Origin of the sequence: Pseudanabaena sp. Chao 1811 (genome assembly GCF_027942295.1) — a bacterium.
Classification (GTDB): Bacteria; Cyanobacteriota; Cyanobacteriia; order Pseudanabaenales; family Pseudanabaenaceae; genus Pseudanabaena.
Window position 1 is genome coordinate 4,554,866 of sequence record NZ_CP101416.1, and the last position, 57,671, is coordinate 4,612,536.

48 protein-coding genes and 2 pseudogenes (2 of these 50 running past the window's edge) are annotated in these 57,671 nt (G+C 42.2%); 25 read left to right on the forward strand and 25 right to left on the reverse strand.

All coding sequences use genetic code 11. From position 1 onward, the window contains the following. The 3 genes from NMG48_RS20795 to NMG48_RS20805 form a co-directional block, all read left to right on the forward strand. Positions 1-3,024, forward strand: partial view of a PDC sensor domain-containing protein gene (locus NMG48_RS20795; protein WP_271253300.1) — the 3' end only. 3,243 nt of this gene lie to the left of the window's left edge; 3,024 of the gene's 6,267 nt are visible here — the last part of the coding sequence; the start codon falls outside the window, past its left edge; the stop codon is at positions 3,022-3,024. 204 nt (positions 3,025-3,228) lie between these two features. After that, positions 3,229-4,869 carry a methyl-accepting chemotaxis protein gene (locus tag NMG48_RS20800; RefSeq protein WP_271253301.1) on the forward strand — a complete coding sequence of 547 codons (1,641 nt, stop codon included), beginning with the start codon at positions 3,229-3,231 and terminating at the stop codon, positions 4,867-4,869. Continuing rightward, positions 4,869-7,520: an ATP-binding response regulator gene (locus tag NMG48_RS20805; RefSeq protein WP_271253302.1), complete on the forward strand. Its 2,652-nt coding sequence runs from the start codon at positions 4,869-4,871 to the stop codon at positions 7,518-7,520. The genes NMG48_RS20800 and NMG48_RS20805 overlap by 1 nt, the downstream gene beginning before the upstream one ends. Positions 7,521-7,550: 30 nt before the next feature. On the opposite strand, the gene hisI is transcribed toward NMG48_RS20805, so the two are convergent. Then, complete coding sequence (gene hisI, locus NMG48_RS20810; protein ID WP_271253303.1) at positions 7,551-7,883, reverse strand: phosphoribosyl-AMP cyclohydrolase; 333 nt, start codon at positions 7,881-7,883, stop codon at positions 7,551-7,553. A gap of 452 nt (positions 7,884-8,335) precedes the next feature. On the opposite strand from hisI, the gene NMG48_RS20815 reads away from it, so the two are divergent. From NMG48_RS20815 to NMG48_RS20830, 4 genes and pseudogenes are all read left to right on the forward strand, one after another. Next, positions 8,336-9,988, forward strand: coding sequence for a PAS domain-containing protein (locus tag NMG48_RS20815; RefSeq protein WP_271253304.1), 1,653 nt, complete (start codon positions 8,336-8,338; stop codon positions 9,986-9,988). Positions 9,989-10,043: 55 nt separating this feature from the next. After that, positions 10,044-10,412 carry a helix-turn-helix domain-containing protein gene (locus NMG48_RS20820; protein WP_271251623.1) on the forward strand — a complete coding sequence of 123 codons (369 nt, stop codon included), beginning with the start codon at positions 10,044-10,046 and terminating at the stop codon, positions 10,410-10,412. A 29-nt stretch (positions 10,413-10,441) separates the two neighbouring features. Then, positions 10,442-10,990 (forward strand): annotated as a pseudogene (locus tag NMG48_RS20825) (transposase); the annotation flags it as partial. 7 nt (positions 10,991-10,997) lie between these two features. Beyond that, a pseudogene (locus tag NMG48_RS20830) lies at positions 10,998-12,551 on the forward strand (PAS domain-containing sensor histidine kinase); the annotation flags it as partial. Positions 12,552-12,789: 238 nt separating this feature from the next. Here NMG48_RS20830 and NMG48_RS20835 read toward each other — a convergent pair. The 4 genes from NMG48_RS20835 to NMG48_RS20850 all read right to left on the reverse strand — a co-directional run bounded on the left by NMG48_RS20835 (position 12,790) and on the right by NMG48_RS20850 (position 17,066). After that, positions 12,790-12,966, reverse strand: a complete 177-nt coding sequence (locus NMG48_RS20835; protein WP_271253306.1) for a hypothetical protein — start codon at positions 12,964-12,966, stop codon at positions 12,790-12,792. A gap of 161 nt (positions 12,967-13,127) precedes the next feature. Continuing rightward, a complete protein-coding gene (locus NMG48_RS20840; RefSeq protein ID WP_271253307.1) occupies positions 13,128-14,003 on the reverse strand; it encodes a response regulator transcription factor in 876 nt (291 codons plus the stop codon). A gap of 196 nt (positions 14,004-14,199) precedes the next feature. Beyond that, positions 14,200-15,033 carry a universal stress protein gene (locus NMG48_RS20845; protein WP_271253308.1) on the reverse strand — a complete coding sequence of 278 codons (834 nt, stop codon included), beginning with the start codon at positions 15,031-15,033 and terminating at the stop codon, positions 14,200-14,202. Between the two features lie 338 nt (positions 15,034-15,371). Then, positions 15,372-17,066 carry a CTP synthase gene (locus NMG48_RS20850; protein WP_271253309.1) on the reverse strand — a complete coding sequence of 565 codons (1,695 nt, stop codon included), beginning with the start codon at positions 17,064-17,066 and terminating at the stop codon, positions 15,372-15,374. Positions 17,067-17,326: 260 nt separating this feature from the next. On the opposite strand from NMG48_RS20850, the gene priA reads away from it, so the two are divergent. After that, positions 17,327-19,837: a primosomal protein N' gene (gene priA / locus NMG48_RS20855; protein WP_345961218.1), complete on the forward strand. Its 2,511-nt coding sequence runs from the start codon at positions 17,327-17,329 to the stop codon at positions 19,835-19,837. Between the two features lie 32 nt (positions 19,838-19,869). Here the strand turns inward: priA and NMG48_RS20860 are convergent, their stop codons facing one another. Further along, positions 19,870-22,122 carry a hypothetical protein gene (locus NMG48_RS20860; protein WP_271253310.1) on the reverse strand — a complete coding sequence of 751 codons (2,253 nt, stop codon included), beginning with the start codon at positions 22,120-22,122 and terminating at the stop codon, positions 19,870-19,872. A 361-nt stretch (positions 22,123-22,483) separates the two neighbouring features. On the opposite strand from NMG48_RS20860, the gene prmC reads away from it, so the two are divergent. Continuing rightward, positions 22,484-23,350, forward strand: a complete 867-nt coding sequence (gene prmC / locus NMG48_RS20865) for a peptide chain release factor N(5)-glutamine methyltransferase (RefSeq protein ID WP_271253311.1) — start codon at positions 22,484-22,486, stop codon at positions 23,348-23,350. Here the strand turns inward: prmC and NMG48_RS20870 are convergent. Next, positions 23,347-23,850, reverse strand: coding sequence for a Tic20 family protein (locus NMG48_RS20870; protein ID WP_271253312.1), 504 nt, complete (start codon positions 23,848-23,850; stop codon positions 23,347-23,349). The two genes, prmC and NMG48_RS20870, sit on opposite strands and share 4 nt — an antisense overlap. 2 nt (positions 23,851-23,852) lie before the next feature. Beyond that, on the reverse strand, positions 23,853-24,362 hold the full coding sequence (locus tag NMG48_RS20875) for a Tic20 family protein (RefSeq protein WP_169364223.1): 510 nt from the start codon (positions 24,360-24,362) through the stop codon (positions 23,853-23,855). Positions 24,363-24,692: 330 nt separating this feature from the next. Between NMG48_RS20875 and NMG48_RS20880 the strand changes: the two genes are divergently transcribed. The 6 genes from NMG48_RS20880 (at position 24,693) to NMG48_RS20905 (ending at position 32,131) form a co-directional block, all read left to right on the forward strand. Beyond that, positions 24,693-28,697, forward strand: a complete 4,005-nt coding sequence (locus NMG48_RS20880) for a magnesium chelatase subunit H (protein WP_271253313.1) — start codon at positions 24,693-24,695, stop codon at positions 28,695-28,697. 107 nt (positions 28,698-28,804) lie between these two features. Continuing rightward, on the forward strand, positions 28,805-29,104 hold the full coding sequence (locus NMG48_RS20885; protein WP_271253314.1) for a hypothetical protein: 300 nt from the start codon (positions 28,805-28,807) through the stop codon (positions 29,102-29,104). Further along, the gene (locus NMG48_RS20890; protein WP_271253315.1) at positions 29,104-29,496 is read left to right on the forward strand and encodes a toxin-antitoxin system TumE family protein; all 393 of its coding nucleotides are present in this window, start codon (positions 29,104-29,106) and stop codon (positions 29,494-29,496) included. Before NMG48_RS20885 ends, NMG48_RS20890 begins: the two co-directional genes overlap by 1 nt. Before the next feature lie 351 nt (positions 29,497-29,847). Continuing rightward, on the forward strand, positions 29,848-30,378 hold the full coding sequence (locus NMG48_RS20895) for a DUF6232 family protein (protein ID WP_271253316.1): 531 nt from the start codon (positions 29,848-29,850) through the stop codon (positions 30,376-30,378). Between the two features lie 25 nt (positions 30,379-30,403). Continuing rightward, the gene (locus tag NMG48_RS20900) at positions 30,404-31,030 is read left to right on the forward strand and encodes a hypothetical protein (RefSeq protein WP_271253317.1); all 627 of its coding nucleotides are present in this window, start codon (positions 30,404-30,406) and stop codon (positions 31,028-31,030) included. Positions 31,031-31,759: 729 nt separating this feature from the next. After that, positions 31,760-32,131: a VanZ family protein gene (locus tag NMG48_RS20905; protein ID WP_271253318.1), complete on the forward strand. Its 372-nt coding sequence runs from the start codon at positions 31,760-31,762 to the stop codon at positions 32,129-32,131. Between the two features lie 65 nt (positions 32,132-32,196). On the opposite strand, the gene gltX is transcribed toward NMG48_RS20905, so the two are convergent. Both gltX and NMG48_RS20915 read right to left on the reverse strand, forming a co-directional pair. After that, positions 32,197-33,633, reverse strand: a complete 1,437-nt coding sequence (gene gltX / locus NMG48_RS20910) for a glutamate--tRNA ligase (RefSeq protein ID WP_271253319.1) — start codon at positions 33,631-33,633, stop codon at positions 32,197-32,199. A 232-nt stretch (positions 33,634-33,865) separates the two neighbouring features. Continuing rightward, on the reverse strand, positions 33,866-36,535 hold the full coding sequence (locus tag NMG48_RS20915) for a DUF3536 domain-containing protein (RefSeq protein WP_271253320.1): 2,670 nt from the start codon (positions 36,533-36,535) through the stop codon (positions 33,866-33,868). Positions 36,536-36,731: 196 nt separating this feature from the next. Here NMG48_RS20915 and NMG48_RS20920 point away from each other — a divergent pair, with 196 nt between their 5' ends. After that, a complete protein-coding gene (locus NMG48_RS20920) occupies positions 36,732-37,598 on the forward strand; it encodes a shikimate dehydrogenase (protein WP_271253321.1) in 867 nt (288 codons plus the stop codon). Positions 37,599-38,146: 548 nt separating this feature from the next. Then, positions 38,147-38,914 carry a PEP-CTERM sorting domain-containing protein gene (locus NMG48_RS20925; RefSeq protein ID WP_271253322.1) on the forward strand — a complete coding sequence of 256 codons (768 nt, stop codon included), beginning with the start codon at positions 38,147-38,149 and terminating at the stop codon, positions 38,912-38,914. 203 nt (positions 38,915-39,117) lie between these two features. On the opposite strand, the gene NMG48_RS20930 is transcribed toward NMG48_RS20925, so the two are convergent. Together NMG48_RS20930 and NMG48_RS20935 are read right to left on the reverse strand one after the other, a co-directional pair. After that, a complete protein-coding gene (locus NMG48_RS20930; RefSeq protein ID WP_271253323.1) occupies positions 39,118-39,723 on the reverse strand; it encodes a CPBP family intramembrane glutamic endopeptidase in 606 nt (201 codons plus the stop codon). A 100-nt stretch (positions 39,724-39,823) separates the two neighbouring features. Beyond that, positions 39,824-41,089, reverse strand: a complete 1,266-nt coding sequence (locus NMG48_RS20935; protein ID WP_271253324.1) for an aminotransferase class V-fold PLP-dependent enzyme — start codon at positions 41,087-41,089, stop codon at positions 39,824-39,826. 419 nt (positions 41,090-41,508) lie between these two features. Here NMG48_RS20935 and NMG48_RS20940 point away from each other — a divergent pair, with 419 nt between their 5' ends. The 4 genes from NMG48_RS20940 to NMG48_RS20955 all read left to right on the forward strand — a co-directional run bounded on the left by NMG48_RS20940 (position 41,509) and on the right by NMG48_RS20955 (position 44,166). Continuing rightward, positions 41,509-41,736, forward strand: a complete 228-nt coding sequence (locus tag NMG48_RS20940; protein WP_271253325.1) for a hypothetical protein — start codon at positions 41,509-41,511, stop codon at positions 41,734-41,736. Positions 41,737-41,825: 89 nt separating this feature from the next. Then, the gene (locus NMG48_RS20945) at positions 41,826-42,164 is read left to right on the forward strand and encodes an NINE protein (protein ID WP_271253326.1); all 339 of its coding nucleotides are present in this window, start codon (positions 41,826-41,828) and stop codon (positions 42,162-42,164) included. Positions 42,165-42,223: 59 nt separating this feature from the next. Then, the gene (locus NMG48_RS20950) at positions 42,224-42,922 is read left to right on the forward strand and encodes a helix-hairpin-helix domain-containing protein (protein WP_271253327.1); all 699 of its coding nucleotides are present in this window, start codon (positions 42,224-42,226) and stop codon (positions 42,920-42,922) included. A 47-nt stretch (positions 42,923-42,969) separates the two neighbouring features. Beyond that, a complete protein-coding gene (locus NMG48_RS20955) occupies positions 42,970-44,166 on the forward strand; it encodes a pentapeptide repeat-containing protein (protein ID WP_271253328.1) in 1,197 nt (398 codons plus the stop codon). 18 nt (positions 44,167-44,184) lie between these two features. Here the strand turns inward: NMG48_RS20955 and NMG48_RS20960 are convergent, their stop codons facing one another. The 5 genes from NMG48_RS20960 to NMG48_RS20980 form a co-directional block, all read right to left on the reverse strand. Then, positions 44,185-44,625, reverse strand: a complete 441-nt coding sequence (locus NMG48_RS20960; RefSeq protein ID WP_271253329.1) for a BLUF domain-containing protein — start codon at positions 44,623-44,625, stop codon at positions 44,185-44,187. A gap of 158 nt (positions 44,626-44,783) precedes the next feature. Further along, entirely contained in the window at positions 44,784-45,695 is a 912-nt protein-coding gene (locus NMG48_RS20965) for an IS982 family transposase (protein ID WP_271253330.1), read from the reverse strand. A 227-nt stretch (positions 45,696-45,922) separates the two neighbouring features. Beyond that, complete coding sequence (locus NMG48_RS20970) at positions 45,923-47,446, reverse strand: GUN4 domain-containing protein (RefSeq protein WP_271253331.1); 1,524 nt, start codon at positions 47,444-47,446, stop codon at positions 45,923-45,925. A 4-nt stretch (positions 47,447-47,450) separates the two neighbouring features. Continuing rightward, entirely contained in the window at positions 47,451-47,861 is a 411-nt protein-coding gene (locus NMG48_RS20975; RefSeq protein WP_271253332.1) for a Pepco domain-containing protein, read from the reverse strand. Between the two features lie 101 nt (positions 47,862-47,962). Beyond that, positions 47,963-48,538 (reverse strand): Uma2 family endonuclease, encoded by a 576-nt coding sequence (locus tag NMG48_RS20980; protein WP_271253333.1) that lies wholly within the window; start codon positions 48,536-48,538, stop codon positions 47,963-47,965. A gap of 184 nt (positions 48,539-48,722) precedes the next feature. Here NMG48_RS20980 and NMG48_RS20985 point away from each other — a divergent pair, with 184 nt between their 5' ends. Further along, positions 48,723-50,663, forward strand: a complete 1,941-nt coding sequence (locus NMG48_RS20985) for a S9 family peptidase (RefSeq protein ID WP_271253334.1) — start codon at positions 48,723-48,725, stop codon at positions 50,661-50,663. Between the two features lie 27 nt (positions 50,664-50,690). On the opposite strand, the gene NMG48_RS20990 is transcribed toward NMG48_RS20985, so the two are convergent. From NMG48_RS20990 to NMG48_RS21020, 7 genes are all read right to left on the reverse strand, one after another. Then, a complete protein-coding gene (locus NMG48_RS20990; protein WP_271253335.1) occupies positions 50,691-51,482 on the reverse strand; it encodes a peroxiredoxin-like family protein in 792 nt (263 codons plus the stop codon). 271 nt (positions 51,483-51,753) lie between these two features. Further along, positions 51,754-52,611, reverse strand: a complete 858-nt coding sequence (locus NMG48_RS20995) for a DUF1232 domain-containing protein (RefSeq protein WP_271253336.1) — start codon at positions 52,609-52,611, stop codon at positions 51,754-51,756. Positions 52,612-52,648: 37 nt separating this feature from the next. Beyond that, positions 52,649-52,993: a hypothetical protein gene (locus NMG48_RS21000; RefSeq protein ID WP_271253337.1), complete on the reverse strand. Its 345-nt coding sequence runs from the start codon at positions 52,991-52,993 to the stop codon at positions 52,649-52,651. 133 nt (positions 52,994-53,126) lie between these two features. After that, positions 53,127-53,243, reverse strand: a complete 117-nt coding sequence (locus NMG48_RS21005; RefSeq protein WP_271255300.1) for a M15 family metallopeptidase — start codon at positions 53,241-53,243, stop codon at positions 53,127-53,129. 90 nt (positions 53,244-53,333) lie between these two features. Then, complete coding sequence (locus tag NMG48_RS21010; RefSeq protein WP_271253338.1) at positions 53,334-53,690, reverse strand: DUF5615 family PIN-like protein; 357 nt, start codon at positions 53,688-53,690, stop codon at positions 53,334-53,336. Positions 53,691-53,693: 3 nt separating this feature from the next. Next, positions 53,694-53,924 (reverse strand): DUF433 domain-containing protein, encoded by a 231-nt coding sequence (locus NMG48_RS21015; RefSeq protein WP_271253339.1) that lies wholly within the window; start codon positions 53,922-53,924, stop codon positions 53,694-53,696. 88 nt (positions 53,925-54,012) lie between these two features. Beyond that, positions 54,013-54,726, reverse strand: a complete 714-nt coding sequence (locus tag NMG48_RS21020; protein ID WP_271253340.1) for a M15 family metallopeptidase — start codon at positions 54,724-54,726, stop codon at positions 54,013-54,015. Positions 54,727-55,033: 307 nt separating this feature from the next. Here NMG48_RS21020 and murA point away from each other — a divergent pair, with 307 nt between their 5' ends. Beyond that, entirely contained in the window at positions 55,034-56,413 is a 1,380-nt protein-coding gene (murA, locus tag NMG48_RS21025; protein ID WP_271253341.1) for a UDP-N-acetylglucosamine 1-carboxyvinyltransferase, read from the forward strand. A gap of 58 nt (positions 56,414-56,471) precedes the next feature. Here the strand turns inward: murA and NMG48_RS21030 are convergent, their stop codons facing one another. Next, positions 56,472-57,113: a Uma2 family endonuclease gene (locus NMG48_RS21030; protein ID WP_271253342.1), complete on the reverse strand. Its 642-nt coding sequence runs from the start codon at positions 57,111-57,113 to the stop codon at positions 56,472-56,474. Positions 57,114-57,209: 96 nt separating this feature from the next. Between NMG48_RS21030 and NMG48_RS21035 the strand changes: the two genes are divergently transcribed. Beyond that, entirely contained in the window at positions 57,210-57,512 is a 303-nt protein-coding gene (locus NMG48_RS21035; protein WP_271253343.1) for a hypothetical protein, read from the forward strand. Further along, on the forward strand, positions 57,500-57,671 hold the 5' portion of the coding sequence (locus tag NMG48_RS21040) for a hypothetical protein (RefSeq protein WP_271253344.1). Its footprint extends 59 nt past the window's final position; the window shows 172 of its 231 coding nt (coding positions 1-172); its start codon is at positions 57,500-57,502; its stop codon lies off the right edge, out of view. Before NMG48_RS21035 ends, NMG48_RS21040 begins: the two co-directional genes overlap by 13 nt.

Sequence of the window (57,671 nt, forward strand, 5' to 3'; positions counted from 1 at the left end):
AATGTCACTGACTTTGACGATCCCTTTGCTATGCAGCAAACCATAGAAACAAGTGATGATGCTATTAACGATGATGTGTTTGCTCAAGATTTACAAGATGTAAATCTTTCAGGTCATTCAGATCATTCAGATGGATTTGACTCTAATCAGTCCGATGACTACAACAACTATGTATCCCATGAAGAGTTTAATGACTCATTAGAATCTGATTTTGAAAGTACATCAAATGAAGATTTTGGCAATGTATTTGATACATCTTTTGATGAGTCTCCCTTTGATCCTGAGTTTGGGGAAGCGCTAACCAGTTCTAATGGTGCAGATAATCAATTAGACCCAACCTTTGACAATTCCTATGATAATTTTACAGAGGATGTTAGTTATGATGATTCTCTTGATGTGTATGCTCAAGAAGATGCAAATAATCAATCCGATCTAGAGCAATTCCACGATATTCCCAGCAATTCGATGGATGCTAATATTGCCAATGCTACTGAAGCACCAGATGCCACAGATATTGATAGTTCAGATATTAGTCCAGATAATTTAACTGGCTTGCCCAATCAAATTCCTGATATTTATCTTGAAGAATTATCTGATGAAGCATTGTCAGATGAAGATGAGTTTGAATTTGATTTTCCAGAAAGCTTGTCAGCTACATCTAATTATGAATCTGATGATTTAGGCTCAAGCAACTTCTTTAATGAACCTAGCTTTACTCAAGATGATGCAGATTTCGTTAATGCTAACGAAGCGCTTGTTGATCCTTTTGCTATTAACAATGCCGACATCTCAGAAGATGCTTATCAAGAAGAGGATTATTTGGCTCAAGAGCAAAATTACCTATTTGCAGAACCAGCGATCGCACCAACTACGGATCTACAAAATAATCTCGACTTAGAAACACCAGTTTCGGATTTTTCCTTTGAATTAGAGGAAGATTTAGCAACTAGTTCTGATAGTTTTTCTGATCAATTAGACGATGATTTAAATGGCTTAGATGGCTTGTCTGACCTGTCTCTGCCTGACTTGTCTGAAAACGTAGAATCATCTCATGAGTTTTTTGATAATTCTATTACCTACCAGAATGTTGAAGAATCTACTGATCAATTTGCCGATCAAGCAGATCAATTTGCCGATCCCTTTGCTATTGATGATGTAACACAAGAGGACGATGCGTTTGGGGCAGAAATTGCGATCGCTTCAGATGATGATCTCCAAAACTTGTCAAACCTAGATCCCCTAGAATCACCATCAACGGAATTTGCTTTCGATCTAGAAGATGATTCACCAACCATCGTAACTAGTTTTGATGAACTTAATGATTCTTCTAATCTCTTTGATGGTTCTACTTTGCTCCAAAATGAGCTTGATGCCACTAATTCTGTTGATGATAAGCATGATTTTGAGGTTGCTTCAGTTCCTCAAGAAGAGAATATTCCAGAAGAAAGCTATTTTGATGATTTAGAGGAAGAGTCTAGTGGATCTCTATGGTCATCTGATGCGATCGTCCCTGATTTAGCAGCGCAGTCAGACTTGTCTTCAGTTGAGGTTGACAATATATCTAGCTTGGATGAAAGTCCTGATGCAGAATTTGAATTTCCTGACTTCTCAGAGCTTGCAGAAGAGGTTGAACCAGACATAGGCTTGTCCCAGTTTACCCAAATCGAAGTAGCAATCTCTGAAGATTTATCTGACGTTGGGCAAGTTGATATTCAAGATGATCTTGCTGAGCAATTAGACTTGTCTGATAGCTCTAGTCCAGAGTTTGAATTCCCAGACTTCTCAGAGATACTCGCAACTGATGATGCTCAATTAAATGAGGTAAATGAAGGGTTTAGTGTAGAGGTATCTAATAGTTCTAATAACTTTGATGATTTTGACTCTTTCCCATCCTTGGATGACGAGGCAGTTGCTTCTGTGGATAATCTGTTAAGTGATGAACTCAGCGATGAAGAATCAGATGTTAGCTTGCTCTTTAATAACTTATCTATTGATAGTGCAAATGATGATGAGTTTGGTGGTGACGATTCATCCGCTATTTCTCAAGATCAATTCGCTCAGCAAGATGCTTTTGATATATCTGAAGAGGAAAATGCTGAATATGGGGATGCCTATGGTGATAGCTTTGCAGATGGCTTTGCTGAATCATTGGAAACTTCTACTGGCTTAATATATCTGAGTGAAACATCAGAAGAGACTCAGAATCCATCAGCAACTTCAGAGATTGAAGATGCTGCAATTTTTGACACTTTAGCTGATGATCTAGATGCCTTCGAGGCTCTAGATGCAGAATTTCCAGAAAATTCTTTAGAGACGATGACGGATGCCGAAAATTCAGAATTTCTAGAATTTTCGGAAGATTCTCTAAATCCATCAATATCAGAAACATCTGAAACTGATGCGCTCAATCTAGGGGATGGATTCACTGAGTTATCTGATGAGTCTTCAGACACGTCAATGAATTGGTTAGAGGAGTTGACGGTTGAGGAAGAGGAGACTACGGGAGCTTTTGCTGATTTATCAATTGATCAATTTTCGCCACCTACAAATAACTTTCCCGATCTTTCTGCTGACCCATTCGCAGACTCTAGCTATGGATTTGCTGATAATTTGCTAGATAGTTTAATGGAGGAGTCTGATCAGGAGGTTGCCGATTTGTCTACAGATTTCCCAGATCTATCAATGGATGTTGACTTATCCTCCTCCAATTTGCCATCTTCTAGCTTTCCATCTATTGACACCTTAAATGCCGAAGAATCTGACGATAGCGAGTCTCAGTTTGACTTTGACTTTGGTGCATTTGACGATTTTGATGATGATGATAGTAATGTAGATGCTTCTGTAAGCAATACAAACAATGCAACTATTTCTGCTAGGGCAGAAATTGAGGATTTCCTCTCAGGTGCATTAGGAATAGAGGAATTTACTGATGACACCCCTAATTCAACTACCACACAATCTGATCGGGTAATCCCCAATAAACCTGATGCCAAATCTCCTAACTTAGATGATTTGGCTAAGTAGAATAGTTAAGCCAAATGGCTCATAATCCAAAAAAGCCGTGCTTTGCGCGGCTTTTTTGGATTGACTTTGTATTGACATTGTGGCGAAGCATACTCAATGGCAGTAACACAAACCTGTATGTTGTTAACACAAGCAGAGATTTGTACTGAAAACAGAACTAAAATTTTTGCTAAAAATGTTGTACCGCGTTAAATATGGAAAGATATGGCAAATAAACCTCCCTTTTCGCGCAAAAAAGTTAGTGCTAAAAAAAAGAGGAAGGCTGCCGTTGCTGCTGCCCCGATATCTAGACAAGCTTCTAATAAAAGTAGTTGGTTAAATAATTTACCGATTAACACCAAAATTTTCTTAGCGATTGGATTAACAAGCTTTTTGCCGTTAATATGCTTTGCGATCGCTGCTTTGTATCTAGATATTAGCCTCATGCCGATTGTGAACCAAGAAGCTCAGGCTCAACTATCTAATGTCACATTTTTTGTGTTTGGCTTAGCCTTTATTGTGCTATTAATGAGTTCCCTATTGAGTTTGGTGATTGGTGGGACTCTCAGCAAGCGGATTCGGAACTTGGAGGCGATCGCTAAAGAATATGCTACAGGTAACTTGGATGCAGGTACTTTTGGGACAAGGGTAGAGCTTGGTGCAGCCGATGAGGTTGGTAAGTTAGCCGATATCTTGAATTTAATGACGGTTAATTTGGCTCAGAATCGACAAGATCAGTCCACCGCTCAGATGGAGGCAGAAGTCCAGAACAATATTTTTGAGGATGAAATTTCCCACTTGCTAGATGTGGTATCCGATCTGGAGCTAGGCGATCTCACCGCTAAGGCAGAGGTTAGCCCCCATGCGACAGGTCTGATTGCGGACACACTCAACCGTCTCTCAGAGCAGTTAGCAGAGGTACTTGCAGCCGTTTTGAAAACTGCACAGCAAGTCACTATTCGCACCGATCGCCTTGAACAGTTGGCGATCGCGGTATCCCAAAATGCTGAGCAACAGGAGGCGCTAGTTGTGCAAGCCCGTTTAGGCATTGAGGATGTTAACCAATTAGCACAGGATGCAGCTCAACAGGCGATCGCGGCGAATAGAGCGGTGCAAAGGGTGCGATCAGCCGTGCGGCAAGGGGAGGAACAGATTATTTACCTCACTGCTTCGATTGAGTCCCTCCAAGCTGCGACCGTACAGATGGTACAAAGGATTAAAAATCTCGGTGAATTCGTTGCGCTTGCAAAACAGTTTGTGTTGGATCAAAAACGCTTAGCGTCATTAACTCAGGTGCTAGCAACCAATGCTTCGATGGTGGCAACAAGAGCCTTAGAGCAGAGAGACCCTCAGCAATTTGTATCAGTGGCAAGGGAATTTGAAGCGATCGCCTCACAGGTAAATGCCTTGGCGACGCAGACTAATCAGGGGCTGGTGGTACTACAACAACGCACAGGATTTGTGGAAGTGGTAGTTTCAGGGATTGATCAGGATGTGCGCGACGTGAATAGCCTTGTGTCGGACTTCACTAAGAGTGTTGATAGCTCTGAGCAATCTTTTACCAACATTGCTACGGTTACTGAGGAACTGGCGGATATTGGCATGTCTGTAACCGAGTCATCTAGCTCGATCGCTGAGGCCGTAAAATTTAGCTTAGCCTCCATCCAAGATATTGAGGCGATCGCTGAGCGTTCTGCTTCTCAGGCACAATTTACCCGCGATCAATCGGGCAAGATGGGTAAATTAGCAAGGCAATTGCTAGAAAGAGTACAGTTTTTCCGTTTGCCTGCAATTCTCCAATCCGATAATAATGAACTTGAAGATCTGGACTCCATCGAAGTTGAGAGTATCCAAGTAGCAAAATAATGGCACATTCTGAATTTGATGATATCCAACTGCACGAAGAACTGCGTCATCTATTTGAACTAGATACACAGAAATATTTGCAGCTCTATGTCCAAACTGTTAACCAATTAAATGCCACTAGCTGGCATGAAGATATCCAACAGTTATATCGTTGTGTGCATACGATTAAAGGTGGAGCGGTGACAGTGGGGTTTCAATCCGTCCTCCAAGTCTCTACTGTCTTAGAGGATTTACTATCGGATCTTCGCTATCTCGATGTGGCTCCTCCTTTGATGGATGGGGAATTATCAAAGTCTTTGATTGAGTCAGGGGAATTACTCATTGGTACGGTTCAAAAGGATAGTTCGCAAACTGCGGAACTCGGCGAGTCCGATTTTGCCGTGCGCTATATCCAAAGTTTGCGCGATCGCATTCAGTCGCAATATTTGCCTGAATGGAATGAAATGCGCCAAGTACAGCAGGAATTTGCTGATCAAGGTTTTGACTTGGTAATTTTAGATCTAGAAATGGCGATCGAGGTTTTGCCAGCAACGGGGACAGTGCCAATAGAAACCTGTGAAATCGCCCAGCAAACTATTGCTCAGTTACAGTCAATTGGTACAGAAATAAATTTAGCGACGGCTTGGCAGGATTTCTTAAAAACGGGACTAGATTTATGCGATCGCCCCAATTGTGAACAGTGGCACGCTGAGTGGATGCCATTTTTGCGCAAGCTCAAGGATAGCGCTCGACAGGGGGGGGGTTTGCCAATTGAAGAACCTGTTACTTCTTCAAGTAGTAATTTAGCTGTTGAAAATGAGGCTATACCGCTAATTAATACGCCTGTTCCTGCATCTGCGATTCAAATTCCTGTACCGCTCGATCGCCTAGAGCGATCATCCCAATATCTTGTAGAGACTTTGATGGCAACCCGTGCTACGCAGGGCTTTTATCAATCCGTGTATGCAAATCTCCTACCACTTGTCTCACTAGCGCAAAATAGTGTGCAGTACATTACCCAGTTACGCGAAGTCCAAGATGACTATGCGTTGCTAGATATTTCCGCAGAACAGGATGGGCTGAAAGTTGAGCGCTATCGTCAAGGATATACAGCGATTAACCGTTTACTAGAAATTAGTCTGCGTTTAATTGAGCTAGGCTCAGAAACAGGGGAGTCAGCCCGCAAAACATCTGAAAGTATTCAAACCCTCGATCGCAGTTTACGCAATCTCCAACAAACCATCGAAGAGAGTCGTCTTGTTCCCTTTGAGACCCTAGCCTTTCGTGCAAGGGGAATTTTGCGTGACCTGAGTACTCGTGTTGGTAAGGCTGTAGAGCTAACGATTATTGGCGAACAAATAGAACTAGATGCAGGAACTCTACGCAATTTAGAACCAGTTTTACTCCATTTGTTGCGTAATGCCTACGATCATGGGATTGAAGAACCCGAACAGCGTCAGCAAATCAGTAAACCTGTGCAAGGGAAAATTGATCTTGCGATGCAAAGAAGAGGCAGTGTTTTTGAGCTGACTATTCGTGATGATGGTAGAGGTATAGATAGCGATCGCATTAGTCAAATTGCGAAATCTAAAGGATTGCCCCTCACAGATACGAGTACTCCTGAGAAATTAATCAATGTTTTAAGTCAATCAGGTTTTACTTCCACAAAATCTGTGAGCGAGATCTCAGGTCGAGGTGTGGGTATGGATGTGGTGGCAAGCCAAGTCGCCCTGATGAATGGCAAACTCAGTCTCAATACCCAACTTGGCAAAGGCACAACCTTTACAATTCAGATACCTGTCCCCCATTTGTTTGTGCGTTGTATGCTCTTGCAGGCAGTAGATCGTCTCTTTGCGATTCCCACGACCGAAATTTATACAACTACCTTAGTGGAAAGTCTCCTATGGCAAAAGACAGAACGCTCTGATTACAGTATGGAAGTGCAAGAGCCTCATGGGAACGTACCTGCAATCGATCTTTATCAGTATTGGCTAGGCTCATCGGAAGCTAGACCAATTTTGCCGACGGCGATCGCCGTGCGGACAAAACTATCCGAAGGGCAAGTCACGGGCGATCGCGGTGTGTGGCTCATTGCTGACACCTTAATGGGACAGAGTGACTTATTAGTTAATCCTATTCCGTCACCTCTAATTGCTCCCATTGGTTTGATCGGCATGAGTCTAATGCCCGATGGTAAACTCATCCCCGTGCTTGATGCCATTTCCTTTGTCGAAGCCTTCTTCTCTTCAGAGTTGGAACCAATTGCCACTGATTCGCTAGACAATTCATCTTTCTTAGAAGTCTCTAGCGATCGCCAAATTTTGGTAGTTGATGATGCAGCTCTGATGCGTCGCAGAATCGAAAGCAGTCTATCTCCACAGGGCTATGAAATTACCACCTGTGATGATGGAATGGAAGCTTGGCAGTGGTTACAACGGCATAAGCAACCTGCTTTGCTAATCACGGATATTGAGATGCCGCATATGGATGGATTTACCCTGATCGATCGCTGTCGGCAAGCAGGATTTGCGATGCCAATTCTGGTAGTTTCCTCTCGACTTGCCGAAGAGTGGTCGCGTGAAACTAGCCGCCTTGGTGCAACTGATTATTTAACTAAAGGTTTTTCAACTTCTGAACTAGTTAATAAGGTAAGTTCGCTAATTTCCATCTAGATCAAGAGTGGCGTTTTGCGCCACTCTTGATCAAAGCGGAACTTCAGTAAAGAAACAACTTCTTGCGCCTGTGTGACAGGCAATATCACCAATCTGCTCAATTTTGACCAAAATCACATCGCGATCGCAATCGTAATATAGCTTTTTCAGTTTTTGGATATGCCCTGAAGTTGCGCCTTTATGCCATAGTTCCTGACGCGATCGGCTCCAGTAATGTACTTCACCAGTATCAATGGTTAGCTCTAAAGCCTGACGATTCATCCATGCCATCATCAAAATTGTGCCATCTTGATAATCTTGAGCGATCGCAGGAATCAAGCCTTTCTCATCATACTTAAGACGATCAATCCAATTGTCAGACATATATGCGCTAATTAATTTCAAAGGTATCTTGATTTTATCGTCAGTTTGACAAAAGCGAAAAATGGTAAGACTCGCTAACCCAAAATACAAGTAGCGGCGCAAAGCGCCGCTACTTGTATTTGTCCTAAGCAATCATTAGGACTGTATGCCCACGCCTTCGGCAGGGAAATCCTCTGTATCTCGCTTACTTGAAAAGTGCCCTATACCAACAAAAATTATAGAATTGTGTGAAATGTCGGCATTAAAAGTATGACGACAAGTAGAATAATTTATATCAGCTTAACTTATGTCAAGGTCATGAGAATTTATCTCAAATTAAGTAGCTCAGCTTAAGTGAGCTTAAACCCTAAAAGCTTGTGTCGCTTACTAAGCGGTCGATACAAGCGCTAGTTTTGGGATAACTATGCTGAACTACTTAGATCTTTTCGTATCATCTAAAAGAGTATGAGTATATGACAGACCAATTTTTTGATGATTTGGCTAGGGGGGAAGATCTGTTACAAAAAATAGCGATCGCAGCATCAGGATGTCTTTATAGCCTTGTTCATCGGATCGATGGTTCTGTAGCATTTACCTACATCAGCCCCTATGTCCAAGAAATATATGAATTAACCGTTGAAGCAGTTATGGCGGATGCCAACCTTGTACTGAAGCAAATTCATCCTGATGACATCGCAGACTGTATCGCCACGGTGGAGCAGAGTCGAGAAACTCTGCAAACATTGAGTCGTGAACATCGCATTATCACTCCATCGGGCAAGCTGAAATGGATACAGGCAAGTTTTCGTGCTGAAAGATTATCCCATCAGGAGACAGCTTGGTATGGCATGGCTTTAGATGTCACTTCTCAAAAAGTCACTTCTCAAAAACAAGCAGAAGCAGATAAATTCCGACTATCGTTTGACCATGCCAATATTGGCATGTGTCTAGTCGATCTCCAAGGCAATTTTTTGCAGGTTAATGAGAAGATGTGCCAGATCTTTGGCTATAGCTCATTAGAAATGAACAGGATGAATGTTGCTACTCTAGCAATTCCTGAAGATAACCTAATTAGTCAAGAATTTATCCAAGGGGCAGTTGAAGCTCATAAAGATAGTGTGATATTTGAAAAACGCTATCGCCATAAGCTCGGTCACATCATTTATGGTGAAGTATCCTCATCACTCGTGCGAGATAACGAAGGAAATCCCCTATATTTCATCTCTCAAGTGCAGGATATTACCAATCGTAAACTCCATGAGCGAGAACTTCTAAAAGCCCATGATGTGATAGCTCAAAATAATATTGAACTAGAAGAACGAGTCTCTCAGAGGACTGCGGATTTGCAAAAGCGTCAAGAGGCTCTCAGTCAGAACGAAAGGATATTGCGCCGTTATTTTGAGCAACATATTGTTGGCATGGCAATGACTTCTCCTAATAAAGGATGGATCAATGTTAATGATCGACTCTGTGAGATTTTGGGATATCCCTTTGCGGAATTGCAAGAATTGACTTGGGATAAAATCACCTACCCTGATGATTTAGCCATTGATCTAGACCATTTTAATCGCGTGATGTCTGGAGAAATAGAAGGCTATGAAATCGATAAGCGCTTTATTCATAAACATGGACAGATCATTTATACGAATTTGTCTGTACAGGGTCATCGAAAACCAGATGGCAGCATTGATTTTTTTGTGGTGTTGATGCAGGACATTAGCGATCGCAAACAAGCTGAACTTGCCCTTCAAGAAAGCCAGAACTTTTTGCAGCAAATTGCTGATGCTTCACCACATATTATTTATATCTACGATCTTCAAGAACAGCGAAATATCTATGTGAATCGAGAAATCGGCACAATTCTGGGCTATCGTCCTGCCGAGATTCAGGCAATGGGTTCCGCCTTCTTTGCGATGTTAATGCACCCTGATGATCTGCAAAATATTCAGACCGAATATGAGCTATTAGCAAGGGCGACAGATGGCAAAGTTTATGACTGTGAATACCGCATGAGAAACACCCAAGGGGAATGGCGTTGGCTCTATAGCCGTCATTCTGTATTTAGTCGGGATGCGGAGGGACGGGTTAAATATACGATTGGCTCAGCTCAAGATACAGCCTATTGAGGGAAAGAGTAGTACAAGATAAGCTAGGATAGCAAAACCCAAAAGAGAGTAAAAAATGGCACCTTACTCACTAGATCTCAGAGAAAAGATCGTAGCAAACTACGAAGCAGGAAATACATCGATTCGGGAAGTAGCGAAGCAATTTCAAGTCGCGACGAAAACAGTGCAAAAACTACTGAATCAATACCGAGAGACAGGAGAACTAAACCACAAACCATTAGGTAGTCCAATCAAAAGTCCCCTCGAAGCGCATCAGGAGAAAATCCTCGAAATTGTCTCAGAGCATCCAGATTGGACACTATGGCAGTACTGTGAAGAAGTAGCAGAACAAACAGGAGTATCAGTGACCACAGGCAGCATGTGCCGATTTTTCCAGAGGCATAACATCACTCTAAAAAAAAGACCTATCGCCATGAAAAGGTAAAAAGTGAGGCAGTACAACAGCAAAGATGTGAATTTTGGGAAGCATTGAATGAAGTGAAAGCTGAAGATCTGATTTGTATTGATGAAACGGGAGTATGGCAGGGGATGGAACGCTCTGTGGCAAGAAGTGAATGTGGCAAAAGAGTATTCAGTCTTCGTCCCTTTTACAAAGGTCAGAAATACACAATAATTGGCGCTATTTCAGTTGATGGGATTGTTTGCCTGAAAACGATTCAGGGTTCTATGAAAGGAGCAGATTTTCTCACCTTTGTCCAAGATGACCTAGTACCTAAATTACGTCCTGAGCATAGGATCATCATGGATAACCTCAACTGCCATAAAGTTGAGGGGGTCGCAAAAGCAATTACAGCGACAGGTGCTAAGATTTTGTACTTACCCACCTATTCTCCTGATTTTAATCCAATTGAGATGATGTGGTCGGTTCTCAAATATTTTATTAGATTGCTTAGACCTCATTCTCAAAAACTACTTCAGCATTTAATCAACGTTTTCCCTTACTTGTTAGAAAAAGATTTCTTCAAAAATTGGTTTACTAAGTGTTGTTACTGTACTACTTAATCCCTCAATGGACTGTATTACCGATCGCAAACTCGCTGAGCAAGAAAATCAACGACTCAAAGAGCGCTTGCAGTTCATTCTATCTTCAAACCCAGCAGTCATTTTTACCTGTACTGCCGATCGCAGTAATACCATCACTTTTATTAGTGATAATGTCCAGAAAGTGTTGGGCTATAGCGCTACCGAAATCCTCTCAACCCCAAACTTTTGGTTAGAGCATCTCCATCCCGAAGATATTCCTCACGCAGTTGAAGGGGTCGTTAAACTATTTGAGCAAGGCTATTACATTAATGAATATCGGTCTTTACATCGAGATGGCAATTATCGTTGGCTTAGGAATGAATTACGCTTAATGCGTGATGCTCAAGATAATCCCTCGGAAATTGTGGGTTACTTTACCGATGTTGGCGATCGCAAAAAAGCTGAAATCGCTTTACAAGAAAGCCAAGAATTTTTGCAAAAGGTTGCCGATGCTTCGCCGAGTATCCTCTATATCTATGACATTCAAGAAAATCGCAATGTCTATGTCAATGGTGAAATCAAGGCAATTATGGGTTATACGCCTACCGAAATTCTAGAGATGGGTTCAGCCTTCTTTGCTAATGTCCTCAAGCCCGAAGATTTGAGCCAATTCCTCGAAGGGCATGAACGCTTGCAATTATTGCAGGAGGGCGAAATCTATAACGCTGAATACTATATGAAAACCGCTTGGGGTGAATGGCGTTGGTTCTTCACGCGCTTTACGGTTTTTAGTCGAGATGCGGAGGGGCGAGTGAAATGTACCATTGGCTCAGCCCAAGATATCACTGCGCGTAAATTAGCTGAAGTACAACTCCAACAGACCTATGAGGAACTAGTTCACGCCACTCGTCTGAAGGATGAATTTTTGGCAGCGATGAGTCATGAGTTGCGTACTCCCCTGAATGCCATTTTAGGAATGACCGAAAGCCTCCAAGAAGAGATCTATGGTTTTGTTAATGAACGACAGATTAAGGCGCTCAAAACCATTGAAAGCAGTGGCTTGCATTTGCTCGAACTCATCAATGATGTACTTGATGTTGCCAAAATTGAATCTGGACAAATGCAGTTGGAACTGACTCCTGTATCGATCCATTCTCTATGTGAATCGAGCTTAGTCTTTATCCAACAACAAGCAATTAAAAAAAAGATTCAAGTCCAAACGATATTGCCTCCCCAACTGCCGTCTGTCTACTTAGATGAACGGCGTATTCGTCAAGCCCTAATTAATCTTCTCAATAATGCAGTTAAATTTACTCAGTTGAATGGTCAAGTGACCCTAGAGGTAATTTGGCTCAGAGAACCTCTAAATTCTACAGATTATCTGAGGATAGTTGTGAGAGATACAGGCATTGGGATTGCGTCCGAATCTATTCCCAAGTTATTTCAACCCTTTATCCAAATTGATAGTGCCTTGAATCGGAAGTATGAAGGTACAGGTTTAGGACTAGCGCTAGTAAAAAGAATTGTGGAAATGCACGGTGGTGAAGTTGGTGTAACTAGCGAGGTCGGAGTTGGTAGTTGTTTTACGATCAATTTGCCTTGCTTTCAGTAACAGCGATCGCCAACTTTGTGTAGTAAATCCAATGAGGCTGCTATTCATGCTTTGGGCTTTACAAAAAAAAGGGCGGGAGGACATCCCCCCACGCTAGAGAATAACACCATACTCTCAGCCCCTTATAAACAAGAGAGGTATTGGGGATGCCCCCACACTAATTGTTGTGTGCCTTATAAATTTGTCCACTTAAATTTGTTCACGTACTTGAGTCTAATTTAAAACTCTAAATACTTTTTAACAAATCATTACTGACTATTTCATTTACTAAGGTTTGCTCTTTCAAATACATCATATGTAGCTTTGTAAGGACTATTTGCATTGTCTCTAAGTCAATATTTTTAATTGCTTGACAAAACATATCGTGTTCTAACTGCTTTTCTGGAGGCAACCGTATATTCATGATTTTTACCTCTCTAAATTTATTTCCCTATTAATAAAGTACCAAAATTTCTTTCTGTTGAGTATCAGGGAAAACCACTATATTTAAGTCAAATAAATCAAAGCAGAGCTTTACGTCGCCTTTATTTGAGCCTATTACACTCCTTTATGTGGTACACAAGCTTAGTATCCCTCATCTAGATTTATCAATCCCGATCGCAGCGCATAACGAATTAATCCTGCAAGATCGTGAATATTAAGACGTTCCATTAACTGTCCACGATGGGTTTCCACAGTCTTAACGCTAATAAACAAAGATTCTGCGATTTCTTTAGTTGTCATTCCATTTGCCACTAACTTCAAAATTTCACGCTGACGTGGTGTTAAGCGCTCATCAGGAATAGAAGTAGCAATTTGGGCGACTGGTAATTGCGGCGGGATTTCTGTATTTTGATTTAAGTTAAGCCGATGATTCAACCGAACCGCTATATCGGCTAGAAGCTCAGCAGCATCGATACTCACTGCAAGCTCATCAGCTATTTCAACTATTGGCTTGCCTTGGTTGACTAATTGCAAAATTCGACTCTGACGAGGTGTTAACCTTGACGTTTCAGAAATCTGTCTTGCAGAAGCTTGTTGCGACGTAGTATTTGAATGGGTAATGCTACCAATTTTATGATTGTTGGATTTTTCTTGTTTCTGGAGACGGGTAGCGATCGCAGTTAATAACTGATCTATTTGAAGAGGTTTTGTAAGGTAGTCATCTGCACCAAGGTTCATTCCTTTTCTTAGGTTGTCCATGCTAGACGAAGCTGTTAAGAAAACAAAGGGAATGTCCTCTAGATCTGGATCTTGCTGTAATTTTTTTAAGACACCATAGCCATTCAATTCAGGCATATCAACATCACATAGAATTAATTCAGGATGTTTTTTTTTCGCTGCCTCTAAGCCAATACGACCATTACTAGCACCCTCAGCCACAAATCCTTTAAGCTCTAAAATATCGATGATTTCGTCTCTAATTTCATCATCATCTTCAATGACCAAAATACGTTGCATAGTTTCACTGGCAAGAACTGAAAAATTATAGCCTTAGCTATCCAAAAACTAAAGGTGGCGCGTTGCACCACCTTTAGTTTGACAAAGAGCATTTAGTAGAGAAATGGTTATGTCATTTTTTGATTCCCAAAATCTTTCTTAATTTGATGTTTAATCCTCTAAAAGTAACACAACAATCTAGAGAAGGAAATCAATATTATTCAATGGTTCGGGTTAGTAATACAGGCACAGTGGCATTGACGCGCACATAATCTGATACTGAGCTACCAAGGAGGCGATCAAGGTCAGGTAAACTGCGGGCGATCGAAGGACGGCGATCGGGTGAGCCAACTAATAATAGGCTGGTATTCGACTCATCTGCTAATCGACAAATCTCTTTACCCACATCACCAGAACCCACAAAGGAGCGAGATGGAATATTTAAACGCTTGAGTTTAGCACTAGCTTCAAGTAGTACTGGATCAGTGCTTGCCGTATTTTCATCCTTACGTTTGACAACCCTTGCTAAGAAAATTTCCACATCCTTAGCACCACTAGCTAGTTTAATGGCAAGATCGAGACTGTGATTGGAAGCTGCTGAACCATCAACGGAAACCATGATGCTACGGATGGTTTTGATATATACATCATCCTTAATGAGCAACATAGGGACATCAGACAATTGGAAAACATATTGACTGACGGAATTTGCCAAAATTGCTTGCAAGCGTCCCATGCCACGCGATCCCATGATCAGAAGATTGGCTTTGAGTTCTTCAGCAACTTTACATACAACATCCTTGGGTTCACCCTCTTTGAGAAGGGAGACAGTGCTATTGCCTGAGGACAGGCGCAAGCTTTTAATTTCTCTTTCGATAATCTTTTCACCCGCAAGACGATATTCGGTAATTCCTTCAGAGTTAGTGGAGTTAGGAATAACATGCAGAACATTAATTTGCGAACTTTGGATGCTAGGTAGGGCTAGCAGCATATTTAGCATTTCGCGCGATCGCCCTGAACCATCAACAGCCAATAAAATTTGTTGGAACATAGTTGTCGAACCTTAGGTATTTGTCATCTGATTACAAGTAGCGCGAACGTTACTCGTCATCTATAAAAATTTGCTATATCTTGAGTAAAGCTCAATTACAGGGCGATCGCTGCAAAACGTTGAGATTCTTAAAAATTATTGTGCATTGTGCCAAAATTGCCGAAACCTTATATATAGCTATAACTAAATCTCAAAAGACAAGAGACAGCACTAGAGTGCTGTCTCTTGTCTAGATCTAGAATAAATGGCACGAAGCGCTGGCTATTCTAGAATCATTATTAAAATCGCTACGTGCGTCTTGCTTCGCACGGCGTGCGTAGCGCAAAATGGCATATTTCTTAGCTAAACATCACAGAGGCAAACTCTTGCTTTAGTTCATTATTCTGTTCTAAAACTGGAATATGAACGGATTCAGTATTACTGGCAATGCGCTGTTTTTGGAGATCTAGAGCAGCTTTGACCAAACCTTGGAATAAGGGATGGGGACTACTTGGACGAGATTGGAATTCTGGATGGAACTGGGTAGCAATAAAGTAGGGATGACTAGGTAGCTCGATCGCTTCAACTAAACGTCCATCGGGAGAAGTGCCACTAATCACATAGCCCGACTCAAGAAAGAGAGATCGGTAGGCATTGTTAAACTCGTAACGATGGCGATGGCGCTCATAAATAACTGACTCGTTATACAGACTATGCACAAGGCTATTAGGGGCAAGACGACAGGCATATAGACCTAAACGCATTGTGCCGCCGAGGTTAACTACATCTTGCTGCTCTGGCAATAGGTGAATAACGGGATTTTTGGATTCTGGGGCAAACTCGGAGCTATTGGCATCACTGAGATTACCGATATTTCTCGCCCAGTCAATCACCGCGCATTGCATTCCTAAACAGAGTCCTAAAAATGGAATCTGGTGATCGCGAGCATATTGCACAGCCGCAACTTTACCATCGACACCACGATGTCCAAAGCCCCCGGGAACAACGATCGCATGGACATCCTTGAGGAATTTCTCCGCGCCATAGGTTTCGATGTCTTCGGAGTTCACCCAGCGCAAATTCACGTTGCTATTCAAAGCGATCGCACCATGCTTAAGGGCTTCGATCACCGAGAGATAGGCATCGGTCAAGCGGACATATTTACCGACGATCGCTACTTCTAGCTGATGCTCTGAGCGATAGAGACGCTCAACTAGGGTTTGCCAACTGCGAAGGTCGGGTTGGCGTTGCTGCATTCCTAACAAGCGCAATACTTGCTCTGCCAAGCCTTCACGCTCCATTGCTAGCGGTACTTCATAGATGCTCTTGACATCTTGCCCTGTCATCACACACTCAGGCAAAACGTTGCAAAATTCAGAAATCTTGTCTTTGATGTTTTGTGGTAAAGGGCGATCGCTACGGCAAACTAAAATATCGGGCTGAATACCGACGGATTGCAACTCTTTAACCGAGTGTTGGGTGGGTTTGGTTTTCATCTCTCCTGCGGAGGCAATCCAAGGCATCAGGGTCACATGCATATAGACTACATTTTGGCGACCTACATCCTTACGAAATTGACGAATGGCTTCGATAAATGGCAGAGACTCGATGTCACCAACCGTGCCACCAATTTCGACAATGACGAGATCAGGATTGCCATTATTGGCTACGCGATGAATGCGCTCTTTAATTTCGTTGGTAATGTGTGGAATCACCTGCACCGTGCCGCCTTGGTAATCACCACGGCGTTCTTTATTGATTACGCCTTGGTAGATTGCGCCTGTGGTAACATTACTCAACTTGGACATCGATGTATCAGTAAAGCGCTCGTAATGCCCCAAGTCAAGGTCTGTCTCCGCACCATCTTCGGTGACAAACACCTCCCCATGCTGAAAAGGACTCATCGTACCAGGGTCAACGTTGATATAAGGATCAAGCTTGAGGATTGCTATGGAATAATCCCTTGATTTCAGCAACCGTCCCAAACTTGCGGCAACGATGCCCTTCCCAATACTAGAGACGACTCCGCCAGTCACAAAGATATACTTAGCCATAAAATTTCGTTATTAGGGTGTATTGTCCTAATCATTTCGTAGACAATACTTAACAAAGTGATTATATAGCAGGGCTAGCAACCACTGTTTATCTGCCTAAGTAGCTAGGCACAATTAAACATAAAACCCCAAAACCTGTGGCGCACGCTGCGCGTGCGCTACAGGTTTTGGCTCTGGGTTTTAATTATGTCCAGCTACTTATAGAGATCTCCATCGCAGCTTTGATATTAAAACTAAAAATGGCGTAGCCATTTTTAGTTTTGAATCTACTATCTTCAGGACAACACCTATCCATGACTCTGTTTGATTTAAGCAACATTTCAGGAGATCGCTATGTCACGGTGATCGTTGATTGCATTGGTATTGATGATTTGCTGACCTATCGGATTCCTGAAGATGTTGAGCTTCAAGTTGGTGATATTCTCAGTGTTCCTTTGGGCAATCGCCAAGTGGGGGCGATCGCTTTGCAAATTTCTGATACTTCCACAATTGATGCTCCCGACACAGAAATTAAAGAAATTAGTGCTGTAGTCAGTTCGGGGATTTTTCCTACGACCTATTGGGAACTGTTAACGCGCACGGCTGATTATTATCGAACTCCTGTCATGCAAACGGTAAAAACTGCTCTACCACCAAAATTGCTTGATCAATCCCATTACCGCATCAAAATCAAGCAACTAGATTCATCTATGGGGACTCCAGTTGCTCCCAAGGCAGCCCAAATGGTGTGGGATTTTTTACAAGAGCATAAGGGAAATCCTAAAGGTTTAAGTCGTCGCTATATTCAGCAAAAGCTGGGTAGATATACAGGTGCAGGGCTAAGGGAATTACAAAAATTAGATCTGGTTGAAACGGTTTTAGAATTACCCAATCGTCCGCAACCAAAATATGAAGATATTGTCGTTTTAATCAAGGTTCCCGATAGTGAGATCACGGCTAGACAGACAGAAGTTTTAACAATTTTGCAACATCAAGGGGGAGAATGCCCCAAATCTCAATTATGTAAACTAGCAAAAACCTCTGCTTCCGTAATTCAGAACTTAGAGAATAAGGGATATGTCGTAGTTTCTAAAAGAGAATCTTTACGATTAGGGGGCAAAAGTCATACGGTCATTCGCGATCGCCCCAAAGCTCTCACCCCTGATCAAGATTTAGCCCTACAGCAAATTTTAAAAGCGATCGCTAATAATAATCCGTCACATTTTCTCCTGCATGGAGTGACAGGCTCAGGTAAAACTGAAGTGTATCTGCAAGCGATCGCGACTGTCCTCGAAGCTGGGAAATCTGCATTGGTACTAGTTCCTGAAATTGGTTTGACTCCCCAATTAACAGATCGCTTTCGCGCAAGATTTGGTGATGCCAAGGTGAATGTGTATCATAGCCAGTTATCCGATGGTGAACGCTTTGACACATGGCGATTGATGCTGACAGGGGAATCACAAGTAGTAATTGGCACGCGATCGGCAGTATTTGCGCCATTATCAAATCTCGGCTTAATTGTGATGGATGAGGAGCATGACAATAGCTTCAAGCAGGATCAACCTCAACCCTGTTACCATGCGCGGACGGTAGCTCAATGGCGATCGCAGTTAGAGCAAGTTCCCCTTGTCATGGGTTCCGCAACCCCTTCCGCAGAATTAGTCTTTGCTCAGAAACAGCAGGAATTAATTTATTTGGAACTGCCTAATCGCATTGGCAATCGAGCGATGCCACCGATTGAAATTGTGGATATGCGCGATGAATTTAAGGCAGGCAATTACTCGATCTTGAGTCGGAAGTTACAAGGTGCGATCGCCGAAATGCTTGAAGCGAAACAACAAGGAATTCTATTCATTCATCGACGCGGCTATAGTACCTTCGTTTCCTGTCGATCCTGTGGCTATGTTGCGGAATGTCCACATTGCGATGTTTCCCTCTCCTATCACGATCCCATCTCACCCACAGCCCATCAACCCAAATCCGCCCATTTGCGCTGTCACTATTGCAACTACACCCAAATCCAGCCGAAATCCTGTCCTCAATGCAATTCACCCTATTTCAAATATTTTGGTAGCGGCACTCAAAAAGTAGAACAGGAACTTAGCAAATTATTTCCCAATATTCGCCTAATTCGTTTTGATAGCGACACCACCCGCAACAAGGATCAGCATCGTCTGCTCATCGATCAGTTCCGCGCAGGAACAGCAGATTTATTAGTGGGAACCCAAATGCTAACCAAGGGTTTAGATATTCCCCAAGTTACGTTAGTAGGTGTAGTTTCCGCTGATGGATTATTAAACTTCTCCGATTATCGCGCAGGAGAGAGAGCTGCACAAACCCTCCTACAAGTTGCAGGTCGCGCAGGTCGTGGCGAAGAAGATGGCAAGGTCATTATGCAAACCTACACCCCAGAACATCCCGCCATCCAAGCAGTTCAGAGCTATCGCCTCGAAGAATTCATGCAAACCGAACTAGAGATGCGAGAAGCATTGCGCTATCCCCCCAAAGGGCAAATGGTCTTAATTCATCTCAGTAGTGAGAATGCTCAAACAGTAGAGAATTCTGCAAATGAATTAGCAGAATATTTACGACAATTAGAAAATGATTGGGAAATATTAGGAGCGACTCCCGCCACGATCGCTAAAGTTGCCAATCGTTATCGCTGGCAAATTCTATTAAAATTCATGCCTGATGTTTTACTCAATGTACCGAACTTAGAAGAGTTACGAATGTTAGTGAATTCTAAAGCTGTGAGAGTTGCGATCGATGTCGATCCATTAACAATTCTATAAACAATGTATCGTAAAGCGAGATATTGTTTATTTTAACGGAAGTTCCATACTTCGTAACGGCGATTGCGGAGGGTGAGGATTTGTCCTTCGGTGCTGCTTGGTAATACATCTAGCCATAATCTACCTCCATTCATATCACTAAATATCAGGGAGCCATCACTCGAAAAAGCGATCGCTAAAGGATAATGGCGATCGCCTAGATCAACTTGCGATCGATCTAGTAATAGTAAATACTCAGACTTGCCAAAGCCATCTAAATTCACCGAGGTGAGTGTCCATTGTTGTTGGGCTAGGACACCAAAGTCTTCAATACTCATGGAGACCTGTCCATTGCGTTGCAACTCACTATACATAGATCGAATTATGCGTTCAATCACTTTTGGAGAGAGCGTTTGCCAATCAACAGAGTTTCCCTTAGGGGGATCGAATGTACCACCACTAGTTACTAGTGGCGGAATGATGCTTTTTGTCAGTAAAGGCGCGAGACTAGCTTCACCCGAAGCTAAAATCTTCAACTGACCATCATCACCAACCCACAAAGATTGAGCAGTCAGGAATGATGTTTGAGCCTTGCCATAGGCATCGTATAGCACCACACCCAGATTATTGTTAATCGAAAGTCCTAAGATGCGCCATAGCAGAATTGATGAGCGATCGCTTAGTTCTGAGAATGGATCATTGCGCCACTTATCACCATCCTTCATCAAATCAATCCGCACTTCGTACCAAGCTTGCCCCGATTCTAATTTTGGTGGAGGCAAGAACCATTCCGAGCCAGCATTTCCTTTACCAATGTAGGTAACACTGCCCAGCAATTGCTGTGGTTTGAGCAAGATCGGCGCAAGATCTAGTCTTTGTAATAATTGATTGAAGTCCTTCGCATCAACCTTTTGTTCTCTCAACCAATTTTCAGCACGCCGCAAGCCATTACGTTGGAGCACAACTAATCCTCCCCACAGCTTGATCTCCGTCGCATTGGTAAAAGTCAACATGGTCATTGCTCTCTGCCAAATATGAGGATGATATTTCTCCAACATTTCCGCAATCCGATCGCCTTTATAGGTGGTATCGTTAGCGATCGCGATCGCCTCACTCCAGCGTCCATCAATGATATTAATGAGGGCTTTTTCGCCAATATTTGCATTGGGATTATCGGCTCGCTCAGAGGTGATTTTGGCATGTAAGGAAATTAGATCATATTGTTCCTGTAAGAATGGCGATAGAGTTTTACCCTGCGCTCGCAATTCATTAACCATAAGATTAAACTTACCCAAGGCAGGCGACCATAGTCCCACACTCGCCATAAGTAGAGCATCTTGATAGGCTTTGGGTTGATTTTTTGCTTCATTGAGATTGATCTGTCGCAACTGGACTTTCTTAATAGAAGTGGCGATCGCTTCTTCAGGTTGATAGACCAAAAACATTGGCTCAAATTCCTGACTTTGATTGACTACCAATTGTGGAGAATTAGGATTGCTCGTAAGGATACTTCGCCATTTAGGAATCTCTCCTGCGGCGCTTGTCCAAGACTCTAATTCAAATAGTTGAGATCGCTTGTCTGTCACAAAGTAATAAATCTGTCCATAGGCAATCCCATCTACTCTTCCTGATGTCGTGAACCAAAGACCATCTTTTTGATCACCAATTTGCTTGGGTGGATTATCGATTAAAGACAGTTTTTTGAGTGGTAGTCGGTTGCGGTTTGGCTGTAAACGTTCAGGAGGTGAGTAGGTAGCATATTTTAAAAGAGGCGATCGCACAAAATATTCATCGATGCCTGAGATCGTCATGGTACTTACTAACATTAACTTCTCAATACCACGATCCCAAACTGTTTGATAAAGGCGGATCTCGCGAATATTCTGAGTTTCTGTTTCTAGAACTGTATAGATAACTTCCCCAGTTTTAAGATTGTAATTTTCACCGAGTTTAAGTTGACTACGCCCCAGTTCTTCTTGAATTTGTTTGATGCTTTTAGGAACATTCCACAATGAGTTGGGGTAAAAAGCAGGCGCATCGGAGGAGGCTAACCAACTAATGGCTAATGGATTAACGAGATAAATTGTCCCCACCGCAATTAGCCATCCTACTAGTGGAATACTCAACACTATTCCCAAATCTGCCAAAGTCAAGCGATCGCGCGATTCACTGACCTTTTTATTTAATTTTTTATCGAATACTTGATTCGCCTGTAATTCAGTAGATTGATCCACTCCACGATCAACCCCTAATGCTCCACGATCTGTCTTGACAAGATCGCCTACGGATTTTGAAGATTCAGGCAAAGATTCCATGCGCAGTATCGGCAAATCTTATACAGATGACATAGCCTAGCATATCTGGGCTGATCTAGCGATCGTATGCATTATTTATAACTATCACCAGTCTTAGCCATGCTACAAAACCAGAAAATGCGTGTCGTTACTTCTTACCGCCAATAGCTTCTTGGGTTTTAATTTTGCAGGTTTGTCGAGGTTAGGGGTACAGCAATAATGCCAATGTGCATATGCCTGAAACCTTGTTTTGGCAAACGTACAGAAAAGAAAGAAGCCTTATTTACAGATAGAATAGGCTTTATCTTCTGCTACTTAACCCGAACTCACATTTTATTAAGGAATTGCTCTGTATCTGGAACTAACGTTAATTATGAATTTCTGGGAATGGTACGATCGCCAAATTTGTGCTGCCAAGCAGCATGACGTACCAATATATGAATTAGATTGGTTAGTCTTACGTTTGACTTGTTTAGATAAATTAGACCTGAGATTGCGATCGCCAAATATCGCGCAGAAAGTTACACCTAAATTATTAACTAAGCTAGATCAACTCTGGCAAAAAAGATTAAGCGATCGCCTACCTGTGCAGTATTTAGCAGGCTCAGTCACATGGCGTGATTTAGAATTGCAAGTCACTCCCGCCGTTTTAATCCCCCGTCCTGAGACGGAATTAATCATTGATATTATTGCCGAGCATTGCCAAAATGCGATTTATCACAATGGGATCTGGGTGGATTTAGGAACTGGTAGTGGCGCGATCGCGATCGCCTTAGCTCAGCATTTTCCTCAAGCACAAATTCATGCAGTTGATTTTAGTGAATCTGCTTTAGAAATCGCCAAAATTAATGCCAATGTAAATAACCAGAAAATTCAATTTCATCATGGCAGTTGGTTTGAGCCATTAGCAAAATTAGATCTCCAGAAGCAATTAATAGGACTTATTTCTAATCCTCCCTATATTCCTAGTAATGAAGTTTTAAATTTACAGCCAGAAGTGACTAATCATGAGCCACACTCTGCTTTGGATGGTGGCAAAGATGGACTGGATGACATTAGAGAATTAGTCGATACTGCACCAGCATTTTTAATTTCTGGTGGATTTTGGATCATTGAGATGATGCAAGGTCAAGCGGAAATTGTGCGATCGCTTTTACAAACAAATGGCAAATATAAAAATATTCAAATCCATCGAGATTACTCAGATATTGAAAGATTTATATCGGCTCAGATTAATTAGCGTATTTGCGAATAGCCAACATCAGAAATCACAGGTATTTTATCAGCATACTTGCCTCGAATACATTCAAAGATGCCATATACAGATGCAGCTATGACACCTAAAAATGTAACACTAGCAATTATCTGAAGCATGAAAGGGAAAAAGGATAGCTTCCCTAAGATCAGTGCTAAAAGCTCAGTGAATGCACCCACAAGAGCAATAATTATATCTAGCAGTAATGCTTGCATGGCATTGAAGCGGATAAAGTGATTTACCTTATAGTTTCTAACTACAAAAATAAATACACAAAACCAAGCAACAAAGCGAATTGAAATAAAATCAATAATTGAAATTGCTAGAATTCTGTATAAATAGAAAACAGGAGTAAAAATTGTTGCTAATTGGGGAAACTGCTCGAACAAAAATGCCCCAAATAATACTACAGCAGTAATTGGTAGTATGTAAGGCAAACTGGCATAAAGCCTATCTAAATAATCAATTGAACTACGTCGTACCATTTTTACACCTCGCACTGAAATGATGCAGCTTGAGAAAGTGTAGGAATATCAGAATATTCACCTTTAATACTTTGATAAACTGCATATCCAGTTAATAGCATCACTCCAATGAACATTGTGTTAGCAAAAATTGCACTAATTACAGATGGCAATGCAGCATTGGATAGTTGCTCAAGGAATTGGAAGAGAATTTGACCGATAAATAAGACAATTTGCATTAACAATGCTTGCATCGTATTAAAGCGAATAAAGCGAGGAATACGGGCATCTCTGACCACCAAAAAATATAAGCCCATAAATAAGAAAAACTCACCTGTTAATCCCAGAAAAGGCACTAGTGGGAATGACAGCACATTGCTATAAATCCAGATGAAAGGAATAAAGGGAAGGATAAGCAAGGGGAACTGTTGAAATAAAACGGCTCCATAAATCACCCCTGCCGACATGGGCAAAAGATAGGGCAAGCAACTATAAAAGCGATGTAAGGGTGTTGCAGCTTGCTGCCAATTCATAAAGATTTCCTTTGAGTTCAGGGCATTTACTGGCATTATAGCGATCACAGACTCACAAATGAGAGACCGCAACATATAAGATATTTAAGAAATGTTTACATTTTGCCGTCATTAAGCTTAAGAAATGTAACGAAATGTAAACAAATCAATTTCAAATTATTGCATTTATTGCCCAAAATCAACCACTGCAATGGTTGTCTGGTATTAAATAGTGAATAGGTATAAATCTTTAATTGCAAATTGTTGCACTATGTAACAGTTTGAGCAACACATAACCAAACGCAATATATAAAATCCAAAAAAATCAGGACAGTAATTTAAGGAGACTGCATGTTCACTTCTGTGCCACCGATCGCAACATTATCTAGTAGACGTATCATTCCCGAAAATCTACAGGGTCGGGTCTTAATGAAGTTGGTCTATGTAGTGCTGGAACCTCAATATCAGAGCGCTATGTCGGCGGCTGTAAAGTCCATTAATAAAAACAACCCCAACCTAGCGATCGAGGTAAGTGGTTATTTAATTGAGGAACTTCGTAGTCCAGAAAATTACGAGGTTTTTAAAGAAGATATTGCTGAGGCGGATATTTTTATCGCGTCTTTGATTTTTATTGATGATCTTGCTACGAAAATTGCTCAAGCAGTTGCACCCCATCGCGATCGCTTGTCTGCTTGCGTCGTATTCCCATCGATGCCAGAGGTAATGCGCCTCAATAAAATGGGCAGCTTTAGTATGGAAAACCTAGGGCAATCTAAGAGTGCGATCGCCCAGTTTATGCGGAAGCGTAAGGAGAAATCGGGCAGTTCTTTCCAAGACAGTATGCTCAAGGTCGTGCAGACTCTGCCGAAGATTCTCAAATATATGCCTATTGATAAGGCGCAGGATGCTCGTAACTTCATGTTGAGCTTCCAATATTGGTTAGGAGGTTCGACAGAAAATATTGAAAACTTCCTATTGATGCTTGCTCAAAATTATTTGCCTAGCGTGAAGGCAAGAGCAAAAGAAAATGGTGCGGCTCCTCTAATTATTAAAGACCCTGTTACCTATTTGGACATGGGGCTATGGCATCCTCTCGCACCGAAAATGTTCGAGAATACTACCGAATATTTGGATTGGTATAATGCCCGTACCGATATTCCCGATGACATGAAAGATCCCCTTGCACCTTGCGTGGGTCTATTGATGGCACGTACTCACCTCGTTACAGGCGATGACGCGCATTATGTGGCGATGGTTCAGGAATTGGAATCCCTCGGCGCTAGGGTTATTTCCGTATTTAATGGGGGCTTAGACTTCTCAAAGGCGGTCGAAGAGTATTTCTATGATCCTAAGCAAAAGGATCGAGCGATTGTGGATAGTGTTGTCTCCCTGACTGGTTTTGCTCTTGTTGGAGGACCCGCAAAGCAAGATCACCCCAAGGCGATCGAAGCTCTCGAAAAACTGAATCGTCCCTACATGGTAGCCCTGCCCCTAGTCTTCCAAACTACCGAAGAATGGCAAGATAGCGATCTTGGTTTACATCCTGTACAAGTTGCCCTTCAGGTTGCCTTACCTGAACTCGATGGCGGACTTGATCCTATTGTGCTTTCGGGGCGCGATAGCATGACTGGTCGTTCCCATGCTTTAGGCGATCGCCTCGAAACCATCGCCAACCGTGCGATCAAATGGGCAAATCTCCGCCGCAAGCCTCGCCATGAGAAGAAACTGGCGATTACCATCTTCAGTTTCCCTCCTGATAAGGGCAATATCGGAACTGCCGCCTATTTAGATGTATTCTCTTCCATTCATAAGGTTGTAGAAGCTCTCGGTAATAATGGCTATGACGTTCAAGGATTACCGAAGACATCCCACGATATGATGTCCGAGATTCTGCATAACCCTGAAGCAATGGTTGGCAGTCCTGAACTCAACGTTGCCTATAAGATGTCTGTACCTGAGTATGAAGCCCATACTCCCTACGTCGATCGCATTATCGAGCAATGGGGACCTGCGCCCGGACATCTCAATTCCGATGGACAGAACTTGATTATTTACGGTAAGCAGTACGGAAATATTTTCGTAGGCGTACAACCCACCTTCGGTTATGAAGGCGACCCCATGCGCTTGCTCTTTAGCAAATCCGCTTCACCCCATCATGGCTTCGTTGCTTATTACACCTATCTCAACCATATCTGGGGAGCCGATGCTGTCCTCCACTTCGGTACTCACGGCTCAATGGAGTTCATGCCTGGGAAGCAAGTGGGTATGTCTGGAGATTGCTATCCCGACAGCTTGATCGGAGCGCTACCCAACATCTATTACTACGCCGTAAACAACCCCTCAGAAGCCACGATCGCTAAGCGTCGCGGTTATGCCACCATCATCAGCTACATCACTCCTGCGCCCGAAAATGCAGGCTTGAGCCGTAACTTGCAAGAACTGAGTGAATTGATTGCGTCCTACAAGGATCTCCGCCTCGGTGGTCGTGGTGTCCAAATCACCAATACAATCATGGACAAGGTGCGCTTGGTCAATCTCGATAAGGATGTGGAACTTCCAGACCAAGATGCCAAGGATATGTCCCTTGAGGAACGCGATAACGTCATCGGTCAGGTTTACAACAAGCTGATGGAAATCGAGTCCCGCGTTCTCCCTTGCGGTCTGCACGTTGTTGGTGAACCTCCCAAAGTGGAAGATGTCACCGATGTGTTGACCAGCATCGCCAGTTTTGATCGCCCCGAAGACAACATGAAGTCTCTGTTGCGAATCATCTGTGAAAGCATCGGACGCGATATCGAACAGCTTTACAAATCCAGCGACAAGGGTATTTACGCCGATGTGGAACTCTTGGCAAACATTCGGGCGATCGCCAATAAAGCTGTAGGCGCATTGGTCAAGGCAAAGGCTGATGACGATGGCAGAGTTTCCAAACTCTCGGTTCTCAACTTCTTTAGAATGGGTAAAACTGAGCCTTGGATTGAAGTTTTCCAAGAGAATGGCTATCCCAATGTTAATAAAGATGACATCAAACCTCTCTTTGAATTCCTAGAGTTCTGTCTCAAGCAAATTGTTGCTGACAACGAACTCGGCGGCTTGATCAAAGCTCTGGAAGGCGATTACATCACCCCCAGTCCCGGTGGAGACCCCATCCGTAATCCCTTAGTGCTGCCCACTGGCAAGAATATGCACGCACTCGATCCTAACTCGATTCCTACGAGTGCGGCAGTGCAAGCGGCTAAAACTGTAGTCGATCGCCTCTTAGAGCGTCAACGTCAAGACAACAATGGAGTCTATCCCGAAACGATCGCAGTCGTCCTCTGGGGAACCGACAACATCAAGACCTATGGCGAATCCCTCGCTCAAGTCCTTTGCATGATCGGCGTGAAGCCTATGCCCGATGCCCTCGGTCGTGTCAACCGTTTGGAATTGATTCCCCTCGAAGAATTGGGTCGTCCTCGCGTTGATGTGGTTGTCAACTGCTCTGGCGTATTCCGCGATTTATTCGTTAACCAAATGGACTTGATCGATCGCGCCGTGAGAATGGCAGCCGAAGCCGATGAGCCTCTAGAAATGAACTTTGTCAGGAAGCACGCGATCGCCCAAGCCGAAGAATTTGGCTTAACCATCAGTCAAGCGGCTACTCGCGTATTCAGCAACTCATCGGGTTCCTATTCCTCTAACGTTAACCTCGCTGTGGAAAATAGCACATGGGAAAACGAAGAAGAATTGCAACAGATGTACTTATCTCGTAAGTCCTTCGCCTTTGGCGGTTCCGTCAGCAACACTCAACAGCGTCAGCTTTACGAAGCCTCACTGAAGACCGTTGACATGACCTTCCAAAACTTGGATTCTTCAGAAATCAGTCTCACCGATGTATCCCACTACTTCGACTCTGACCCCACTAAGCTCGTTGGCAGTCTCCGTAAAGATGGTAAAAAACCTGCTTCCTTTATCGCTGATACTACCACCGCTAATGCTCAAGTTCGCACCCTCACCGAGACAGTCCGACTCGATACCCGCACCAAGATTCTTAATCCCAAGTGGTATGAGGGAATGCTCAAGAGTGGTTACGAAGGTGTACGCGAAATCTCTAAGCGCCTAGTCAATACAATGGGCTGGTCGGCAACGGCTGGAGCAGTGGACAACTGGGTTTACGAAGATGTCAATGATGTCTATGTGAACGATAAGGAGATGTGCGATCGCCTCAAAAATCTCAACCCCAATTCGTTCCGTAAGATTGTTGGTACGCTTCTAGAAGTCAATGGTCGCGGCTATTGGGAAACCAGCGAAGAGAATCTGGATAGATTGCGTGAACTCTATCAAGAACTCGAAGACCGCATTGAAGGTGTAGAGTAAAAACTCAAAAAAGGCGGTGCAATGCGCCGCCTTTTTTATAGGAAAAATTACCGTTGGTATAATGTTAAACAGGCTATGTCAATCTAAGTTTAGTTATGTTATATGCCATGAATACATTAGACAAATTAGAGCTACTTAGTGCAAATTGTAGTGATCGCAATGAGTTAGATCGGATTCTCAGTCAATTACTCAGTGTAATGTTAAATCGCCATCGACAGAAATTAGCTGTTTATGACCGTGATATTAGTAAGTTTGAGCAGAACTACAGGCTCGATTCTCATCAGTTTCAAGAACAATTTGAGTCAGGAGCATTAGGGGATGAAATGGATCTGTTTGAGTGGCTTAGTTTATGTGAGTTGCGAAAGGATCTCTTGGTTAAGATTAGTAAACTAGAGCAAGCATTGTGATGATTGCTGAAGATTATCTGGCTTTGATAAAGTCATTGATTGCTCTTTGTCCAATAGTGAAAAGTTTTAGCATTCTTAGAGAGGAAGCACAGGGCAATAAAGGTTTATGGCGATATCGGCTGACTTTACAAGATGATAGCCTTTTAGAAATGTTTGAGTTTTTTGAAATTCAATCAGATCAGGTTGAGGTGATTAAATACAGTTTTCATTGGCAAAGTAATGATGGACAATTTATTAGGCGTTGGGATAATGCTGCTCACCATCCTGAGGTTGAAACTTATCCTCATCATTTACATGAAGGTGCTGAAGATTTTGTATTGCCATATCAGCCAGTTAAGTTTGAGGAGATTTTGCAAATCGTTTCGGATCTGTTGAACACAAGAATGGTTTAGTTCGTCTGTCAAGGAACGCAATCCTTAAGGCAGCAATTCTCCTTATGACTTTTGATTTGTCTAAGCCATCAAATTTTGAACGAAATCATTAGCTTTTCAAAGATCACTATTGCGGCTATTCTCAATAGCTGCCGACAGATAAAGACAAAATTTTCATAATGAGAATTGCTGATCCTTAAGGTAAGTGAATATTATGAAGCCTGAAGTTTTACAAAAAAATTGCGTAGAGATCGTCTTCTAACACTTCAATCTGACTGGAGACAGGATAGATTTTACTTGAATTATTGATGAATTTCATGTATGATCGCGCAATACTTTTTAAGGTAATAGTTAACGCAACCAATTTAAGACATGCAGCGATCAACACAAGAAATTCGCGTTACCAATAAAATTATTGAGTGTGGCAGTGATTTTTGGCAAATCAGCAACGTTGCCCATGTTAGCGCCCAGCGAATCTATCTGAAAGCCGATAAGCCAAAATATGACATCAATTTGATAACTAATTGCGTGATTGCAGAAATAATTATCATTTTGATTTTAGTAAACATATACCAGAGCCGAAATATAGTCTTTTTCTTGAGTACACTTATTCCTATAGCTGTAGTTGTTTTTTCAGTCAGAAAAACTAATGAGTTGATGAAGATGTACGAAATTATCACAAATATGAAGTTATTTGAATTAGTGATTCAGACAAATGCGGGTTCAAAGTCTCTTTTTAGATCTACTGATGAAGAAACTATAGATGAGATTAGAAAAGCTATTGGACAAGCAATGAGCGATAGTGGAAATGTTATTAGTCAGGTTTTTAATATTAAAACAATTGATGTAAAGGACAGTATAATTAATTTAGAGAATGAAGTAAAGAATCAGAGTATTTATTAAAATAATACAAGTAACATAAAATCATATGAGCGATATAAACATAGACTCCGTAAAGGTAGAAGAAAGTATCATAAACATAAATAAAGATGGTACACAGATTATTACTTGTCAATCAATTCACGGAAAAGGTTGTATGGATAGCAACGCTAGTAACGATAGCGATAACAAATCTGATAAATCTCCAGAAAACTGCTCACAACCAATTGAATCCAGCTTGCCAGTCGAAGATTATCAGAAGAAAAAGACAACTACAAATAGACAAACAGATATACATTCGTATGACAACATGGAGTATCCTAAACCGACAAACAGAGAAAAATTATATGCTAACTCTGAAAGTTCTCAGCGTCTTTTGTATCTTTCTGTAGTATATTTAACAATATTTGGTGTGATTATTTTTAGCATAAAGTTTGTTGAAAACTGGTGGATGCTTCCAATTGCAATTTTGGGCAGTGTACTTACATTTAGTACTATATTAACTTTTCATGAAATTCAAGAAGGGACTATAGATAATCACACTTTTCTGTCGCTCATGTTTGAGAATTTAAAGCGGCTTACAATGATTCAAACACTTATGGACTCTATACTGAGTTTCTCTCAATCTTCTAGCAAATCAAATAGCATTAAAGGTAGACGTACTAGGAAAAAGTAGAAAAAATATGCGGGATTTACCTCTGAAATAAATACTAGAAAAAGAAAAAACTGCTATTTAGTGTTGAAAGAGTACATGCTCGTGACCGATGTTTGATGTGGGGAATAGGTGCTCGGGTTTTGTGGGTGGTGAGGGGGCGATCGCTGTTTGATGTTGAGATTTAGGCGATCGGTTTTTGGATGCTGAGAAGCGATCACTGTTTGATGTAGGGAAGGCGATCGGGTTTTGTGGGTGGTGAGGGGCGATCGCTATTCAACGACATATCAGATATGCTAGAAATGTGGCTGTAGACTATAAATTTCACCAAGGCTTATGGTCATCAAGAAACTGAATACGTCCTGAGTAACCCGCACTTAATGCAGCAGATTGGGCAATTCAAGCAGAATTCTAAAAAGTCGAACTCCAATCAACCGAATCTTTCTCTCGATTTCGACTACATCCTAAAAAATCCAGAACTAATTACATAAATTCAATTACTAATCGAAATCCACAAACAGAATCATCAGGCGCTCAGTCGTATTTCCTGAGGACACCCTGTAAACATACGAATACTTGAGAGAAACTAATAAACCCATTCACAAAAAACTGTTTAATATTCTCAAAGAAATGTAAAATTGCCATCAGTGGACATTACGAAGAATATATTAAGTAGCTTGGGAACTATATAGGCGATCGCTAATTCCATAAGTTGGTAGGAAATCCTATCTTCCCTTTGCTCACATCTCCACCATGAAATCTAAAAAGTTAGTCTGGAAAATTCTAACTGTAATTTACTTGATTGTATTTACATTGATCATCGTGCTTGCCTATAACCATGCTCTACCAGAATATCTAACCAAGAATGATAAAGCCGGTCATGTATTTCTCTATGGATTAGCGACTTTTGTAGGACAACTGGCAGGAAATTGGCGTACCATCAAACTTTGGAACTGGGTACTGCCTTTGTTTCCACTATTATTTGTAGTCTTTACTTTCGTTGAAGAATTGTGTCAATCGCTTTCTCCCAATCGTACTTTTGATATTGGGGATTTGGTTGCAAGTTTTACGGGTATTGTGATTGGCTATGTTCTAGCGGAAATGCAAAAGCCAAAATCCAACTAGAGTATTGGTGCTCCAGCAGGCAAGAAGTGAATGGCGGCGCTTTGCGCCGCTATTCACTTCTTGCTTTATGCAGTTAATGCTCTTTGCAAACGAGGTAAGGCTAAGCCTTTGCGGTGGAGCAGAACAAAGGTTGGGAGGATTTCAGGTCCATGCAGATCGCCTGTGAGAGCAGCTCGTAATGGCTTCATCACTGCACCTTTTTTCACACCCTGAGACTTCATGACTTTTTTCAGGACTTCGCCTGCACTATCGACATCTAGTTCCGCAGTTTCCTTAAGAGCATCAATTAGTGCTGTGATAATACCTGAAATCGACTCACCTTGCAGAGTTGCTTTTGCCTCTTCGGTGTAGTCCTCAAATTCGTTGAAGAAGAACTTACTAATCGTAGCAGCATCAGTCAATAGAGTTAAACTTGGCGCAATTAATTTGGTCAAGTCCAGCAACCATTGGCGATCAACAGATTCCAGATCATAGCCAGCTTCTTTGAGAAAGGGCGTAAGGCGATCGCAAACATCTTCAATCGGCAAAGAATGTAGATATTGGCTATTAATCCAATTCAATTTATCCCAATCAAATTTTGCCCCTGCCTTATTGACGCGATCAAAGCTGAAGATTTGAGAAGCTTCTTGCAATGTGAATAGCTCTTTGCCATCGCTAGGCGACCAACCCAAGAGTGCCATATAGTTGTTAAAGGCTTCAGGAATATAGCCCATATTCCGAAATTCCCAAACAGAAGTTGCACCATCCCGTTTAGAAATTTTGGCACCCTGCTGATTGAGGATTAATGGTGTGTGTCCAAACTGAGGAGGGGTTGCACCTAAAGCTTCATAAATCAGGATTTGCTTAGCAGTATTCGCAATATGATCTTCACCACGAATGACTTGGGTGATCTGCATGTCAATATCATCTACAACCACCGCAAAGTTATACAGAGGTAAGCCAATATTGCCTTGCTCATCGACACGGGCAATGACCATATCACCACCGAGGTCACTGCTACTCCAAGACACCGTGCCGCGTACTAGATCATTCCATGCGATCGTGCGTGGTTCTTCGATGATGAAGCGAACTACAGGACGACGACCTTCAGCTTCAAAGGCTTGACGTTGCTCATCGGTAAGATGGCGATGGCGATTGTCGTAACGGGGGGCTTGTTTATTGGCTTTTTGGGCTTCGCGCATTGCCTCTAACTCAGCTTCAGTACAGTAGCAAAAGTAGGCTTTCTTTTCAGCGAGGAGTTTTTGCACTGACGCAATATAGCGATCGCTACGTTGGGTTTGAAAAAACGGTCCTTCGTCAAAATTGATCCCAAGCCAAGCCAAGCCCTCCAGAATATTTTGGGTGTACTCATCCTTAGATCTTTCGTGATCGGTATCTTCGATTCTGAGGATAAATGTTCCCTCGTTATGACGGGCATACAGCCAATTAAATACAGCCGTGCGGGCAGTGCCGATATGTAAGTTACCCGTTGGACTTGGTGCAATACGAACTCGAACAGACATGAATTTGTAAACGTTATAAAATCCGATTATCCTTCATATCACGTTACTGTGTCGAAGAAAACTGTTATAAGCCCCAAAGACGAGACCTCGTCAGTTAACGTCAGTTCGGGTGAAGCTGGCAAATTTTAAGCTCAAAAGTAAAAGCCTTGCTAAGCAAGGCTTTTACTTTTGTTTTTTGAGAGAGGGTTGGCGTAGCCAACCCTCTCTCAAAAAACGTCTGCGTTCAGTTAGATCAAGCGTGAAGCCATGCTTCTGTGGCAATTCCTAATTTGCTAGCGGTATCAATCAACTGATGTAGCTCTAAATTAGAAATACCTTCGCAGAGATTAATCTCAATGTGGATGGGTTGTTTTTCAACGGATTCTAAATCGAGAATCTGTCTAGCGAGGACACATTGAGGAGCAATCCTTTTGAATAGATAATTCAAAAAGGCTTCCTGCGAGAGATTGAGATTGAGTTTCAGATTAAGGCGATCGCTAATCGCTAGGGCTTCCTCAATTTGATTGAGGTGATCAAATAATGCCTTCTCATGGAGATCCTGAATCTTAGAAAGTTCCTGAATCTGTCTCAAAATATATTTTTCGAGAATCTTGGCATCTTCTACATGGGTAAACTTACAGCCGAGATTAATTGCCTCGATCGCGACGGCATCTAGTCCCACATTCGGTAATGATGTTCCTGTTTCTAGTTTCTTTAGTTCCTCCGTAAGACGATTGTTGAGAACGATATCGGCGGCTACTTGCAGTTCAGGTGGTACGGGTAAATCGTCACGACGGAAGGAAATTAATATTCCGTAATTATCGCGATATACCTGCTCGTATAGCTGATCGAGTCGAGTCAATGTCTCATCAGCAAGCATTTGTAGAATCCGATGGCGTTCTTCAGCAAATAGATGATGCAGGCTGAACTGCTCACCGCTAAAGGTACTCGCCATTGCCAAGATCACCGCCGCAGTATTCGCTTGTTTGAGAGTTTTAAAGAGAGTTGCTTTAATCTCTTCATATTCTCGTCGTCCCGTGAAGGGCTGAATGCAGCAATGGAAGTCATCGCCACCAAGGTGAAGTACCGCAAAAATATAACTAACTGACTCTTGGGTAATCCGCGAAGTTAAGTGAATCTGCCCGATCGCTAAAGACATCGAGCCAATTCTTTGCAGTTGATAGTCCTGCTGCTGAATTTGGTAGCAATAGATTTGTTGCGATCGCCCATAATTTCCCAGAGTCGAACTAAGGGCATATTGAGCCGCCACTTGAGCAAGGCTAATGCGATTGGTAATTACCTGTTTGCGATAAACGCCTTCGCCATCTTTAAACTCAGTGAGGTTACTTGGAGCCTTTGCCATGCGATGAATAAATTCATCCTCTAGCAGCACTCCCGCTACATCGGCGGCTAGCTCGATCGCTCTAGCGGCATAGCGCAAAATCTGCACAGTTTCAGGACGCGACAATTCCTCAAAGAACCAACCGCAACTGGTAAACATCAGCAGGGCATGGCGCTGCATTTCCAACAAGCGCAAAGCATCAATCCTCTGTGCCGATGAAGTAACCTTAGTACCACATTGCTGCTCAAAGAACTTTTCTAAAATTGGCGAAAGATCAGGAATGTTATCGCGCAATGAATATTGCAACACTTCGATATAGTGATCGCGAGCTTCCCAAGGATCATTAAAATATTTGCGTCCGATATCTACATAAACCGTCGCAAGGCGATCTCGTAGCCAGTTAAGACTATCGCGCAAAGGTCGCCGCCAGAGTTGCTGATAGCCCGATCCTTCACCGCCACAGGTACAGCCACCCTGCCAGCGATCGACTCCGTGGGCGCAACTCCAAGCAGTCACAGATTTTAACTCTGCTTCGTAGGTGGGTGGGAATAGGCTCAAATAATGGGCGTAATTAGTTACTGTCCAGCCACGCTTAGGAAATTCCTCCACAAAGGCATAGGAGAGCGTCTTCTCGGTGAAATGCTTGTGATGTCCGAAGGTTTCGCCATCGGTTGCCACAGAAACCATTTGATGCGGACGATTATCATTTCTGACGGCTTGACTGAGACGTTTAGCAAAATTGTGGGAACTACCTAAGAGATCACCAAAGCCCATGTCGCGGGAAATCGGCCCATCATAGAAAAATACATCGATATAAGCATCAGTATCGGGTGGCAAATGGAACTGCCCAAGTTCCGATACATTCCCCTTCGTATTGCTATGGCGACGTAAGTAGCAACGGTAGGGACGATTAGGGTCAATCTGTGCGCCACCTACTTCTTCCCATGCAGGATTGGGATTGTCTTTGGTGGGCATGGGACGACAGCGCTGTGCCTGCGAAGGAGCCAGCACAATAAACTTGATCCCCTCTAGTACCAGAGCCTCAAGGGTTTCATAGTCAACGGCAGTTTCCGCTAGCCACATTCCTTCAGGATCTCGCCCAAAGCGGGATTTGAAGTCTGCTTTACCCCAGCGAATTTGGGTCAACTTGTCGCGCCAATTGGCTAGGGGCAAAATGATGTGGTTATATACCTGTGCGATCGCATTGCCATGACCATTAAGGCGATCAGCACTGCGTTTATCGGCATCGAGAATCGCTTGATAGGTATCGCGATCGTGAAATTCCATCCATGAGAGCAGCGTTGGCCCCATGTTGAAACTCATGTACTCATAGTTATTGACAATCTTGACGATTTTGCCATCATGACGCTCGATCCGTGAGAATGCATTGGGACGATAGCATTCATGGTGAATCCGCGCATTCCAGTCATGAAAGGGAGCCGCGCTTTCTTGCCGCTCGATCGCATTGAGGTAAGGATTTTCACGCGGAGGCTGGTAAAAGTGACCGTGAATTGTAATATAAATTCCCGAATCAGTCGGACGCTGGACATCAGGCGAAGAAACAGAAGCAGCAACAGTCACGCAAATCTTCCCTTATAAGGCAAACGATATATCTTTTTTATCTTGGCAGATATTCCCATTGGTTCGCAAGCAAATACAGAAAACTAAATAGAGGAGTGTCAACTATTTTCACGGGGATCGCGATATGGCTTAGTCTTTAGGCGAAACATTTGTGTCATAGTTTTGTAACTACCATTAGGCTACAAGGTAAGCGACTATGCTCGGGAGCGTCTTAGGGACAACCAAAATTTTAGGAGTGATGGGGTTTCCCGTCAGCCACAGTCTTTCACCTGTAATGCACAATGCAGCGATCGCATCAATGGGACTGGATTATGTATATGTACCATTCCCGATCCCTGTTGATGATCTGCCTGCGGCGATCGCAGGACTAAAAGCAATTCAATCAGTCCAAGGATTTAACCTCACAATTCCCCACAAGGTTGAAGTAATCCCCTTGCTTGATGAAGTCTTACCGATCGCCCAATCCGTTGGCGCAGTCAATACAGTTAAGCGGATTGGCGATCGTTGGGTTGGCACAAATACTGATGTGGCTGGCTTCCTAGAACCTCTTAAGCAAATTAACTGTGATTGGTCACAAATGCCCGCCGTGATCCTTGGTAGTGGTGGTGCAGCGAAGGCAGTCGTGGCAGCTTGTTTAGAACTTGGTTGCCCCGTAATCCATGTGCTAGGACGCGATCCTAAAAAGCTCAAAAAATTTCACGGCACAATGACCAGTCAACTGCGCGATTACAATCTGCGGGTACATCCTTGGGCATCTCTTCCCCATTTACTAGAAGTAGCAGGCATCGTGATCAATGCTACGCCTATCGGAATGGCGCATGATCCACATACACCAATTTCCGAAGCAGAGATGGCAATCTTACCTAACCATGCGATCGCCTATGACCTGATTTATACTCCTCGCCCTACCAAATTTTTACAGATTGCTGAGGCAAGGGGCATAAAAGCGATCGATGGTTTAGAAATGCTAATTAATCAGGGAGCGATCGCCCTTGAATGGTGGCTTGATCAACCAGTTCCTATTCAAATCATGCGTCAAGCACTAATTCATCATCTAACTTAATTTTTCAAGTAGTTTCAAATGATTTGTGAGAATATGCCTCAACGCAACAAATTTTCATAAATCATTTAGTCCCACAAGTAAAGAAGGGGTATCAGAGTGAGATTTACATGGATAAAAGATTTTGCGAAATCACTTTAGTGATATTTGTATTATTTTTTAGGTGCGTTGATTACAAGAGAACCTGAAGAATTATCTCAAACAATTATTCATCAAAGTGCTTTAAGAATCTATGTTGTAGATCTTTAAAGTGTTTTAACAACTAACAAATATAACTTTTATATAACTTTTGTATTACTTTGCGGACAAGAAATTTAAATTAGGCAGTGCTATATTGACGCTTATTCAAATAAAACCTAATTTACGATTTTTTTAGCTCTAATCTAATATCTTTGTGTAAATTATATCTAGCAATACCATGTAAACCTAAATTATTGCTTAAGACATAGGATATTAGAGAATTACAAGGAAATTAGAGACATACTCTCAAAATATAGCTAAGACTTTCTAATTTAAGGTTTCTATAAAAATAAGCAAAGGAATTACTAGTCATGAATAACACTAAGTTATTTGTATCAACAGTTGGTTTGTTTACTATTTCCCTCTCAGCGATCGCTAAGCCTGCTGAAGCTGCCTACCTGACTTATTTTGGTCAGGATCTAGGACAAGGTGAAAGTGTTAGACTTAGTTCTACTCCAAATTCCAATGCTGCCAGAAACAATTTCTTCTCAAATTTGGTTGGCGTTGGTACAGAAACATTTGAATCCCAAACTACTGGAGCCTCTGCGCCAATTGCTGTTGCCTTCGGATCTGATACTGCAACTATCACTGGTAATGGCAACATTAGGTCAGTCGCCTCTGGAACAAATGGTGCTGGTCGCTACCCAATTTCTGGCAACAAATTCTACGAGGTTTCAGGACCTTTTACCCTTACCTTTAACACAGCTCAAGCTGCCTTCGGTTTCTATGGAGTTGATATCGGTGACTTCAATGGTCAAGTTACATTGAACTTCACAAAAGCAGGCGGTGGAAATCAACTATTTACCGTTCCGAATACCGCAACTCTAGGTGGTGGTGTGCTCTACTTTGGTGTAATTGGCACAGATCCTAGCGATCAATTTACCTCGGTCACATTTGGTAATACATCTGGTGGTACTGATGTCTTCGCATTTGATAATTTCAGTATCGGTAGACAAGAACAAATTCGTCGTCCTGTACCCGTTCCCGGTTTTATCGCAGGTATTGCCTTAGCCGCAGGTGTTTTGGGTGGCAAGCAACTCAGAAAGCGTAAGAATCAAGTTCACCAAATTCAAGCATAGTTAACTTTTGGGTCTTGTCCTTAAATAAAAGATGGACTGCTTTGCAGTCAATTACCTAGAGGGTTGTGTCCCTGCCGAAGGCAGGGACACAACCCTCTTTACATCTCTTGCTTGAAAAGGGCTATATATAGCTGCCGTTGTTTTGGTTAGAACAATAAGAAGAGAAAGGCGGCGCGAAGCGCCGCCTTTCTCTTCTTATGAGATTAGGCAATTTTTGACTGTTTCCATTTCCAAATGATGCCTGAGAGAGAATTGGTAAGAACATGGGCAACGATCGCTGATAGGAGATTGCCTGTATACATTGTCACCGCACCAAGCATCATGCCCACAGCGATCGCCCAAACTGTGTAGGACAGATGCTTGGCACTTGCCATATGTAGCGCCCCAAAGACAACACTAGTAATGATTAAAGCAACTCCATTCATACCAAGGGCAGGCAGAGCTACACCACGAAAAAGCATTTCTTCGCTAAGTCCTGGTAATAAACCTAACCAAACTAGATCGATTGGTTCTAATGGCTTAAGCACCATTTCTAAATATTCTTGAGCGGCAAGACGATAGCTTTCCCATATTTCGTAAATTAAACTACTGAGTAAAGCTACTCCTAAGCCAATTCCCAAACCGATCGCACCATGTTCGGGTTGCCAGTAAAGTGGAACCATGGGGATACCCGTTAAGTAAACCCAACCTTTGGAAATTCCTAAGAAGATAATCGCAGTAACTGCCATCGCAATAAGGACTTGTGATCGCGATAAAGCTTCGTTTTTTTTATCTTGATTTTGCTTAGGAGCCTGTGAGAATAGAGACATAGCAGCCTGATTAGAATGGTGGTTTGAGATGAAAGGCAATGGAAACTTATTTAAGCAATCGCAGAGTCTGAAAATTTAGTTCAGATTAGTTCAGAGGTCGTTAAGCAAGACTGGAAATAATTTCGACGAGACGATCAAGGTCAGCGATAGAAGTCAGGTAATGCACCGAAGCTCTTAGACAATCTGGTTCGGGCAGGGCTCGGATAAAAATTTGATACTCCGATTCTAAATGTTTAGCAATTAGTGCATGATTTTTTTGGGCGATCGCACTTTTAGCGAGTTCTCTATTTATTTGAAAGGAAATTAATCCCGACTCTGGTGGTAGTTGGCGCACACAGTTAATGTGGGGCAAATCATTTAGTTGTTGCCATAAAATTTGGCTTAGTTCACAAATTCGCCTATAGCGTTGTTGTTGCGTTCCCCAACTATTAGAATGGGCGATCGCAATCCTTAGAGCCTCGTAAAGGGTGTAGGTCGAGCTAGCCACCTCAAACTTAGCTCCATCCTGTTTCCATTGCGGAATTGGCAGTTTACCCGTCAATCCTCGCCAACCAACAAATACAGGCTCAATTTGATCAAAGATTTCAGGACGAATATATAGCGCACCTAATCCAAGAGGTGCACACCACCATTTATGGTTTGTAAAAGCATAGAAATCCGCTTCCATCTCCGCAAGATTGAGGGGAAGCACACCCACTGACTGAGCCGCATCAACAGCAACTAAGACATTGTGAGCATGGCAAGCTTTGGCGATCGCTTGTAATGGCAAAACCTGTCCTGTATTCCAACAGACATGGCTAAGCATCACCATGCGGGTCTGTGGTTGCAAATGCTGTATCAATAAATCAACTACTTCGCCGCTATCTTTACCCTCAGCGCTTGCATTACGAGTATTGCTTAAGGGAAAATAATCGATTTCAATACCAAAGCGCTTTTGAATCTGGACAGCGCTGGCAATAATTCCAGGATGTTCGCAGTCTGATAGCAATAGGCGATCGCCTTTTTGCCAATCTACCGCCCACAGTGCAATATTGCAGCCGACAGTAGTATTTTCTGTGAGGGTGATTGTCTTCGGGCTGACTTGTAATTCTTGGGCGATCGCAGTTTTAGTCGCATCATATTCGGACATCATCCAATCGCCTGCGGCATTGGAAAAACAACCAAGCTCCTCAATCTGGTGGAAATTGCGCGTGATGGACTCTAGAGCTGCTTCACATAAAACGCCTTGTCCACCATAGTTAAAGTAAGTACGATTTTTAACTCCTAAAGCAGGGAAATGCGATCGATGTGCGAACAAAGCCCGTTCGCGATCGCGCTCTAAAGTATCAGAATTTAGACTATTAGAAAGTGCTGCTGAAGAAATCAAAACCAACTCCTGCCAACAAATAACTCTTACTCAGCTATTCATTATTCTATCGTTATTTGCAGCCATCTAAAAAAACAAGGTACTAGTAACTAGTCGGGCATAAGTAAACCTAAAACCCCAAGCGTTGTGTTACAGTCTATGTGGGCGACACAACGCTTGGACTTTGGTTTATAGCTATGATGATCTAATTAAACAAGCTTCTTAGACTAAGATATAAGCTTTGTCTTTTAGTTGTATCGTTCCATTCCTAAGCAAGTAAGCAAAAAACTGACATAGATGGATTTTGATTGTTCAGATCAGTCGATTTCAGTGGAATATATATAAATACTGAATTAGCGATCGCCGAAATCTATTGCCACATTGAGTTTTAAAGATGAATAGGGCATTATTCTTAGATATCGCTCTTGCAGGAAAAAATAATGATAGCTGGGTTTAAAGATGTGACGGCAAACCCCATCAAAAAACTGAAATTTTTACCCTACACTCTGGTGGGGATAGCTGCCTTTACACTTAATGCCAATCCTGACACAAATATCTATTTGCAAATTTACATAACTCTACTTGAAGCCAAACTGGGAATAGTCTTGGTATATTTATTGAGCAAGAAACTGGGACAGCTTAGTAAAGGAAACGATTCTGAGTCATGATTTGCTCTCATTAGACTCTCGTAAAATCTAAATTTTCTTGAGCATTTAGCAAAATTAAAAAGAAAAAAGAACAAATAAGGGAAACGATTATGAAAAATAGGACTAGTGCCATTCTTTGGTGTTTCTTCTTAGGGGCATTTGGCGCACATAAATTTTATCTTGGACAAAGTGGCTGGGGAATTGTTTATCTACTATTTTTTTGGACTGGGATTCCATCCCTAGCCGCATTTGTGGAATTCATTATGCTGTTAGTGATGAGTGATGACGAATTTAACCGTAGATTTAATGGTGGTAATGCCCCACAAACTAATCCATCCGTCAAAGATTCAACATCTGCCCTCAGCGATCTCAAGAGACTTTATGATGAAGGTGTGATCACTGCTGAGGAGTACGAAGAAAAAAGGAAGAAGCTGCTTAAGAATATTTAGCTTTTAGCCATTAGCTTTTAGCTTTTAATTATTAATAACTCGTAATAACTTTGATTGCTATGTCTCAACCTTCATGGTTTGATCAAATACCAGCATGGGTTTGGTGCTCTTGTGTCCCAGTCTTTGGTGGTGGGGCGATCGCTTATGCTGGTGTAAAATCTGGCTCCAATCTCTGGATTGGTATTGGGGCAGCCTTTGTTGCTGTCATATTTCTACCAATTCCCGATGAAGCAATCATGGTTGCTTGGATTGCTCAAATCGCCACTGCTTTTGCGCTTAAACGGAGTTATTTAATTAAAACTTATCCCAAAGATCTAGCATTACCTGAAGATGCCAATCTATTTGGAGCGATCGCTGCAAATCGTCCCAAGATTGACATTAACACCTGTTCTAAAAATGACATGGTCAATACTTTGGGATTACCGATTGTCTATGCCAATGATATTGAATCCTTACGCAATGAAGGACATATCTTCACTAGCATAGAGGAACTCCATGACATTATCGAAATTCCTAATGCCACCCTCAGAAAAATTGAGCCAATGATCACGTTTAGCTATGACTATCGCCAAGAGGCAGGTTATTCATGGAAGCGGATTAACTCTATGAATGTAGATGATTTGATTGGCTTAGGCATAGAACCAAATGCTGCGAAAGTGATCGCTGAAGAGCGTCAACGTCGTGGAGACTTTAAATCAATTATGGATATCAAAAGGCGTACTGGCATCCCTTTTAGTGCCTATCGTCATCTTACCTAAACACACTGAAAATTTCCATTCCACCAGATTCATCAGAGAGGGCTATCATGTCAATTTTCAAAATGTCTCTGAAAGAAAGCTTAGCGAAACATAAGCTATGGTTAGATAGTCACGGGGAGAATGGGCAGCGTTTTAGTGCGGCTGGCGCAAACTTTGAAAAGACAGATCTCATTCAAGCAAATCTCCGTAAAGCCAACCTCAGTGGGGCAAATCTTAGCAAGGCTAATCTCAGTGGCGCAAATTTGCATGAAGCCACATTGTTTGGGGCAAAATTGAGGGGAGCAAATCTCAATGATGCAGATCTGAGTTCAGCTTTGTTGAGTGGTGCAGAATTGCAAAATGCCAATCTCCAAAGAGCAATTCTGACCGAGGCACTACTTTGTGAGGCTGATTTAACAGGTGCAGATCTTAATCATGCAAATCTACACAAGGCAAATCTTAGTTTAGGAATACCTGAATTTGTCAAAGCTAAAAATATTCAATCGCTATTACTGGGGAACACAGTTCCATCTCTAGTTGCCAATCAAACAAATCTTGAAGAAGCAAACTTGAGTGGAGCTAATCTTAGTGAAGCTAATCTAGACTTTGCGAACCTCTTTGCGGCGAATCTCGAAGGAGCCAATCTGACTAAAGCTAAGCTCTTCGCTGTAAATCTTAGTAAAGCAAATCTATTGAGAGCAAATTTATCTGGAGCAGATTTATTTCAAGTTAAAGCTTTAGCAACTAACTTTAGTTTTGCGAATCTGACTGATGCTTGTATTGAAGGCTGGGCAATTGATTCAGGTACTAATTTTGATCAGGTAATTTGTGATTCTATCTATTTGAAGCATGTTCTTAGGAGCTTGCCTGATTATATTCTCAGGAGATATAGCGATCGCCGTCCTTTTAATCCTAAAACTAGGTTTGCTCAAGGGGATTTGGCAAAATTAGTAAGTAAAGAAAATGCGATCGCAGAATTAGAAGATCGAGGTTCAGATCTGTTACAGCAATATCTTCTCATCGAAGAAATTCATCAGATCTTTGGAGAGTTATCTGAGCAATATGCTCAACGCTATGCTGATGCTTCAGAAAGCGATCGCCAAACTATTCTCAAATTAGAAATTAAATATCAACTAAGGAGAAATCCAGCCTTTAGGGAGCGTTTATTGGATGCCCTCAATTCACAGAATCAAGAATTAAATAAACTCCTAGCGAATAATACGTTTGTTCAGGTTCCCCCAGAGCTTTTGCAAAGCTGGATTTAGGTTTACTAACTTCAGGATTTAATTATTAGAGATAGTGCCTTTTTGATAGAGTTCTGTGAGTTCACGCAAAAAGCTCAGGCTTTGTCTACCAGTCATCGAGATAGGCGAAAAAGTCTCTGAACTCGAATATTTTAGAATAATGTTGCGAAGCTGTGGTTGACTATCCATTTGCACTACCTTCATCGACCAAAGTCCAAAATCACGGTGTTCAATTTCTGAAAACTCGATTAATTCTGCATTGACATGGCGCTTATCTAGCAAAATGCGATTATAGGTCTGACTGACTACCCGCCGACTGCCCTCTAATACCTGCAAAAACATCCCATCACCGAAACTCAACATTCCTGTAATGCCTACTGTTCTATTGTTCTGTTCTGACTTTTCTAAGATATTTACCAAGTCGGGATATTCTAGTCCTGCGATCGCCTGACTAACATAAATTAAGCGATAGAGAGCCATAGATTAATACATACGCCAAGTTTATGTATATCAGACTACCAAACATCGTAGACAATTCATCGGCAATCTTTTGAGGGGTGATCAATCCACTTAGAAGTTTTTTGAATATTTGTACATAAATCTATCCTTTTTTTATAAATCAACGTGAGTTCGACGAACTAAAAGATGGCAGGAGGAAGAGCAGGCAAGCCTTTAGGCTGAAGATCTAAAGCAGGTTTAGACTGGCGATAGGTATAGGCAACTAAGCCAGCAAGAAGATTAACGAGAAAATTGAAAAAGCTGCGATGACGAGAATGCTCAATCTGAGAAATGTTCTTGAGTTGGTCATTGACGGACTCAATAATTGCGCGCTTGCAAAGCAGAATTTTGTCAATCAACTTGACCAGACAGTTTTTCATATTTTTCTTGCGCTTGGTAATCAGTTGCAAACCTTGTTCATAGAGCTTTTCAAACAACTTTTGGGAGATATAACCACGGTCACCAAACAATTGACCAAAGAGGTCTTGAGCCATCTCAGGCACAGGTTCACGGTCATCGACATTGGCTGGTGTGAGTTTGAAAGCAAGCAATTCCCCTTTGTCATTAATAATCAAATGTAGTTTGAAACCAAAGTGCCATCCGACTGAGTTTTTGCCCCAATTGACCATTCCTTTAAATACTTTGTGAGCGTGGGCGTGGCAAGGGACACAGACATTTATTGGCGTGGAGTCAATGAATGATATCCCTGTCACTTCTCCTTTACGGGTATGGAGAAAGCAACATAACAACATCATTGTCCAAGGCATTAGCTCGACAAAACGGGTGTAGCTTACTAAGTGCGGAAAAGCTTTTCGCCAAAACGGTATTACAGTTAGGGTATAGAACTCTTTGAAGGTTTTATATCCTGACCCATGAAAGGCGATCTCTATCGTCATCACTTCACTCAGTCTCATTCTGGAACGACTTTTTCTTTCTCCTATCATTGATGGCAACATTGGTTGCTCTTCCCAGTGTTTTTCAAAACTTTGGCAAAAATCATCTACTTCACAGAAGATTCGTGTGATATCTAAGTGCGATACGATATTGTTCATATTGCTGAGACCTTTTTTGCTTCAAACCTAGTCTCAGCTTTTCTTTTGCTTCTGTCTACTCCGTCGAACTCACGTTAATATGGTTGCAGAATTTATAGATTGTGGTGGGAATGCTCTGCCCCTACAGGAGGATTGGTGGTGATAGGTAACAAAAGTTCTGGAAGGCGATTATGTAGTAGAAATAGGATTGTAACGATTTCTTGATATTGGACTGTAATGCTTATTCGCTAAAGTTCATAAGTCATTGCTAGAGAAAAAATCGCTCTAAGAGAGAAGAGATAACCATTAAGCAAATCATCGTACCCACCATCCCCACTACCTTTATAAAATCTCAACATCTTTGGAAAGCTTGCTAGAAGAGAATCTTGTGTATTTTTTGTGTCATTAATAAATTCAGTATGCGTCCTCCAGTTGTCTCTTTGTGGATGATACCAACCAACTTTTGACGCAAATTTTTTAAACACCTTATGATCAAATTTGCCGATTTCGCCGCCACAGTCTAGCCAGAGCTTTTTCTGAATGCTAAAGCCAAACTTGCTATTACTGTAATGCACCCACAACTGATCGATCGTCCGCAAATCTTCGCAAGGGAAAGCCTCAATCTTCTCACTATCTAGACAACCCTCTTTTTCCCGATAAGCAAACTGATGTATCAATTTAGCAGTCAGTTCATCCGCTTTGCGCCATTCCTGCGACTTTAGCAATTTCTCCAACTCACGATAATCAATCCCCTTCGCACTCACCAATTCTACAGGATTTTTCTTGACCTCTGGAACAGGCGGCGCTACAGATTTTTTACTACCCTGATCGCTAAATCTTTCCTTTAATTGCGAATTAGGAATAGATTGCTTATTAGCCAAACGCTGAAAAGCATTAATCACCTTTATATCCGTTCCACCAGATGCCACATTTATCCGCATCCATAACTGAAAAGCCAGAGTAAAATCTTCTTCAATTTCCGCTTGGAGCGCATGTTCTCTTAGTAAAGCAATATCAGTAAGATTGGCAAACTTCGGCAACAGAATGTAATGCAACTTAGTTTCAGGTTCAACCACAACGTAAGGAGTTTGTGCATAATTCTTGTACCTTTGCGTCAACTTTGGTACACGAAATTTCAAATAATTAGCAAAACGTTCTACTGTCGCACAATTCCCCTCACCCTGAATCCGCAAAGCCTCCAGCAACACATTTGTAAAAGCCCCTTGCCCAATCTCATCAATCTCATAGGAAACCTGTGACGGACTACAAGAAAAGAACGTGATTACACCTTGCTGCTTCTCCTCACCGATGCCCATACCTGCATTCTTCGCACCATCACTGCGACAAGCATCGATCAACATCACCACATTGTCCGCCCCACTCCGCCGCAAACGATCTGTAATACTTGACAAGGGAATTGTTGTCTTGGAAGCAATGCTGAGACTGAAATCAATTGGCAAAAGGCAATCTCTGCCTTCATAGGGCATTCCATGACCGCTAAAGTAGAACCACAGCGTATCACCTGACTCTAGGAATGGAGTTTCAAAACTTTCCGTAAAAAAAGTTTCAAGATTGCTGTAGGTTGGTTGGGTATCCCTGCCCCAAACATCGCATGGAGAATCGTCAGAAAAAAAGTACAAATTTTCAGGGCTAACCTGCAAATCCTGCATGAAAAAATCACGCATCTTCTCAGCATCGCTTTTGGCATACTTTAGAGGCTGGATTTTTTTGTAATTATTAATCCCGACGACCACCGCGAAATTTCTTGCCATACCTTTAAACAGACTCCGAAGGCTGAGATTTTTTAGGTAACTCTGCTCGCTTAAATTTTAACTCGATCGCCCCTTTTCCAGAGGTTTCAATCCCCGTACCCAAGAGCTTAATTTCACCCTTAGCAGAAATGTCAACCGCCAATTTGATCTCATCTAGTTGTAGCCCTGCTTGGGGATCAATTTGTTTTTGAGCATCAGCAAAGACTCGACCAATCACCCGCACAAACTGGGACATCTGCGCCGCCAAGTTCTCCGCTTTCACCCGACTTTCTTTAATCGCTTCCCCTGATACTGTTGCTGCTGAGCGTGGGTTAGCGGGACTGAAAGCAACTGTCTTTTGCCCAGATTGAGATTCTTGGCGATCGCTAGCGGTCACGATCCACAGTTCCTCATCACTCCAATCTTGTTCCTGCATTTTTGCCTCTAGACTGCATATTTCTAGCAATTATGCATTATTTTCTCATATTTGATAAGTAATCATGCAGCCGATACCAACAGTCAGTAGCTATCGGGTTATTACCAAATTTCCTCAAGGCTCAATACAAACTCAGGTAATACATCTTCCCCAGAGAGAGAACTCGGATTTTGTAAAACTTCCTTAGGCTTCCCAATACGATAGATTTCCACTTCGCGATCTTTGCGATTAATCAGCCAGCCAAGCCTTGCGCCATTGTCTTGATATTCCTGCATCTTCGCTTGCGTGACCTTCAAGTTATCACTAGGAGACATTAACTCAATCACAAAATCTGGACAAATTGGCGCAAATCGCGATCGCTGTTCGGTCGTTAAAGCTTCCCATCGCTCTTTCAAGATCCATGAGGCATCAGGAGAGCGATCGCTACCATTAGGAAGTTTAAAACCTGTGGACGAGCCAAAAGTAACGCCTAACTTAGTCTGGCGATTCCAAATTCCTAAATCGGTGGTGATGCTAGCACTACGCATCCCTGTTTCGCCACCCTCTGGAGCCATGACGGTAATATCTCCTTGAGCATTGCGCTCGAATCTGAGGTCACTATTTTTGCGACAAAGTTGAAAGAACTGTTCATCGGTAAGATCGATGACAGACTCTAGGCTGATTGTTAAAGCGTTCATAGTTCTCAGTAAGGGTTTGAGCCTACATTCCGATTTTATCACAAGCGCTGAGTCATGTTTTTGAAAGCCCACCTGCGGTGGGCTTTCAAAAACAATTTTGGCGTTAACACCAAAATCAGTTACATAATGAGAATTGCGGATCGCGATATAATCATTTATAGATAGAAAAACTTTAGTAAAACTCATGGTAATGTCTCCCTACGGTTCTTGGAAATCACCGATTAGTTCTGATTTGATTGTTTCTAGTAGTATTCGCCTCGGCGCGATCGCCATTGATAGTGGTTATGTCTATTGGAATGAGGGCAGACCGACGGAAGGGGGGCGCAATGTGATTATGCGCTATGACAGCGAAGGCAACTATCGCGAGATGACTCCTGCCAGCTTAAACGTGCGATCGCTAGTGCATGAATATGGCGGCGGCGAATATTTGGTAGATGATGGAAGGATTTATTTCTCGAACTTTAGCGATCGCTGTATCTATCGTAAAGTTGGTGGCGGCTCCTGCAAACCTTTAACCACTGAGAGTGCTTATCGTTATGCAGATTTTGTGTGGAATCGGCTCTATGGCAAATTAATTTGCGTGCGCGAAGACCATACCGCAGGTGGCGAACCGATTAATACCTTAGTGGCGGTAAATAACAGCAATGGGGAAGATATTCAAGTATTAGTTGCGGGTGCAGATTTCTATGCTTCGCCATGCTTAAATCCTATGGGCGATAAGCTAGCATGGATTAGTTGGCATCATCCGAATATGCCTTGGGATGGAACGGAACTATGGGTTGCGGATCTAGTAGAAACGGAAGTAGGTGTTATCTCCGTTCAGAATCCGCAATTAGTGGCTGGTGGTGAACAGGAATCGATCTTTCAGCCGCGCTGGTCGCCCGATGGCAATCTCTATTTTGTCAGTGATCGCACGGGTTGGTGGAATCTCTATCGCGCCGCAGAGGATCTGACAATTCAAGCCCTTGCGCCAATGGAAGCAGAATTTGGCTTACCGCAATGGGTTTTCGGGATGTCAACCTATGACTTTACAGGCGATGGTAAAATCCTCTGCTCCTATACACAGCATGGTAAATCCCATTTAGCAATTCTCGATCCTGCGAATCTTGAAGCAGGTTTACAAGAGATTGCATTACCATTTACTTCCATTTCAGGCATCCAGTGCGAAGGCGATCGCGCTGTCTTTCATGGTGGCTCAACAACGGAACCAACAGCGATCGTGTTGCTAGATATCACCAAGGGAACTTGGCAAAAAGTGCGGGTTGCTTCTGATTTGCAGCTTGATCCCGACTATATTTCGGCGGCTCAGCCTGTGGAATTTCCAACAGAAAATGGAAAGACGGCTCATGGTTTATTCTATCTACCCAAAAACAAAGACTTTCAAGCAGAACCTAATGAGAAACCACCACTACTAGTCAAAAGTCACGGAGGTCCCACCGCATCTACTTCAGGCCGTTTGAGCCTTGGCATTCAATATTGGACGAGCCGAGGCTTTGCGGTGCTAGATGTCAACTATAGCGGCAGCACAGGCTACGGGCGCGAATATCGCGATCGCCTCAAGGGTAATTGGGGCATTGTCGATGTCGATGATTGCGCCAATGGGGCAAAATTCCTTGCGGACAAGGGTTTAGTCGATGGCGATCGCTTAGCAATTTCGGGCGGTAGTGCGGGCGGCTATACCACCCTTTGCGCCTTGACCTTCCGTGACGATTTCAAGGCAGGGGCAAGTCATTACGGCATTTGCGATCTCGAAGCTCTAGCCACCGACACCCATAAATTTGAATCTCACTATCTCGATAGTTTGATCGGCAAATATCCCGAACAAAAGGACTTATATATTCAGCGATCGCCCATTCATTTCACCGATAAGCTATCCTGCGCGATCGCCTTTTTCCAAGGCTTAGAAGATAAAGTTGTCCCTCCCAATCAAGCGGAAATGATGGTGGAGGCTTTACGCAAGAAAGGTTTACCCGTTGCCTATGTTCCCTTTGAAGGTGAGCAACACGGCTTCCGTAAAGCCGAAAATATCAAACGCGCCCTCGATGGGGAGTTCTATTTCTATTCCCAGATCTTTGGATTTACTCCTGCGGATGAGATCGAAGCGATCACGATCGAAAACAAGTAGATAAATACGGGCAAAGCCCGTATTTATCTACTTAGTAGTCAACAGTTCTTTTTGAAATAAGAATGACAAGGGATAGCTCGGATTTGCGGCAAATCCGAGAATGCCGCGATCGCGATGTTCGTAAATTAATGCGCCTTGGGTATCAAATAGAAATGTCGCCCCACGCTGAGTCATGTATGAGGCATCAGGCACATAAGCGTTCCAATTGCCTAGAACTTCTGCCATATTTCGTAAGCGTAGTGTGGCAAGCTCAAAAGGACGCTGAAAACCTGAACCGCCAGCCCACTTAAAAAAAGAACCTTTTAATGGCGGTAATGGTGCGGCTTTGATGACTTCCTCATCAGCGATTAATTGTGGTGCTTTGCGATCGCCTTTATACCCTCGAAACACTTCTTTTAATGTGCCTTGGCTACCAATCCCTGCACACATCAGCATCAGATTGACCCATGCGCTTTGTCCAGAGGATAGCAAGGGAAACTTAGTTGTGAGTCCAGCATAGAGATTTAGCTGTCGATGTAGTTCTCCTGTTTTATCCATAAACATCCAGTTAGGATCAAATTCTGTAAATTTACAGAAATATTCTCCTGATTGGCGATCGCCTATGCCTACAGCCCTAACTACAATTCCTTCAGCCTTAATTCTGTCAATTTCTCTTTGAATCCACCAAATATATTCAAGGCTATCGAAGTCGCCTAGTTGAGGTAGTACTAAAATTAATTTGCGCGAGGTTGATGGGCATTTATCAAATATTGAGGCGATCGCGCCATCACTTACCCGTTGTCGTTGAGTCTGATTAAGAATTTCGTAAGTATTCTGCATAGTGTTGATAATTAGGGAGTATTACATTACATTAACCTACCCTATTCGAGATAGGTATCAATTCTGGATAACTAGGAAAGTAAGACATTTCACACCTTCTTGAATTAGTAAAGAATCTGCAACTATCCAAATTAAGGTGTGTTGCATTTTATTAAGATATTTTACGAAATTTATATACAATACACTGACACTAAAAATAGTGATTGTCATAACTTTCAATTCATATCTATCAGACAAATATCTCTTGACTGACTACTAACAAATGACCTGTTTATATACCAAATAGATCACTCATTTTCTGCTTAGCCTTCTCTTTAACTTCAGGAGTAATATAAAAAGTACAGACAGCAATCGCTGCTGCCAGAGCTGCTAGATCATCTCCAAATCCGACAACTGGAACTATATCTGGAATAGCGTCAAAAGGTAGAATAAAGTATGCTAAGGAACCAAATATAATGCTTTTAATTTTGATGGGAACATTAGGTTGTTGTGCTGCATAAAAGAGTAACAAGACTTTCTCTATCACTTCTTTACCTGCAATAAGGGCAAATTTTTTAAGTTTTCTCCAAAAACCTTCTTCTGTATACAAAGACCCATCAACTATAGGTTGTTCAATACTTAGATTTACAAAAAAATCAAGAACTGGAATTTCCTGTTTTGACAATATTGAAGTCGCAGCCTCTTTAGACTTGTTGACTAAATCTTTTGCATTAAGTTTGCTTGCACGGATATTTAACAGTCGTTGCACAAAATTTTGTAATGCCTCAAGCTGACTATTTGTAACATGAAACTTTTCTTTAGCGATACAGATCGCTTTTTCTTCTTCTGGCTTAATTTCTTTGTCTACCCAAGCAACATAGATAAGGTAGAAAAGAAGACCCCAACGTAAACTATCTTCTGCTCCTTGAAGTTCATCTAGACATTTTCCTAGACATGGTGGATGTTGTATATATGACTGAATTTCTTGTTTTGCAGAATCAGAGAGAGCTGTGTAATCTATAGTTTTAAAGATAGCTTGAGATTCCTCAAGAGCTATTTCGCCATCTGCTTTTGCAATTGCAAACAGAGCGCCATAAAAACTTAATTGATGATTTTCAGGTAACTTAGCAGGATGGAAAGAATAGCTCATACTTTAAAAAAATATAAATAAAGATGTGATTTCATTTTTACATTTGGCGAACATATTCTCGCAGTTGTGCTTTTAAACCCTCTGTAATCATTGGAAAATTACTAATTTCTTGGATAATAGAACTTGTTGAAGCACCATTATCCATCAGCTTTTTTACTACAGCTTTCGCGAAAGTTTCTACTCCAACTTTTGCAATCATGCTAGAAACTGATGCAATCAAAGTAAGGACAACTACACCGCCAAGCATACCAAAAGGACCTCCTAAAAGTGCTAAAGATGTTGTTATAGCAACAGCTCCAGCATAAGAAGAAGTTGCAACCAATCCCACTAAAACTAGACCAGAAACTCCCATTCCAGCTAATTTATTTACTAGTTCATCCATATAAAATTTTGAATTGTGAGCTTAGATTAGGCAGATAAATGTAATTTGCAAATTTATTTATATACATATGATTGCCGATATATTCAGTTATTATACATCTAAATATCTTTCTAAATAATCACTTTGTGTGAACTTATACAACGCCTCCATAAATTGCAAGTTTCTCATTACAAATCCATGCCCAAATTTGATCGCCATAGGAGAAATGCCACCATTCATGTGGATGTCTCACAAATCCGCTATGGGTCATTACTTCGTTTAATAATTGGCGATCGCGATGAAACTCCACCGCTTGGGCATTACGGAAACTTGCAAAATAATCTGGTAAAGAGCGATCGCCTTATTTCTCAAGAGTTCTCATTCTAATCTTGTCTTCTTCAATAACACTGAAATGTCCATGCCAGTCATCACGCATGGCAATCACTCTAGAAACTTTTTCAGCTACTGCTGCTCCAGATGGTGCTTTAATCCTAAATAAAATAATGCCAATAGTAGCAGGCAATTTTGAACGAAAAGCCAATTCTCCAAAATCTTTGTCAAAGGTTAAAAGAATGCGATTTTCTACTTGAGCACGATTCAACACTTCGGGGTCAGAGATTCCAGGGGATTCTACTCTAATCCAAGCAACATCATGTCCGTTTTGACGTAACGCTTCAACAGCATCAAAGGGAAAATTTTCGTTAGCAAGGAATCTCATAGATTAAGTAGAAATAGCATAGACTTTTTCGGATTTGAGAGCAGCACTGGCATAGCTGAGACAAGCTTGTATATCCGCAACAGTGATACCTGGATAATTTCGCAGAATTTCTTCAATACTCCAACCCTGTGCCAGAAGATCAATAATAAATTCAACTGCCAGTCTTGTTCCTTTAATAATTGGCTTGCCAACTAAAATATTAGGATTAACAGTAATTCGAGTTTGCCAGTCCATAACTTAAGCTATGTAGTCAACATCATAAATATAGCGTTTCTGTTCGATATAAAGCCAAATAATCTCTACATTTCTCCAAAATATTGAACTATCTAACTCCTCCATAAATTGCGAGTTTCTCATGACTAATCCATGCCCAAATTTGATCGCCATAGGAGAAATGCCACCATTCATTTGGATGCCGCACAAATCCGCTATGATTCATTACTTCATTTAGTAATTGGCGATCGCCATGAAATTCCATCTCTTGCTCATCGCTAGAATTAGCAAAATAATCTGGTAAAGAGCGATCGCTAATTTCATCAATTGGCGAACCCATATCTATAGTTTCAATCCTTCCTACGGAAGAATTGAAACTACACAAGGTCACATCGATCGCTGCACCTGTGCTGTGAGGAGGCGGAGTTTTCGGATCTTGGCTAGGAATTGCCCAAAACTTCATTACTTCGGCATTAAGTGAATTTTTTTGATCTTCAGTAAGCGAATCTATTTCTAAGCCTTTACTTTCTACTAACTGAACAAAGCTATAGTCCACCATAAACTGCTGCACAGGAATCGGACGATAGGCATCAAAAATCGCAATTTTCCAATTAGGTTGAAGGGTTTGCAAATAGACTTGGGATTTTTGCAATCTTTCTAAAATTCCTTGGCGGACAAAAAAAGGAGAGCGATCGCCATATGGTGCGCCTAAAGACATATATGGATGCGGATCGATTGTTATGATGCCAGAGTCGAGATCAGAGGAGAGTGCGACCAGTGGCTCATTACAATCGGCAATGGGAATGTGTTGATAGGGTTTCATAGAAGAGGCGTATTGCTAAATTTGCAAACCGATGACATCATAGTGCCTTCCAAAAAGCTTATTGCCACAAGCTAAAAGCTTTTTGTCAAGAGTCAATACCTAATTGTCAACAGCTATAGCCATATACGGCTTAATCGCTAATAATGAGTAAATACACTTACTGTACAAAAGTTAACAGTTTATCGGATATACTCCGCTAGACTCTTAGCCACGTTAATTCTGATGTGAGGAGGATAAGGCGATCATTTCTACAAACCGTTCAACCAATGCAGGTACAACCAGCACTCTACAGCCAACATTACAGCCTATGCAATCGACGATGGATCTCGGCACAGCTTCACAAATTATTGAGCCATTAGAATCAACCACGCTCGAACTTTCGCAAATGCCACAAATTGAACCCAACGCCCCAGTCCTCCGCATCATCGGTAAAGCCCCTTTATCTGGTCATGTCCCTATTAGCGGCGCAAAAAATTCGATCCTTGCCCTCATGGCAGGCACAATCTTATCCTCCGAAGGCTGCCGTATTCGTAACGTCCCCAACCTCGCTGATGTGCAGCGTATGGGCGATATTCTCGAAACCCTTGGGGTCAAAATTTCTCGCAATGGTGAAGTCCTCGATCTCGACACTAGCAACCTGACCACCAACTCTGCGCCCTACGAATTGGTCAGCAAGATGCGAGCGAGTTTCTTCGCCCTAGGTTCATTACTAGCAAGATTAGGTTCAGCAAGAATGCCTCTCCCCGGAGGCTGTGCGATCGGAGCGCGTCCTGTCGAATTGCATGTGCGTGGTTTACAAGCTTTGGGGGCGGATGTTCAAATTGAGCATGGCATCGTGATCGCCCATGCCAAGAGTCGGAATGGACGTTTGCAAGGTGCAAAAATTTATCTCGATTGCCCCAGCGTTGGTGCGACCGAAACCTTGATGATGGCAGCAACATTAGCCGAAGGTCAAACGATTATTGAAAATGCTGCCCAAGAACCTGAAGTGATCGATCTTGCGGATCTTTGCATTGCGATGGGGGCAAAAATTCATGGTGCTGGCACAAATACCATCATCATTGATGGTGTTGATAGGCTCCATTTTGCTGACTTCACCGCCATTCCCGATCGCATTGAAGCCGCAACTTTTATGGTTGCAGCCGCCATTACGCGATCGACCTTATCAATGTCACCAGTAGTTCCCGCACACCTCACCGCCGCTATTTCTAAATTGCAAGATATCGGTGTGACCGTGCGGATCGATGCCCCCGACACAATCACCGTTATTGGTGGCGATCGCTATCGAGCAGTTGACATTGAAACTCTGCCTTACCCCGGATTTCCTACAGATATGCAAGCGCAGTTCATGGCTTTGCTGACCATCTGCGAAGGTAATGGCGTAGTGACTGAAACTGTATTTGAAAATCGCTTGCAGCACGTTGCGGAACTCAATCGCATGGGTGCAAATATTCGCCTCAAGAATAATGTGGCGGTAGTAACAGGTGTTCCGCAATTGTCGGGCGCTCCAGTTATGGCGACGGATTTACGTGCCTCGGCTGCATTGGTTATCGCGGGACTAGCCGCCGATGGTGAAACCACAGTGATGGGCTTACATCACCTCGATCGCGGTTACGATCGCATCGAAGAGAAGTTACGCAATGTTGGCGCAAAGCTCTACCGCACTACAGAAACAGTAAATGCCTAGATAAAAAAAAGACCGTCCTAATTACTCAGGACGGTCTTTTTTTTATTAGGCGATCGCATTAACTAATTCCGATGATGCGACGATAGATTTCTGTAATGGGAACTTCGATATTGAGGCTAGGTAATGTGATTTTCTGCTCTAGGCGATCGCTTATTTGAAATTGCCATATATCAGCATTCTCAGATCGAGAATAATGCTCAATATATGGCTCTGATTGGCTAATCAATAGATATTCTCTAAGGCTAGAAATGGAGCGATATTTACGAAATTTCTCACCTCGATCATACCCCTGTGTCAATGGTGAGAGAACTTCCACAATCAATATCGGATTGAGAATTTCATCAGTACGATTATCATTAAATTCTGGCTCCCCATTAATCACTAAGGCATCCGCATAGGTTCCGCAGTTAAATTCAGGAATCCAGATCCGCATATCACTACCACAAATTTGAAAATCAGTATCACGCAGATTAATACCCAGAAAAATTATGATATTTGCTGCAATAAGACTATGGGGATGGGAACCACCAGACATAACAAAAATTTCTCCGTTGCGATATTCGAGGCGTTCTTCGGCGGCTTCCGCAAGCGATCGATAATCCTCTAAGGTGACAAATGTTGATTGAGAAGGATCAGCACCATCGGGAGAAATTGTCGATGAGATGGGTTTAACTGGAGCGATAACGGGAGTAGCGACCATGACTGCACCTTTGAGTTAGTCTGTCATAATTATAGTGGTTTTCTAGCGATCGCCCATTACACCATGACTCAAGAGCTAATATGAGATAATCAAAACATGAAATTTGATGTTAAAACACCACTGGGCTTTACTGTCAGGACAACAGACGAATATTGGCAAAAACTTTTAGTCAAACATCCCGATCTCGCAGATTTAGAGGAATTGGTAGAAGCTGCTTTACAGCTACCTGACGAGATTCGAGAAAGTAATCGGGACTCTGATGTGTTTTTGTTTTATTTGCAAAGACGGGAAAGACGTTGGGTAGTAGCAGTAGCCCGTAAATTAAATGGAGATGGTTTTCTAATTACGGCTTATCAAACTGATGCAATTAAGGAAGGTAGACAGCTATGGCACAGATAAAAGTTTTTTATGAACCTAAAATGGAATTGCTAACCGTATTTTGGCAATCTCCTCGCAAGAATCAAATTTGTTCTGAACTGGGTGATGGAATTATTCTGATAAAGGATGCTGATACTGATGAGGCGATCGGGATTGAGTTGCTTTCTTATCACCCTAATG

Excerpts from the sequence above, each read along its gene's own strand:
- NMG48_RS20960 (WP_271253329.1), bottom strand. The coding sequence starts at position 44,625 with ATGGCTCTCTATCGCTTAATTTATGTTAGTCAGGCGATCGCAGGACTA.
- NMG48_RS20970 (WP_271253331.1), bottom strand. The coding sequence starts at position 47,446 with ATGGCAAGAAATTTCGCGGTGGTCGTCGGGATTAATAATTACAAAAAA.
- NMG48_RS20820 (WP_271251623.1), top strand. The coding sequence starts at position 10,044 with ATGGCACCTTACTCACTAGATCTCAGAGAAAAGATCGTAGCAAACTAC.
- NMG48_RS20880 (WP_271253313.1), top strand. The coding sequence starts at position 24,693 with ATGTTCACTTCTGTGCCACCGATCGCAACATTATCTAGTAGACGTATC.
- NMG48_RS21035 (WP_271253343.1), top strand. The coding sequence starts at position 57,210 with ATGAAATTTGATGTTAAAACACCACTGGGCTTTACTGTCAGGACAACA.
- NMG48_RS21010 (WP_271253338.1), bottom strand. The coding sequence starts at position 53,690 with ATGAGATTCCTTGCTAACGAAAATTTTCCCTTTGATGCTGTTGAAGCG.
- hisI (WP_271253303.1), bottom strand. The coding sequence starts at position 7,883 with ATGTCTGACAATTGGATTGATCGTCTTAAGTATGATGAGAAAGGCTTG.
- NMG48_RS20905 (WP_271253318.1), top strand. The coding sequence starts at position 31,760 with ATGAAATCTAAAAAGTTAGTCTGGAAAATTCTAACTGTAATTTACTTG.
- NMG48_RS20805 (WP_271253302.1), top strand. The coding sequence starts at position 4,869 with ATGGCACATTCTGAATTTGATGATATCCAACTGCACGAAGAACTGCGT.
- NMG48_RS20985 (WP_271253334.1), top strand. The coding sequence starts at position 48,723 with ATGGTAATGTCTCCCTACGGTTCTTGGAAATCACCGATTAGTTCTGAT.
- NMG48_RS20850 (WP_271253309.1), bottom strand. The coding sequence starts at position 17,066 with ATGGCTAAGTATATCTTTGTGACTGGCGGAGTCGTCTCTAGTATTGGG.
- NMG48_RS21030 (WP_271253342.1), bottom strand. The coding sequence starts at position 57,113 with ATGGTCGCTACTCCCGTTATCGCTCCAGTTAAACCCATCTCATCGACA.
- NMG48_RS21020 (WP_271253340.1), bottom strand. The coding sequence starts at position 54,726 with ATGAAACCCTATCAACACATTCCCATTGCCGATTGTAATGAGCCACTG.
- murA (WP_271253341.1), top strand. The coding sequence starts at position 55,034 with ATGCAATCGACGATGGATCTCGGCACAGCTTCACAAATTATTGAGCCA.
- NMG48_RS20995 (WP_271253336.1), bottom strand. The coding sequence starts at position 52,611 with ATGAGCTATTCTTTCCATCCTGCTAAGTTACCTGAAAATCATCAATTA.
- NMG48_RS20885 (WP_271253314.1), top strand. The coding sequence starts at position 28,805 with ATGAATACATTAGACAAATTAGAGCTACTTAGTGCAAATTGTAGTGAT.
- gltX (WP_271253319.1), bottom strand. The coding sequence starts at position 33,633 with ATGTCTGTTCGAGTTCGTATTGCACCAAGTCCAACGGGTAACTTACAT.
- NMG48_RS20875 (WP_169364223.1), bottom strand. The coding sequence starts at position 24,362 with ATGAATTGGCAGCAAGCTGCAACACCCTTACATCGCTTTTATAGTTGC.
- NMG48_RS20945 (WP_271253326.1), top strand. The coding sequence starts at position 41,826 with ATGAAAAATAGGACTAGTGCCATTCTTTGGTGTTTCTTCTTAGGGGCA.
- NMG48_RS20940 (WP_271253325.1), top strand. The coding sequence starts at position 41,509 with ATGATAGCTGGGTTTAAAGATGTGACGGCAAACCCCATCAAAAAACTG.
- NMG48_RS20990 (WP_271253335.1), bottom strand. The coding sequence starts at position 51,482 with ATGCAGAATACTTACGAAATTCTTAATCAGACTCAACGACAACGGGTA.
- NMG48_RS20965 (WP_271253330.1), bottom strand. The coding sequence starts at position 45,695 with ATGAACAATATCGTATCGCACTTAGATATCACACGAATCTTCTGTGAA.
- NMG48_RS20800 (WP_271253301.1), top strand. The coding sequence starts at position 3,229 with ATGGCAAATAAACCTCCCTTTTCGCGCAAAAAAGTTAGTGCTAAAAAA.
- NMG48_RS21000 (WP_271253337.1), bottom strand. The coding sequence starts at position 52,993 with ATGGATGAACTAGTAAATAAATTAGCTGGAATGGGAGTTTCTGGTCTA.
- NMG48_RS21005 (WP_271255300.1), bottom strand. The coding sequence starts at position 53,243 with ATGACCCATAGCGGATTTGTGAGACATCCACATGAATGGTGGCATTTC.
- NMG48_RS20870 (WP_271253312.1), bottom strand. The coding sequence starts at position 23,850 with ATGGTACGACGTAGTTCAATTGATTATTTAGATAGGCTTTATGCCAGT.
- NMG48_RS20955 (WP_271253328.1), top strand. The coding sequence starts at position 42,970 with ATGTCAATTTTCAAAATGTCTCTGAAAGAAAGCTTAGCGAAACATAAG.
- NMG48_RS20950 (WP_271253327.1), top strand. The coding sequence starts at position 42,224 with ATGTCTCAACCTTCATGGTTTGATCAAATACCAGCATGGGTTTGGTGC.
- NMG48_RS20975 (WP_271253332.1), bottom strand. The coding sequence starts at position 47,861 with ATGCAGGAACAAGATTGGAGTGATGAGGAACTGTGGATCGTGACCGCT.
- NMG48_RS20900 (WP_271253317.1), top strand. The coding sequence starts at position 30,404 with ATGAGCGATATAAACATAGACTCCGTAAAGGTAGAAGAAAGTATCATA.
- prmC (WP_271253311.1), top strand. The coding sequence starts at position 22,484 with ATGAATTTCTGGGAATGGTACGATCGCCAAATTTGTGCTGCCAAGCAG.
- NMG48_RS20890 (WP_271253315.1), top strand. The coding sequence starts at position 29,104 with ATGATTGCTGAAGATTATCTGGCTTTGATAAAGTCATTGATTGCTCTT.
- NMG48_RS20845 (WP_271253308.1), bottom strand. The coding sequence starts at position 15,033 with ATGTTCCAACAAATTTTATTGGCTGTTGATGGTTCAGGGCGATCGCGC.
- NMG48_RS20920 (WP_271253321.1), top strand. The coding sequence starts at position 36,732 with ATGCTCGGGAGCGTCTTAGGGACAACCAAAATTTTAGGAGTGATGGGG.
- NMG48_RS21015 (WP_271253339.1), bottom strand. The coding sequence starts at position 53,924 with ATGGACTGGCAAACTCGAATTACTGTTAATCCTAATATTTTAGTTGGC.
- NMG48_RS20980 (WP_271253333.1), bottom strand. The coding sequence starts at position 48,538 with ATGAACGCTTTAACAATCAGCCTAGAGTCTGTCATCGATCTTACCGAT.
- NMG48_RS20840 (WP_271253307.1), bottom strand. The coding sequence starts at position 14,003 with ATGCAACGTATTTTGGTCATTGAAGATGATGATGAAATTAGAGACGAA.
- NMG48_RS20930 (WP_271253323.1), bottom strand. The coding sequence starts at position 39,723 with ATGTCTCTATTCTCACAGGCTCCTAAGCAAAATCAAGATAAAAAAAAC.
- NMG48_RS20925 (WP_271253322.1), top strand. The coding sequence starts at position 38,147 with ATGAATAACACTAAGTTATTTGTATCAACAGTTGGTTTGTTTACTATT.
- NMG48_RS20815 (WP_271253304.1), top strand. The coding sequence starts at position 8,336 with ATGACAGACCAATTTTTTGATGATTTGGCTAGGGGGGAAGATCTGTTA.
- NMG48_RS20835 (WP_271253306.1), bottom strand. The coding sequence starts at position 12,966 with ATGAATATACGGTTGCCTCCAGAAAAGCAGTTAGAACACGATATGTTT.
- NMG48_RS20895 (WP_271253316.1), top strand. The coding sequence starts at position 29,848 with ATGCAGCGATCAACACAAGAAATTCGCGTTACCAATAAAATTATTGAG.